Genomic DNA, 54,197 nt, shown 5'->3' with positions numbered 1-54,197 from the left:
GCCGGGCGCACGTGCTTGGCCATGAAAGACCGCACGCGGTCGAGCCATTCCTTCTGCTTGGGCGACAGATCGAAATCCATGGGACGCTCCTCGTCTCTCTTTGCGAACCTGTTTGCTTCGCGAGCCTGTTTTGCGCCGGACCGTCCTCCCGCTGCGCGGCCCGCAAGCGCGCGGCTTGCGGGCGCTTCGGAACCGGCTTCGCGAGTTGCGAACGAGTCCCGATTGCGATTGACATCTCCGGCCTTCAAACGATAGTTTCATACAACTGTTTGAATTGCAACTCCCTCGCTCACGACGTCATTCCGGGGCGGCCCGCAGGGCTGAACCCGGAATCTCGAAATGTGGGGCGAGATTCCGGGTTCTCGCTTCGCGAGCCCCGGAATGACGGGATGAAGGTCATGGCCAGCGATCATACGAGATCTGCCATTCTCGCCGCCGCCGAACGGCTCTATGCCGATCGCGGCTTTGGCGACGTGACGCTGCGCGACATCGTCGCGGAGGCGGGCGTCAACCTCGCCGCGGTGAACTATCATTTCGGCTCGAAGGACGAGTTGATCGCGGAATTGTTCGTCACCCGCTCGATCGCCACCAACCGCGAGCGCCTGCGCGAATTGAAGGCGGCAGAGGAAGAAGGCGGCGGCCGCGCGCCGATCGAGGTGATCTTGCATGCGCTGGTCGGGCCGACCTTGCGCGGCTGCCTCGGCCCTGAGAACCAGCGCTCCACCGCGGCGCGCTTCATGATCCGCGCCTCGATCGAATCCGTGCCGCCGATCCGCCGCATCAAGAACCGCGAGATCGACCATTTGCGCAAATTCGCCGGCGCCATGCGCCGCGCCCTGCCCGACCGCAGCGACGTCGATATCTACTGGGGCCTCAACTTCGCGCTCGCGATGGCGCACCACACCATCCGCGAAAGCGAGCGGCTGACGAAACTGTCGGAAGGCAAATGCGACCTCGACGACGTCGAGGACGTGATCGCGCGCGTGGTCAGCGTGGCGACGATGGCGCTGACGGCGGGACGGAGCGAGGCAAAGGCGCCGTCGAGGGTGGCGGCGCGGTAGCCATCACGCCATCGCGATGCAGTCGATCTCGACGTCGAAGGGACCGAACCATTCCGGCGTGCAGACGAAGATCCGCGCCGGCGGATCGATCGGGAAATAGCGCGCATAGATGGCGTTGAACGCGGCGAAATGTTTCGTCGAGGTGCAGTAGACGTTGCACTTCATGACGTTGTCGAGCGAGGCGCCGGCCGTCTGGAGGCACAGCTTCATCTGCTCCATGACGATCTCGCTCTGCCGCTCGATCGGCATTTGCGCGATCTCGCCCGTCTCCGGGTCGAACGGCGGCAGGCCGGCAACGAAAATCATGTTGCCGGCGCGCGTCACCGGCGAGACCGGTGCGTTGCGGCGGTCAAGAAAGGTCGAGATCGGTTCGACGCGGAGCGCTTCGCGTTTCATGGCCGGCCACCTTCGGTTCGAGCGGGACTGACGGCTGACTACATTATCCTGCAGCCGGCATGCTTCGCTTCTAATCGAAGTGTGGTTGGGGCCGCGGGTTCAGGCCCGCTGCGGCATCTCCTCGGCCTCTTCCTTGGCGAGCAGCAGCAGCATCTCGATGCCCATCTCGCCTTCCTGCGGCGAGCGGATGAACTTGATCTCCTCGGCACTCTGCCGCAGTGCGGCAATGATGGCGACGGCCTGATTGGCGGTGGCCGCCTCGGTCGCCAGAATTGCCTTCTGGTCCTTGGCCTGGAACCCGATCGTGTAGGACATCCATTTCCCTCCCGACATTACTGGAGAGATCGAATCAGAGTCGGGCGCAAAGCGGAAGCCTGTGCGACTACGGACCGGGATTATCTGGGGATGGCGGGCAAGCCTCAGGCAAGCCCCAGCATCGCGCGCGCGTCCTCCGCGCTCGCAACGCTCGCCCCCAGGCTTTTCAAGATACCCGCGGCATGGGCGACCAGCTCGGCATTGGTCTTCGCCAGCACGCCCTTGGACATATAGAGATTGTCCTCCATGCCGACCCGAACATGGCCGCCGAGCAGATAGGCCTGCGCCACCATCGGGAATTCGGCGCGGCCGATGCCGAAGCCGGACCAGATCGCGCCCGGCGGCAGCAGGCTGCGGGCGTAGAACATGGTCTCGGGCGTCGCCGAGAAGCCGTATTTCACCCCGAGCACGAGCGAGAACAGGCCGGGTCCCTTCAGCGTGCCGTCGGCGAACAGGTCGCGCGCCAGATGGCAGTCGCCGCTATCGAACAGCTCGATCTCCGGCAACACGCCGGCGGCCTTCATCCGTTCGGCCATGATGCGGACATTGCGCGGCGTGTTGATCACGACCTCGCCCCCGGAATTCATGGTGTTGAGGTCGAGCGTGCAGATGTCGGGCTTGAGCAGCTCGATATGCTCGACGCGCTTCTCAGGGACAAGCAGCGTGGTGCCGGGGCCGGCGACGCGGGGGTCTTCGACCGAGGGCACGAAGCGGCCGCCGGGGCCGGTCGTCAGGTTGATGACGAGCGAGGTGTTGCGGGAGCGGATGCGCGCCATCACGTCGCGGTAGAGATCGATCTCCATCGAGGGCCGCCCCGTCGCGGGATCGCGCACATGGATGTGGACGATGGCGGCACCGGCCTCGGCGGCTTCCAGCGCCGAGGTCGCGATCTGCTCGGGGGTGATGGGTAAATACGGCGACTGCTCGGGCTTTGTGAGGTTGCCCGTGATGGCGCAGGTGATGATGGTTTTGCCTGATGTCATGGAATTCCTCCGCTTCGCAACTCAATGAGTCTAGCTGAACGCGTTGCCGCAGAGTAGCTGCGCCCCCTCGCCCCGCTTGCGGGGAGAGGGTTGGGGTGAGGGGGACTCTCCGCAAGGACGGTGCGAGTTGGACTCGTGGAGAGTCCCCCTCACCCGGATTCGATCTCCGCTCGAATCCGGCCTCTCCCCGCACGCGGGGAGAGGCGAAGACAAGCCTAGATGATCCCCTGCTGCTTCAGCGTCTCGATCTTGCCGGCGTCATAGCCGAGCTTGCCGCCGAGCACCTCCTGCGTGTGCTCCCCTAACAGCGGCGGCGCGCGATATTCGGTGATGGGGGTGCCCGACAGGGTCAGCGCGTTGCGGATCAGCGAGAGCTCGGGCTCGAACTTGTGCTCGGTCTTCACCCGCATGCCGCGCGACTGGACGTGCGGATCGGAAAACACCTGCTCGAAATTGTTGATCGGGCCCGAGGGCACGCCAGCCTCTTCCAACTTGTCCAGCCAGTAGGCCACCGGCTGCTTCAGGAACAGGCCGGCGAAGATCGCCATGATCTCCTTGCCGTGCACGACGCGGTCGTTGTTCTTGATGAAGCGCGGATCAGTCGCCAGCTCCGGCGCGCCGAGCACGGCGCAGGTGCGCTGGAACTGACCGTCATTGCCGACCACCAGCATCAGCTCGCCGTCGGTGCAGCGGAACACGCCGGCCGGCATGCCGCCATTGCCCCAGGTGCCGCGGCGCGGCGGCGTCTTGCCGTTGACGAGGTAGATCTGCAGCCAGTGCGACAGCGAGGCGATGACGGTGTCGAACAGGCAGACGTCGATATGCTGCCCCTCGCCGCCGTTGACGTCGCGATGATAAAGCGCCGAGAGAATCCCGATCGAGGTGTTCATGCCGGTCATGTAGTCGACGATCGACGGGCCGACCTTCATCGGGCCCTCGCCGGGCTCGCCGTCGATATGACCGGTGACGCTCATCAGGCCGCCCATCGCCTGCAGGATCGCGTCATAGCCGGCGCGCGGCGCATACGGTCCAGTCTGACCGAAGCCGGTCACCGAACAATAGATGATGCCGGGGTTGATCGCCTTGATGGTCTCGTAGTCGAGGCCGTAGCGCTTGAGATCGCCGACCTTGTAATTCTCCATGAAGACGTCGACGTCCTTGGCGAGCTCGCGGATGATCGCCTGCCCCTCGGGCTTGGCGATGTTGACGGTGACCGACTTCTTGTTGCGGTTGGCGCAGAGATAGAAGGAATTGTTGTTGTTGGCCTTTCCTTCCGGATCGGTCAGGTAAGGCGGCCCGAACGCGCGCGCGTCGTCGCCGGTGCCCGGCCGCTCGATCTTGATCACCTCCGCGCCCAAATCGCCCAGCATCTGGGCCGACAAGGGCCCGGCAAGCACGCGCGTGAGGTCAAGGATCTTGATGCCTGAGAGCGGCAAGGCCGACATATCGATTTCCTCCGGGGAACTGGATCTTGGCGCGGCGGCTTTGAGCGACCGCGCTCCCCAGCGGATACACTATTTTGGCGCCTTGAGCACTGCACTGGCGGCATACGGCTATCCGCGGCTCCGGCAGCAAGCGAATTCCTGTCCGCAACTTTCCACGCCGCGAATATTGCCTGATCGGCTCAGGTCACGGCTGCCGCCGCAACCCGCGGCCGCCGCCGTCCGAGCAGGACCAGGATCAGCACCGTCGCGCAGGAGAACACCAGCGTGAGACCAAGCGCGCCGCGGCTGCCGAATTGGGTGAGCAGGCCGACCAGAAGCGGCGGCGAGATCGCGGACGCCAGATTGAGCGGCAGCGCGATCATCGACATCGCCTTGGCGAACTCGGCCTGGTCGTAGAACACGAGGGGGATGGTCGCCCGCGCCACCGCCATGGCGCCGCTGCCGGCGCCATAGAGCAGGATGAAGACCGCCACCGCCCAGGTCGCGCCCTCGCTCAGCATCAGCAGCAGCATCGCGACGGGCAGTGCCGTGCCCGCGACGAGCCCGGTCGTGATCCCGTCCCACCGCCCGCCGCCGAGGAGATCGAGCCCGCGGGCGCTGACCTGGATCACGCCCAGCATCGAGCCGAACGCGAGGGCCTGCGCGGGCGTGAGCCCCTCCGCCCGCAACAGCTCGATCATGATGGCGCTGATGCCGAAATTGACGAAGGCGTTGAGCGTGATCGCGGCGACGACGAGGCCGAACGTGCTCCTCGGAATCGCGGGCACATCGGCAGACCTGGCCAGCGTGCCGCCATCGTCCTTCGCAAGTCTCCGGCGCGGCGCCACGAATGCATAGAGCGGAAGCGACACGAGGGTGAGCATGGCCGCGTAAACCAGGCACGTCCCCCGCCAGCCGAGGTGCCCGCTGAGGAACGAGGTCGTCGGCCAGAAGATGCTGCTGGACAGGCCCGTCACCAGCATCAAGGCCCCGATCGCGTTCTTGGCCTGCCGCCCCGCGACCTCGTTCAGCATGATATAGGCGCCGGTCGACAGCGTGGCGCTGCCGGCGATACCGAGGACGATCCAGGCGGCGAAATAGAGCATCGGCTCGCGCGCCAGCGACAGCAGCACGAAGCCCGGCGCGGTGACGACCGTGCCGACCATCATGACCGTCCGCGCGCCATGCCGCGCAAACGATCTGGCAAGCCACGGCGCACACAGCCCCATCGAGACGTAGAGAACGGATGTTCCGGCGAACACCGCCGGCAGGCTCATGCCGAGATCGGCGGCGAGATCGCGCCCGACGATGGCGGGAAGCCCGATCGTGCCCCATCCGACCAGCTGCGTGATGGCGAGCACCAGCAGGACGCCGATCAGCCTGCTGTCAGATTTCAAGAACCGCATTCCAAACGTTCGCCTGCCTGCCAGGCGCAGATCGCGCCGGCGACCAATGTCTTACCTGCAGACCGAGGCCACGGGCATGCCGGTTCCGAATGGCACCGCGGCGCCAGCCGCAGAGCGGCGCAGGACCACGCTCATTCCGGCGGATTGAACGTCCGCACGAAATACACGGGCTCGCTGCCCTTCTTCAGGCGGTAGAGTTGCGCCGGGCGGTTCGGGCCGCGCCGCATCTTCGCGACCGGCTCGATCATGTCGGCCGCCAGGATCCGGGTCCGGAACGCGCTTTTCTCGAGCGGACGGTCGAGCACGATCTCGTAGACGCGCTGCAGATCCGGCAGCGTGAATTCCGCCGGCATCAGATAGGCCGGCAGCGAGGTGTACTCCACCTTGTTGCGCAGGCGCTGGATCGCGGTCGCCAGGATGTCGCCGTGATCGAAGGCGAGCTTGTCCTTGAGCCTTCCGCCTCGAATCGGAAACCACCGCGCATCGTTCGCCAGCACGCTTGCGTCCGCCGGGATCAGCGCGAAATAGGCGTGTGTCGCCGACCAGCCGCGCGGATCGCGCGTCGCGCTTCCCCAGCTTCCGAGTTGCTCCAGATAAGGGCTGGTGACCCCGGTCTTCTCCCTCAGCTTGCGGGCGGCGCAAGCCGCGAGGTCGCGGTCCTTCGTGACGTCCACGAAGCCGCCCGGCAGCGCCAAGCTGAGCGGAAACGGCTCGCCCTCGCCGGCCGGGCGCTGCATCAGCAGCACCTGAAGGCTGTCGTCGAGGATCGTAAAGATCACGACATCGACCGTGGTCAGGGGTCGTGGGAAGTCCAATTGCCCCGATTTACCAGACCCTTCAGCCCGACCTTCGCCCGCCATCGGCAGCCTCCCCCTGTTCGGACTTGACAGTAGCATAGTTAGTTGTACAGTCCAACTTACTTAGTTGCTCAGGCACACTTATAACGACCATCGGAGACGGACATGTTCGGCGTCAGGTTCATCAAGGCCCAGCCCACCACCTATCTGATGAAGTATCGCGCCGGCGCGATCGTCGCCGAGGGTGCTGGTCTTTCCGCGCTGTATTACGCGCCGGTGACCATGCTGGTCGCGGTGCCGATCGGCAGCCGCGACGCCTCGTTCATCTTCGAGCAGACCGCGCGCGACTTTCAGACGCTGACCGTGCAGGGTCAGGTGACTTATCGCGTCAGCGACCCGAAGAAGGCGGCATCAATGCTCGACTTCACCCTGAAGGCTGACGGCAAGACCTATGCGAGCGACGATCCGGAAAAGCTGCCGGAACGCATCCTCGGCACGGTCGAGGTCCTCGCCCAGCAAGCGGTGAAGGAACTGACGCTGAGGGACGCGTTGCAGGCGTCCGACCGCATCGCCGACATCATCGCGGGCGGCTTGAGGGCGCGCGCGGACATCGCCGCTCTCGGCCTCGAAATCCTCGGCGTGTCGATCCGCGGCATCAAGCCGACGCCGGACACCGCAAAGGCGCTGGAGGCGCAAGCGCGCGAAGCGATCCTGAAGAACGCGGACGAAGCCATCTTCGCCCGGCGCAACTTCGCCGTCGAGCAGGAGCGTGCCATTCGCGAGAGCGAACTCGACACCGAGATCGCGGTCGAGCAGAAGAAGCGGTCAATTCGCGAGACCCAGATGGATGCCGAGGCGAGCGTTGCCGCAAAGCGCAATGAGCTGCGCGAGGCCGGCATGGCCGCGGACATCGTGCTGGAAGGCAAGCGCAAGGATTTCGTCGGCCTCAATGCCGACAATACCAGGACCCTGGCCGACGCCGAGGCCTACCGCGTCGGCGCGCTGATGAAGATCTTCGAGGGCGTCGACACCCGCGTGATCCAGGCGCTTGCCGCCGCCGGCATGCAGCCGGGTCAGCTGATCGCGCAAGCCTTCTCCGGCATTGCCGAGAAGGCCGAGAAGATCGGCCAGCTCAACGTCTCGCCGGACCTGCTCAGCCAGTTGATGGAGAAGCCGAAGCCGACGGAGGCCGCCAATGCCCGCCGCCAATGACCGCAAGGTGGTGCTGGTGACGCGCAAGACCAGGCTGGAGGACCTGATCGCGCGCCACCTGACGGCGGCGCAGGCCCGCTTCTACGTCGAACATCTCGGCGCCGACTTCTCCGACTATGAGCGCGAGCACGAGGTCTATCGTGCGCAGCGTCACACGACGCTGCAAGTGCTGGAGCAATGGGGGCGCTATCAGGTCATCGACCGCGGCTTCCTGCCGAACTTCCTCTTCGGGCCTGATGACATCGTGGTCGCGCTCGGCCAGGACGGCGTCGTCGCCAACACGATGAAATATCTGAACGACCATCCGCTGATCGGGCTCAATCCGGATCCCGCGCGCCACGACGGCATCCTCCTGCCCTTTGCGCCGCACGACCTCGCCAAGCTCTTGCCGGAGGTCGCCACTGAGAAGCGCAGCAGCCAGGCCGTGACGATGGCGGAAGCACGGCTCAACGACGGCCAGGTGCTCCACGCCGTCAACGACCTCTTCATCGGCGCCCGCACGCATGTCTCCGCGATCTACGAGATTGCGGCCGGCGGGGCGACGGAACGGCAATCTTCGAGCGGACTGATCGTCTCGACCGGGCTCGGATCGACCGCCTGGTTCAAGAGCATTGTGACCGGCTCGCTGGCCATTGCCGGCAGCTTTGGGCAGCCTCCGCCGCTGAGCAGTTACGACGCCCTGCCCTGGGACGCAGCCGAGCTGCGTTTTGCGGTGCGCGAGCCCTTCCCCAGCCGCCATTCGCAGACCCATCTCGTCTGCGGCCGGCTCGCGTCGGCGGACCAATTGCGCATCCGCTCGCTGATGGCGGAGAACGGCGTCATCTTCAGCGACGGCATTGAAGCCGACCGCCTCGACTTCAACGCCGGTGCCGAGGTCACGATCGGGATTGCCGCGCGGCGCGGGCGGCTGATCGTCTGATCATGTTAGGCGGCCGAGCCGCCTCACGCGGTGTGGCCGGGATCGACGTGCTTCGGCGTCTTCTTATCGCGCTGCGGCGTCATCTTGGCCGGATCAGGCGCACCGGGCACGCCGCGGGGACCCAGCTGTTCGCGCTGGATGTCGTCCTCGGAACGGGTTGGCTCGACGCCATTCGGCTCACGCGGCTTGGTCATCGCGGCCTCCTTCTCAAATGCTGCTTCGTGGTTCGGCTCTAGACGCCGAGCGCGTTGTCTCCGGCTTCGCGGCCGGGCACGCTGACCTGGACTTCATGTCCCTCACGAAGCGCGAGGGATGCGGCGGCGACCGCCGATTCGAATGCAGCCTCCTTGGTGGCGTAGGTGTTCTTGACGTCACCGTCGTGCAACACGCCCCATTCGTTCCGCACCGGCACGATGGCATATTGAGCAAGGCCCATTGTCCAACTCCTGGCTTGAGTTTCAGAATTTGGCTTTCACCGTCTGTCCGATAACGCGCCGGCGGGACTATCGTTGCGTCAGCTGCGGATGCGCGGCGGTGACGCGCCACACCGTGTTGCCGCTGTCGTCGGCGAGCAGCAACGCCCCGGTCTTGTCGATGGCGACGCCCACCGGCCGGCCGCGCGCCTGGTTGTCGCTGTTGAGGAAGCCCGTCACGACGTCCTGCGCCGGTCCGCTCGGCTTACCGTCCTTGAACGGCACGAACACGACCTTGTAGCCGTTGAGCACCTGCCTGTTCCAGCTGCCATGCTCGCCGACGAAGGCGCCACCGCGATAGGCGGCCGGCAGGCTGGAGCCGGTGTTGAAGGCGAGCCCGAGCGGGGCGACATGCGAGCTCAGGGCATAGTCCGGCGCGATCGCCTTGGCGACGAGATCCGGCCGCTGCGGCTTGACGCGGGGATCGACATGCTGGCCGTAATAGCTGTAGGGCCAGCCGTAGAAGCCGCCGTCCTTCACCGAGGTCATGTAGTCAGGGACGAGATCGGGACCGAGCTCGTCGCGCTCGTTCACCACCGTCCACAGCGCGCCGGTCTGCGGCTCGAAGCTGAGCCCGTTCGGATTGCGCAGGCCGCTCGCGAACACGCGCCAGCGCCCGCTGGCACGGTCGACCTCGAGGATCGCCGCGCGATTGTGCTCGGCCTCCATGCCGTTCTCGGTGATGTTGCTGTTGGAGCCGACGCCGGCATAGAGTTTCGAGCCGTCGGGGCTGGCGACGAGACTCTTGGTCCAGTGATGGTTGATCGGCCCGCCCGGCAGCGGCGTCAGCACCGTGCCCGGCGCGGTGATCCTGGTGTCGCCTTCGGTGTAGGGATATCTGACGATCGCATCGGCGTTGGCGACGTAGAGATCGTTGCCCACCAGCGCGATGCCGAAGGGCGAGTTGAGATGGTCGAGGAAGACGCTTTGCGTATCCGGCACGCCGTCGCCATTGCTGTCACGCAGCAGCGTGATGCGATTACCCGGCCCGGTGTCGTTGCCGCCCGAGGTCGCCCAGGACTCGATATAGCCCATGACGATCTCCTTGGGCCGCTTGATCGCGCCCCCCTTCGGCGCCTTGGATTCCGCCACCAGCACGTCACCATTGGGCAGCACGTAGAGGAAACGCGGATGCTGCAGACCGGTCGCGAAAGCCTTGACCTGCAGGCCTTGCGCCACAGTCGGCGTCTCGCCCTTCTTCCAGCCGACGATGCGCGCGATGTGGACGGGCGGCAGCAGATATTGCTGGATGTCGGGAAGCTCAGGGTTGGCGCCGATCTGCGCCTTGGGGTCGCCGCTGCCGTCATCGCAAGCAGCCAGCAACGGCAGCGACGCGCACACCAGAGCGCGGGCGAGCTTCGATATCATCGCGCAACTCCCACGCCGTGGCGATAGACCATGGCCCAGCCGAGCCAGCCGGTGACGGGGATCAGCACGGTGATCACGGACAGAACGAGCCCCGTCGGCCACACCGAGGTCCAGGCATCGCGGGTGTGGATCAGCGCGTTGACGATGGCCAGGATCAGCGCCACGGCATTGCCGATCAGATGCGGCCAGGCCGGCGTCTGCACACGCACCAGGCGGTTGCCGAGGAAATCAGTGAGGCCCGCGATCGCCGCCAGCACGCCGAAGACGACGCCAACGAGCAGAAGCCAAGCGGAAAAATTCGCCCACATGATCTCGGCGCTGGCGACATAGGCGATGTCGGTCAACAGCGCCCCAACGAAGCACGCGATCGGGATCGGCACCAGCATCGGATGAATGGGATGACCCGCGATCTGCGCGGTGGTGCGCACGCGCATGTCGTCTTGCACGGTTTGGCCTCGTGTGACTTTCCTCCAGCCCGACCGGCCAACTCGTGCGGGATGTGATGGTTCCTAGGGGATCCGCGCCGCCTCGTTCCGACGCGCGCGGATGGCACTCATCGCCGTAGCGATATCAGCGATCTCACGGGCTACGATGGCCTTGGATGCGCGCCAGACCCAGCTTTTCGCGGACCTCGTCATCCTCGATCACCTGATCGAGGCGCACATTCTTGTCGGCCTCCTTGCCGGCTTCAAAATCTTCCGCGATCGTCTCGAGGGTTCGAAATGCGTCGCCAGCGCTCGCGGCCGTTTCGAGGTGAGCAATCGACTGACCGTTCACCGTGAGGTCGGCCTCGCCCCAGGGCGTAGTGTCGATCTCCAGGCGATCGCCGCCGGCCTTGGCGATGAAGTGCTGGACGGTGGATTTGGAGGTCGGCAGGGAGAGGTCCGGCGTCCAATCGATCGGCTTGTTGGTCATGTCATGGTTGTCCCGAAGTTGCGACCAACGAATAGACCATCCGGAGCGCGCGACATTGACCTGGATCAGGCCCGGTGCGGCCGGGCCGTCAGCGCAGGATTTATCCCACCTTCCTCTTCTGTCGCGTGGTTGCGAGCAATACGAGGAGGAACGAGGCCGCAGTCATCAGCGTCGATATCGCTCCAATCGTCGGGTCGATCTCGTCTCGAAGCGCGGTGAACATGCGCTTGGTCAGCGGCTGGTACTGGCCGCCGGAGATGAACAGCGCGACGATGGTCTCGTCCATTGCCGAGATGAAGGCAAAAATGCCGCCGGCGACCACGCTCGACTTGATCTGCGGCAGGGTCACCGCGAAGAAGCTGCGCAGCCGGTTCATGCCGAGGCTTCGCGCAACCATTTCCTGCGCCGGATCGAAGCTCTGCAGGCCCGCCAGCACCGATATGACGACATAAGGCAAGCCCAGCATGACATTGGCGAGCACGAGGCCGGGCATGGTCGCGACCAGGCCGACCTTGGCGTAGACGAAGAAGATGCCGACCGCGGTGATGATAATCGGCACCACCAGCGGCAGCAGCAGCGCCATATGAACGACGCGCATGATGCGCAGCTTGGACTGGCCGATGGCATAGGCGGCAGCCACCCCACACGGCGTTGCGATCACGACGGTGAAGAGCGCAACCGTCAGCGTCACGCGCGTTGCCTGCATCCAGGCCGGGTTTGTGAAATATTGCTGATACCAGCGCGTCGAGAACGACGGCGGCGGGAAGGTCAGGAAGCGCGCGCTGGAGAACGAGATCGGCGCGATGATGAGAACGGGCAGGATCAGATAGACCAGCACCAGCGCGCTGATCGCGTAGAGGGCAATCCGTGCGGGCGAGATGCGCATCATTTCTGCCCCAGCACGCGGTCGAGCGAGATGAAGCGGCTGACGACGAAGAAGATCGCGAGCACACTCATGAGCAGCACGACGGCGACGGCGCTGGCCGCACCGAACTGGTTGTAGAGCTCGACGTTGCGACTCACGAGCATCGATACCATCACGGTGCGGCCGCCGCCTAGCAGTTCCGGCGTGATATAGAAGCCGAGGCAGAGCACGAACACCATGGTGCAGCCGGCGAGCACGCCAGGCAGCGACAGCGGCAGGAACACGCGAAAGAATGTCAGCGACGGGCTCGCGCCGAGACTGGCGCCGGCTTGCATGAGATCGCCGGGGATCTTCTGCATCGTGGCATAGAGCGGCAGCACCATGAACGGCAGCAGGATGTGCACGGTCGCCACCACCGTACCAAAACTGTTGTGGACCAGCGCGAGTGGCTCGGAGATCACATCGAAATAGCGCAGGAATTGGTTGATCACACCGGTACGCTGGAGCAGCGCCAGCCAGGCATAGGCGCGGACCAGCACGCTGGTCCAGAACGGCAGCACGACCAGCGACAGGATCAGGATGCTCCAGGCCTTCGGCACCGAATTGGCGAGATAGGCCAAGGGATAGCCGAGCAGCAGAGCGATCAATGTGACCGCGAGGCTGATCTCGAAGGTCAGCGCGAAACTTCGCCAGTAGATGTCTTCGGTGAAGACTCGCCGGTAGTTCTCCAGCGTGAAGCCGTCATGGTAGATCGACTGCCAGGCCAGCCAGCCGACCGGCAGCACGATCAAGAGCAAAATCACGAGCAGCGCCGGCGACACCAGCGCCAGCATCAGCCCGTGCTCACGGCGCTGATGCTTTTGCGAAGGATCGGACACTGTCATCGTCAACGCAGCCTCGTCTCACTTCTGCATGAACGATGCCCAGCGCTTCTCGGCGGCTTCGCCGGCCGGCGAAGACCACCAGGCGTAGGACATCAGCGCCTGCTTGGCCGCGTTCGCCGGCTCGCTCGGCAATTGCGCGGCACGTTCGGACTTGATCACGTTAGTTTCAAACGCCTTCGGATTGCCGGGGCCGTAGTCGATGTGGAGCGGCAGATTGGCCTGGTGCACGGGATCGACGGCCTCGTTGAGGAATTTCAACGCGGTGTCGAGATTCGGCGCGCCCTTGAGAATGCAGAGCGAGGTGCTCTGAAGGACGCCCTGATTGTAGGTGAAGGCAACCTTGGCGCCTTCCTTGGCGACCGCGCTGACTCGGCCGTTCCAGGCCATCTCCATGTCGACCTCGCCGTCGTTGAGCAGTTGCGCCGACTGCGCACCCGAAGTCCACCACACCGTGATGTGCGGCTTGATCTCCTCGAGCTTCTTGAAGGCGCGATCGACGTCGAGCGGATAGAGCTTGTCCGGGGCGACACCGTCAGCCATCAATGCGGCCTCAAGCGTGGCGAACGGGTGGTTGCGCAGGGCGCGGCGGCCGGGGAATTTCTTCACGTCCCAGAAATCTGCCCAGCTGTTCGGCGCGTCCTTCGGGAACGTCTTCTGGCTGTAGGACAGCACGCTGGAATAGAACTCGTAGGAGATCGAATAGGGACTGCGATAGGCTTCCGGCATCGCCGCGCCGTTGGGAATCTTCGAGAAGTCGAGCTTCTCGATCAGCCCCTGCTCGCCGCCACGCAGGCAGTTTCCGGTGGGCGTGTCGACGACATCCCAGATCGGCCTGCCGCTGCCGACCTGGGTTTTGATCGCGGGCCAGGCGTCGGGAATCGAGTCCTGGTTGATGGTGATGCCGAGCTTCTTGGCGGTGGGATCCAGGATCGCCACCGTCTGCGCCTGCTGGTAGGCGCCGCCTTGCGAGACGAAGGTGATTTGGTCGGCGGCATCGGCCGCACCGGCAAATCCGATTGCGCCGAGCAGCGCGCAGCCCAGTCCAAACTTCTGCTTCATCGTCATCCTCGCCTCCTCCAAAAGAATCTCACTGACCGATCGCATCGAGAAACTGATACCAGCCGGCGACCATGCGCACCGCGGGCTCGCGCAGCGGATAGAACGGAATGGGCCTCATGCCCCTGACATCGAGCAGCCCGACATCGGGGCTCTCGCCGCGCACGAGGGCTGCGAGATAGCGGCCCATCAGGCTCGACATCGCAACGCCCGCGCCATTGTAGCCCAGCGAGACCAGCGTGCGGTCGTCGATCCGGCCGATATGGGGCACCGAGTCCAGCGTCATCGCGACGAGGCCAGACCATTTGTATGCGAGCGGGACCTCGGCCAAATCCGGAAAGATTCCGACCATCGCCTTGCGCAGCGCGTCGAAGGCGGCTTGCGAGTCCTGCTTGCCGAAGGCGCCGCGGCCGCCGAAGATCACGCGGTTATCGACCATGCGGAACCAGCGCATCATGCGCTTGGTCTCGGTGTAGGTCCGCCCCGTCGGCATCAGCTTTCCAGCGAGATTGCGCGGCAGCTGTTCGGTCGCAACCATGGCGCTGCGGAACGGGATCAACGTGCGCTGCATATGTGCGGTGGCGCCAGTCAGATCGGAATAGCTGTTGGTGGCGATGATCGCCTGTTTGGCACGCACGGCGCCTTGCGGCGTCTCGGCGACAATACCGTTCTTCTCGCGCCGCAGCTTGACGACCGGGGATTCCTGGAAGATCGGAACACCACGGCGCGCCACGCCGTCGGCGAGGCCCCGCAGATAATTCAGCGGATGGATGCCGCCAGAGCCGGGATTGAGCACGCCGCCGACAAAGATGTCGGAGCCGGTCTCTTCGCGCACTTCGCGCTTGTTGAGGATGCGGACCTCGGCAGAACCCATCTCACGCGTCATCCAATTGGCCTCGTCGATCGCGGCCTTCAGCGTCGTCTGGTTATGCGCGGCCTTGACCTGTCCGGTGCGCGTCAGGTTCGCACTGGTGATGCCGAATTCGGACACCAGCTCCTCGACCATGTCGGTCGATTCATGCGCGATCTCGTACATGCGCTTCGCCATGGCGCGGCCATGCGCGGCATCGATCTCGCGGAACGACAGACGAAACTTTGCGGTGATCACGCCTCCGTTGCGTCCGCTGGCGCCCCAACCGGGGCGGTTGGCTTCGAGCACGATTGGCGATGCGCTGTCCTTGGCGATGTGGTGCGCGGCGGACAGGCCGGTGTAGCCCGCGCCGATGATCACTACATCCGCCTTGTGTTCGTCCGACAGCACGGGAAAGTCGCGTACCGGCTCCGCGGTGGCTTCCCACAGCGAGTTGACAGATGGCAATGCGCTCCAGTCGCGTGTCATGCCGGCGCTCACGGATTTACGCCGCCGGCCCGATGGCGGCGTCGGCCAGTGCCTTCAAGGTCGGGAAATGGAAGTCCGGCTTGGTCAGCGTCTCCACCGCCGGCGTGCCGCCGAAACCAGCGACGCCCTGGCGGCGCTCGATCCAGCACACCTTGTAGCCGAGTTTCCGCGCGATCCCGATGTCGTGGTACTGGCTCTGGGCGACATGCAGAATGTCGGACTGCTTGTAGCCGAACGCCGACTGACGCCCCCTGTTGTAGGCGAAGAATTCCGGATTGGGCTTTGCCACGCCGGTGTCGTCGGCACAGACGGTGTCGTCGAAGGGATCGCCGAGCGCGTGCGCGTAGGCGGACAGCGCGACACGGTCGGCATTGGTCATTGCGACCAGGCGGAATTTCGTGCGCAGGCGCTTAAGCGCCTCGGCCGAATCCGCGAACGGCCCCCAGCGTAGCACCGAGAGCTGGAAGGTGTCGCACGACGCGTCGTCGGACGGCAGTCCGACCTCCTTGGCCAGATGGCGGTAGACGTGGAACATCGCCTCGCTGGAGCGCTCGTAGTGCTTGTCGCGGCCGCGCTTGTAGGGCTCGAATATCTGCTCGTCGCTAAGCTCGGCCGGCGTCTTGCCCGAGATCTTGCGCACCGCTGCGAGCACGCCGGCCTCGAAATCGATCAAGGTGCCGACGACGTCGAAGGTGAGGACCTTGAAATTGCTGAACGCCGCTTGGGTCGACATATCGGTTTCTTCTTTCGGTTGGACAAGGCTTGAGTTCAGTCCTTCATCTTCGGCACGACGATGGTGTCCTGGGGATGAAGGGTGACGGTGAGGCTGCCGCCGAGCGGCGGGATGCGGCTGTAGGCCTGATGATAGCTCGGCTGGCGCAAGCTGAGCGCGATGCCGTCAGCGAGCGCCAGGAAGATGCGCAGGCTCTCGCCCTGATAGACGATATCGGTGACCGTGCCGGTGAGCCGGTTGCAGGCGGCATCCTGTGCGCCATCGTCGATTAGCAGCTTTTCGCTGTGCACGGCCAGCATCAGCGCATCGCCGTCGGGGATGGCGCGGGCGCTACGCAGCAGCGCGTTGCCGAGCGCGACGCTGGTGGCATCGACACGGCGCACCGACAGCATCGTAGCTTCACCGATGAAGCTCGCGACGAAGGAATCGGCGGGATGGTCGTGCAGCCGCGCGGGCTCGTCGATCTGGACCAGCCTGCCGTCCTTCATTACCGCGACACGGTCGCTCATGGTCAGCGCCTCGCGCTGGTCGTGGGTGACGTAGATGATGGTGGCGCCGATTCGCCGGTGCAGCGCGCGCAGTTCGATCTGCATGGATTCGCGCAGCTGCTTGTCGAGCGCGGAGAGCGGCTCGTCCATCAGGATCAGCCGCGGCTCGAAGATCATGGCGCGGGCGAGCGCGACGCGCTGGCGTTGGCCGCCGGAGAGCTGCGCGATGCCGCGCTCCTCGTAGCCGGCGAGGCCGACCATCGCGAGCGCCGCGCGCACCTTGTCGGGCCAGCTTGCCTTCGGCAAGCGACGTGCACGCAAGGGAAAGGCGACATTCTCGCCGACGCTCATATGCGGAAACAGCGCATAGTTCTGGAAGACGACGCCGATGTCGCGCTTGTGCGGCGGCATGTAAGTGACGTCGCGACCGCCGAACAGGATCGTGCCAGTCGTAGGCAGGATGAAGCCGCCCAAGATGCCAAGCAGCGTGGTTTTGCCGGAACCGGAGGGACCGAGCAGCGAGACGAACTCGCCGGCGCCGACATTGAGGGAGACGTCGTCGAGAGCGCGAACGGCGCCGTACGCCTTGCTCGCGGACCGGATCTCGACGCTTTCCGCTCGTCTGTCCAACGATCGCCCTCGCCTCGTTCCCTGTCATGACGTGCCTCACTGCGCGCCATAAGCCTGCTTTATAGACAGCATCCCGGAGCAATCGCGGGTACAGCGTGCGCCGCACCAAAACTGTCTCCCGAACACCCTGCCTTTAGGCTGTGATACGAATGACACCAGACTTGGCAAAACTCGGCAATTGCCAAATTCTCACTGCGCCCATAACATGACGTTATGCCCGAGCTGCGCAGGATGCTGCCCTCAAGTAACGCCCTGTTCGTCTTTGACGCAGCAGCGCGCAATGGCAGCTTCACGGCGGCTGCCGCCGAACTCAACGTCACGCAGCCGGCGGTAAGCCGGATGCTCGGACAATTCGAGGAGCATCTCGGCGTTCGCCTGTTCGACCGCAAGGCGGGCCGCGCGGTGCTCACCGAGGAAGGCGAGCAGCTCTATCGCCGCGTGCTCGAAGGCTTTCGCAGCATCGAGAGCGGCCTCGTCGAGATCGAGCGGCGCCGCAAGGGCACCGAGACCGTGACGCTGTCGGTCTCCTCTGCCTTTACCACGCACTGGCTGATGCCGCGCATCGACAAACTCCAGAAGCAGTTTCCCCAGGTCGATCTGCGCTTCCAGCTGATCTCCGGCGCATTACGCGGGCCGGTGGAGAACGTCGATCTCGGCATGCGCTTCCGCGATCGCGACGAGCCGTCGTCCGGCGGCACGCTGGTGATGAAGGAAGCGATGCTGCCGATGTGCAGCCCGACCTATCTCGGCGCGACCGATCCCACCGAGGGCAACACCATCATCCGCCTCGCCGAGACGCCGGGCGACTGGGCCGCGGATTACGCATCACTGCTCACCGGTCGTCGCGGTGCGGCCAAGGGGCTCAGCTTCACCGATTATGCCGTCGTGATGCAGGCCGCCCTGCTCGGCCAAGGCATCGCGCTCGGCTGGCTGACGGTCGCCTCGCATTGGCTCCTGACAGGCGCGCTGGTGCCGGCCTCCGATACACTCACCACCACGCGCCGTCTCTGCGAGTTCCTGCCGCCACGCAACCGGCCCATGCGGCCCATTGCCGCCGAGATCCGGGATTGGATCATCGCGCAAATGCGGATCGAGCTGGCTGCAATCGATCGGCAATATCCACGACTTGGCTTGATGCCTGCGTGCTACTGAGCTTTCAGGTGGATTTGCCTTCCTGACCGTCGGCTCGCCCGAGCGAATGAGCCGGCTGGCTCAGGTCGCTGTCCAAAGGTACGAACAAGCAGGCAACCGTCAGGTCCTATCGCAAAGCTCCGGCCATCTGGCGATCGACGTCAGCAAGCAGGCTTCAACTTTTCTGCGATCCACAATGAGCCCTCATTTCAAGCGGAGGGCTTGGGCGTTGGAGCGGGTGAAGGGAATCGAACCCTCGTATTCAGCTTGGAAGGCTGCTGCTCTACCATTGAGCTACACCCGCGTTACGGGCTCCCTAACACGGCCGGGCGGCGGTCTCAACTGTTCAGGAGGTCGCTTTCCGGCCGTCCTGAGCCTTGCGAATCGCGCCCGGTTCCTTCCGACCCGCCGCCTCTTAACAGCGGCGGCAATGCCGCCTATATTGAAATCTTCCGAAACCAACGAAAGGAGGTGATCCAGTGTCTCTTACCAAGCGCTGTCACCTCGCTGGGATCGCCCGCTAAGCTTTGAACAAGGCTTGGCATCGGGGCGCTCTCAGCCTTGGACCAGCGAGCAAGAAATCGGGCGCGACGGGGCTTCCCCGCCGCGCCTTTTTCGTCCGCCGGCGCCGCTCAGTCCGGCGGCTCGCCCGCAAGCACCTCGCGTATCTTCTGCGACAGCTCCGACTTCCGATAGGGCTTCCTGAGCAGCGCCACACCGGGATCGAGATGTCCTCCGTGGACGATGGCATCGTCGGTGTAGCCGGAGGTATAGAGCACCCTTGCTCCCGGCCGCCGGAGCCGGATCGCGTCGGCCAATTCCCGCCCGTTCATGCCGCCGGGCATGATGATGTCCGTGAACAGCAGATCGAATTTGGCGCCCTGGTCGACCAGCGCCAGTGCGGAGGCGCCGTCGCCTGCCACCAGCGTGCGATAGCCGAGGCTGCCGAGCCGGGCGATGACATAGCCCTGCACCAGCGGATCGTCCTCGACCACGAGGATCGTTTCGTGCCCGCGTGCCGTGTCGAGCGCCTGGACCGGCGCGGTCCTGGCCGGCGCCTCGCCCTTCGACCGCGGCAGGAACAGCCGCATCACCGTGCCGCGCCCCTCCTCGCTCTCGACCGCGACGGTGCCGCCGGTCTGCTTGGCAAAGCCGTAGACCATGCTGAGCCCGAGGCCGGTGCCGCGGCCGACGCCCTTGGTGGTGAAGAACGGCTCGAACACGTGCTCGCGGATGTCGGCGGGGATGCCGTGGCCGGTGTCGGCGACCGCGACCATCACGAAGGCGCCGCGCATGGCATCGCCGTCGCCCGCAGCGTCGGTGTCGTCGAGCTCGCGGTTCGCGGTCTCGATCGTGAGCTTGCCCCCGCCCGGCATCGCGTCGCGCGCGTTGACGGCGAGGTTGACGATCGCGGAGGAGAGCTGCGATGGATCGGCCATCGCGGACCACGCATCGTCGGCGAGCCGGGTCACGATCTCGATATGGGCGCCGAGGATCGGCCTCAGCAGTTTAGCGGTCTCGATCACGAGGGCGTTGACGTCGATCTCGCGCGGCTCCAGCGGCTGGCGGCGCGCGAAGGTCAGGAGCTGCGAGGTGATCTCCGCGCCGCGCGCGGCCGCATCGTCGATCAGCTGCGCGATCGCGGCGAATTCGGGCTTGTCCGCAAGCCCCTCCTGGATGATCTCGATGGTGCCGGTGATGACCGTGAGCACATTGTTGAAGTCGTGCGCGACGCCGCCGGTGAGCTGGCCGATCGCATCCATCTTCTGGGATTGGCGCAGCCGCTCCTCGGTCTCGTGCTGCTCGGTGAGATCGGTCGCGGAGCCGCGATAACCCATGAAGCTTCCGTCGGCAGCGAAGACCGGCTGGCCGTTGACGCTGAAATGATGCATCCGCCCCGTGGTGTCGCGGCCGCGATATTCGAACTTCCGGAACGGCTCATGGCGGTCCAGCATCGCCATGTGCGCGCGCCATTTCTCGGGCTCGGCGTCGCAGCCGGACGCGGCATCGGTGCGGCGCTTGCCGATCAGCGCCTTGTTGTCCATGCTGAAGGCACCGGCCCGGTCGGAAATGTAGGTGAACCGATGGTCCGGTCCGGTCTCCCAGAACCAGTCGGACGCGGTCTCGGCATAGTCGCGGAAACGCTCTTCACTCGCACGCGCGTCCTCTTCGGCGCGCCGGCGGACCTTGAGGTCGCGCTCGAGATTTGCATTGGCCTCGCGCAGCTCGCCATAGGCCCGCTGGAGGTTCGCGCACATCGCGTTGAAGGCGTCGATGACCTTGTCCAGCTCGTCGGCATCGTAGGGCGGCCGGCGCTCCAGGCGCAAAGGCGGCGGCGGCCGCGCAAGGCTGTATTTGCTGACGAAGTCTGCGATGGCGACCAGATGCCGCGTCACCAGCAGATGGAACATGTAGATGATGAACAGCGAGACGAGGAACGTCTTGGCCGCCTGGCTTGCCAGGATCACCAGCGCGCGGTTCAGCAGATGCTGGTAGACGTCGGTCAGCGTCGCCTCGACATGGAGCACGCCGATCTCGCGTGCGGTCCCCTGCACATTGGTGTTCAGCGGATAGTCGCGCGTCACGACCGAGCGGGTGCTCGGCTCGCCGATGGCGAGACGGATCGGATTGGGACGGTCGTCAACCTCGCGCACCTCGGCGGCGCGGATGTCGGGCAGCCGCAGGATACCGTCGAGCTGGAGCTTGAGCTGGTTCTGGTCGAGATTCCACAGGCTCTCGCCGAGACTGCCGGTGGTGCTGCGGCCGATCTCGTCGAGCCTGGTCTCGATGAGGCCGACCTCGCGATCATAATCGAGATAGAGCTGGAGCGCAGTTAACGTCAGCGTCACGACCGAAGAGAACAGCAGCACGGCGGCGAGCAGGCGCGGCCCGACGCCGCTGCGCGACCAGTTGAAGAGCCGGGACAGCAGCGCGGCGAACATCGAAGGCGCGAGCGCGGTGCCGATCAAATCCTGCTTCGCAGCCGCCGGTGCAACGGCGCGGCCGCGATTGGAGTCCTCGTCACCAGCCTTGGCCATGCACCACATCCCCGGAAACGGCGGCACGCTGCGGCCGAGCGGTCGCAGCCTCGAGCATTTCGATCGTCGAGACTTCCCCTTCCCGCGATGCGCGCGGCGATCCCGTCGGCCGATTTCCTGTCAACCCCTGGGCGGCTTGAGGTCGGCGGGGTCATATCTTGCGTCCGCTAGCAGGATTGTCGCGCAAACTACCACTTCGCGTGGTAGAATGACATCGGTGAAAGTCCGGACGTCGCCTGCACCTCGGGCGGGGCAGTGACCTCTATGGCCACGCGCAGGCGCCGTCTCCGGTAGATCGGCGGACATCGGAATCCAGCGGTAGCTTCGGGCAACGAGGAGGCGCGTCATGTGGCGGATTATCGTCGCCTGCCTGTCACTGCTTGCAAGCGGTCCATCGCCGGCGCAGGAGGTCATCCGGCTGGCGCGCATCGCAGACATCCCCGATCAATATGTCGGCGGCGAGATGTTGCGGGCCGTTTACGCCAGGCTGAACATCAGGCTGGAGTTCGAGGACGTCCCCGGCAAGCGCGCGCTCGCGCTGTCGAGCGCCGGCGCGGTCGACGGCGAGATCCAGCGCATCGGATCGCTCTCGCGCGACTACCCGACGCTGGTCCAGGTCACGCCGGCGATCAACTATATCGAGCCGGCGGTGTTTGCGACGAAATTCCGGTTCGACGTCGCCGGCTGGGACTCGATCAGGGACTACAGCATCGGCATCGTCCGCGGCGTCGGCTCCTCGGAGGCCGGCACGCGCGGCATGGCCCGCGTCACGGCGACCACTGGCCTCGACAACATGGTCAGGATGCTCGATGCCGATCGTTTCGACGTGATGGTCACCGACCTCTTCAGCGGGCTCGCCGCGGTGCGCAAACTCAATCTGCAGGCCAGGATCCACCCGCTCTCGCCGCCGCTCGAGCGCATCCACATCTACCATTACCTGCACGAACGCCATCGCGATCTCGTGCCGAAGGTAGGCAAGGCGATCGCCCAGATGGAGGCGAGCGGCGAATTGGCGGCGCTGCGCGAGGCCCTGGTCAAGCAGGTCTTGAACGCCCCGTAACGGGCCGCCGGCTCAGCCCGTGCGAAGCCTCTCGCGCAAGGCGACGGCGGCGATCAGCATGCCGACGCACCAGGCCACGACGGCGCGGTGGGGCTCCCCGCCGAGCAGCACCGTGAAGATGCTCGTCAGCAGGCACGGCACGATGACCTTGCCCGTCCGGCTCGTCAGTGCGAGCAGGAACGGCATCGCCGCGATCGATATTTGCAGGACGTCCATATGGGACATCGGGCGCGAGGCTTCAGAAGCCGCAAACACCGAGCGCGCGCGGCCGCTTGCCGCGCCGGCTTTCGACGATGCGCTCGCCGCCATTCTCGGCCGAACTGCCGTAATAGCGGTGATGGCCGCTTTGGTCGTGCAGATCGGCCGTCTGAGATTGTCCGGCGCGACGTGCGTCGCAGATGATCTTGATGTGACCCGACATTGCCGCCTCCAGCAGAAATCTTGTTGTTGTGGTCATCAGTCGCGACCACTTCCGGCGGCGTTCACACGGCAATGCCGCAATCGGGTTTCAGGACGGTTTCGTCGCGGCCCGGCCACGCAATATCTTATGCTTGAATTTATGCTTGAATTTATTTTGGGGATTGTCGGCATCGCCTGCGGTGCTACGTCCTCTGGGATCGGTGCAGAAAAACAACGAGGTGACGATGCTTTACGCCATCCTGGCCTACCACGTGGAAGACGAGATCCTGTCCTGGACGCCTGAGCAGGACGCCGCGGTCGTGGCCAAGGTCATCGAGGTTCAGGCCCCCTTGCGGGCCAGCGGGCAGTTCGGGCCGGCCGCCCGTCTGGATGAGACCCGAAAGGCCCGCACCTTGCGCGGCCCCGGCGCGGGCATGGTGCTGGACGGCCCGTTTGCGGAGACCAAGGAGCAGCTTCTGGGCTTCCACCTGATGGAATGCGCCAGCGAGGAGGAGGCGATCGCGGCGGCGCGGAAACTGCGTGCGGTCAACCCGACTGCGGTTTACGAAATCCGCCCGGTCAAGCTTTACGTGCCGGCCGATGGGTTCGGGGCGACGTCCGGGTGAGGCACGGCCTCACGCGCCCGGCCCGGTCCGCGCACCGTAGAAGCGCTGGATCGCGAGCCCGCCGAAGGCGATGAACCAGACGAAAGGCGCGATATGCGGGGCGAACGCCGCCACGATCGTGCCCGGGATGAACACCAGGAGCGGAAACAGCGAGGCCATGATCTCCTGGCGCCAGCCGCCGAGGATCGTCCACCACAGCCAGGCATTGAGGCCGGCGATCGCGGTCAGGTGCAGCCCGTAGAGCACCGCAACCGCACTGCTCATGCTGTAATTGGTGTAGAGGCCGTTGGTGACAGGCAGCAGAACGATCGAGAGCAGGAAGAACAGGTTGAGGATCACGGCGCCGCGGCTGCCGACGGGTTGGCGCGCCAGCCGCCGGTGATGGCTGATCCAGAACACGCCGGCGATGATGAAGCTGAGGGCAAGGCCGGCGAGCTTGCCGGAATAGACGTGGGCGAGATCGCTCCAGTCGGGCACGCTGGTGAAGACCGCAGCTTTGGGCAGGTCGTAGGCCAACAGCGTCATGGCGACACCGAAAATGGTGTTGCTGAGCGATTCCAGCCGCCGCATCTCGAACTGGTCGGATTTGAGCTCGGTCATGCCGGGTGCGCTTTTCGGACTGGAACCTGTGGGCGTCTTTCCCCTAAATCCTAAACCCGGTCCCGTCCAGCCGCATTGCGATTCGCGACGGGATCGCCGACTCTCGCCCTTTCACCGGGGCGATTCGTGGCGACATATCTGGACACGCTCAATGCGGAGCAGCGCCGCGCCGTCGAGCATGGCGTGGCCGATGGCGCGACCGTGGGCGCTCCCCTGCTGGTGATTGCCGGCGCCGGCTCCGGCAAGACCAACACGCTGGCCCATCGCGTCGCGCATCTGATCGTCGCCGGCGCCGATCCACGCCGCATCCTGTTGATGACCTTCTCCCGCCGCGCGGCGGGCGAGATGGCCGGCCGGGTCGAGCGCATCGCCCGCAAGGTGCTGGGCGAGAACAACGCCGCCATCATGCGCGATGCGCTCAGCTGGGCCGGCACCTTCCATGGCATCGGCGCGCGTCTGCTCCGCGAATATGCCGAACGGATCGGCGTCGATCCCGCCTTCACCATCCACGACCGCGAGGATTCCGCCGACCTGATGAACCTGGTCCGGCACGAGCGCGGCCTGTCGAAGACCGAGAGCCGCTTCCCCGCCAAGGGCACGTGCCTGTCGATCTACTCGCGCTGCGTCAACGCCGAGATGGAGATCGAGAAGGTGCTGGGGGTGCACTATCCCTGGTGCGCCGGCTGGGCCGCCGAGCTGAAGGGCCTGTTCGCGGCCTATGTCGAGGCCAAGCAGGCCCAGCACGTGCTCGATTACGACGATTTGTTGCTGTACTGGTCGCAGATGATGAGCGATGCGCTGATCGCCGAGGAGATCGGCGGCCGCTTCGATCACGTGCTGGTCGACGAATACCAGGACACCAACCGCCTGCAATCCTCAATCCTCCTGGCGCTCAAGCCCGACGGACGCGGGCTCACCGTGGTCGGCGACGACGCCCAGTCGATCTATTCGTTCCGCGCCGCCACCGTGCGCAACATCCTGGATTTCCCGCAGAGCTTCTCGCCCCGCGCCGAAATGATCACGCTCGACCGCAACTATCGCTCGACGCAGACCGTGCTGGCTGCGGCCAACGGCGTCATCGGGCTCGCGCGCGAGCGCTTCACCAAGAATCTCTGGACCGACCGCGCCGCCTCGCACAAGCCGCAGCTCGTCACCGTGCACGATGAGGCCGACCAGGCGCGCTACATCGTCGAAGAGGTGCTGGCGAACCGCGAGCAAGGCGCACTGCTCAAGCACCAGGCGGTGCTGTTCCGGACGTCCTCGCATTCCGGCCCGCTCGAGATCGAGCTGACCCGCCGCAATATTCCGTTCGTCAAGTTCGGCGGGCTGAAATTCCTCGACGCCGCGCATGTCAAGGACGTGCTGGCGCTGCTGCGCTTTGCAGAGAACCCGCGCGACCGTGTCGCCGGCTTCCGCATCCTGCACCTCTTGCCCGGCATCGGACCCGCGACCGCGCAGCGCGTGCTCGACCACATGGCGGAAAGCACCGATCCGCTCGCCGCACTCGGCCAGCTCCCGGTGCCCGCGCGCACCGGCGCCGACTGGACCGACTTCGTCCGCACCACCCAGAATTTGCGCTATTCGGAATGGCCGGTCGATCTCGAACGCGTGCGACTCTGGTACGAGCCGCATCTCGATCGCCTCCACGAAGATTCCGAGACGCGCCGCGCCGATCTGATGCAGCTCGAGCAGATCGCCAGCGGCTATGCCTCTCGCGAGAAATTTTTGACCGAGCTCACGCTCGACCCGCCGGACGCGACCAGCGACAAATCCGGCCCGCCGTTGCGCGACGAGGACTATCTGATCCTGTCCACCATCCACTCCGCCAAGGGCCAGGAGTGGAAGTCGGTGTTCGTGCTCAACGTCGTCGACGGCTGCATGCCGTCCGACCTCGGCGCCGGCACCAGCGCCGAGCTCGAAGAGGAGCGACGCCTGCTCTATGTCGCGATGACCCGCGCCAAGGACGATCTGCACCTCGTGGTGCCCCAGCGCTTCTTCACCCACGGCCAGCAAGCCAAGGGCGACCGCCACGTCTACGCCTCGCGCACCCGCTTCATTCCGGAGCAGCTGGTCTACCTGTTCGAGCGCACCGCCTGGCCAAAGGCAGCAAGCGGCGCCGCCCGCACCGCGGCGCAGGGGCCGAAGGTCGACATCGGCGCGCGTATGCGCGGGATGTGGCGGTAGACGCAAGAGGCTCGTGTCGGGACCTGTCAGGATAACCGGAACAACAGAGGTCCGACATGAAAGCCGTCGTCGTCGAGCAATACGCACCGATCGATCAGATCGAACTGAAGGACGTCCCGCTCCCGTCCATGGAACCGGGACAATTGCGCATCCGCGTGGAAGCTGCCGGGATCGGCTTCGTCGACGGCTTGAAGATCGAGGGACGCTATCAGACCAAAGATCCCCTGCCCTTCATTCCCGGGACGGAGTTCGCGGGCGTGGTGACGGACGCGCCCGGCGCACCCGGCGGCTATCAGCCCGGCATGCGCGTGATGGGGATGACGCGCGCGGGCGCGCTTGCCGAGGAGATCGTCGTCAGACCCGAAGCGCTCCATCCCCTGCCCGACGGCGTCGCGGCCGAAGTCGCCGCCTCGTTTCGCGCCAATTATCTGACCGCCCTCTATGCGCTCAGCTCACGCGCCATGCTGGTCGCAGGGGAACAGCTTCTGGTGCTGGGCGCAGCTGGCGGCACCGGAATTGCGGCAGTCCAGATCGGCAAGCTGCTTGGCGCCCGTGTGATCGCAGCAGCATCGACACCGGACAAGCGCGGGTTCGCGCTGGCGCACGGCGCCGACGCTGTGATCGACTACACGCAGGCGGGCTGGCGCGACACGCTGAAGGAATTGACGGGAGGACACGGCGCCGACGTGATCTTCGACCCGGTCGGAGGCGACGTCTCGGTGCAGGCCTTTCGCTCCATCGCCTGGCGTGGCCGTCATCTCGTGGTCGGTTTTGCCGCCGGTGCGATCCCGGCATTGCCGTTCAACCTGCCACTGCTGAAGGGCGGTGCCCTGCTCGGTGTCGATCTCGCGCAGATCCCGTTGCGCGAGCCCGAGGTGCAGAAGCGCCTGATGTCGCAGTTGACGGGCTGGCTTGCCGACGGCCAGCTGAAGCCTGTGGTCGGTCGCGTCTTCGCGCTGGGCGATTTCCGGGAAGCGTTCAGGACCATGCAGACGCGCGGGGCGCTCGGCAAGATGGTCGTGCGCATCTCGACATAGGACGCACGAGCGGCGCGAGGGCGTCCGTGACGCAGCGGCAGCTACGTGTTCAGCCTGTCGAACTGGACCTTGCCCGCCTTCATCACCAGTGGAATATGCTCGCCCTGGCCGAGCAGGCAGGCGACGTCGCGCAGCGGATTGCCGTCGACCACCAGCAGGTCCGCGATCGACTCGGGCACGATGCGGCCGAGCTTGCCCTCCATGCCGAGCACCTCGGCGCCGATTACCGTGGCGCTGGCGATCACCGCGCGCGGACCGAGAATCTCGGCGCGGATCCGGAATTCGTCGCTCTGCAGGCGCTGCGACGGCCCGAGCAGGTCGCTGCCGAACCCCATCTTCACGCCGGCGTCGCGATAAATCGCGAGCGAGCGCAGGCCGGCGTCACGAACGTCGGCGATCTTGGCGACGCTCTCGGGCGGCAGGCCATATTGCGCGCCTTCATTGGCCAGCGCCTCGTAGGTGACGAGCGTCGGCACCACATAGGCGCCCTTCTCGGCCATCAGGCGCGCGGTCTGGGCATCGACCAGATTGCCGTGCTCGATGGTGCGCACGCCGCAGCGAACCGCGCGCTCGATCGCGGCGGCGGTATAGGCGTGGGCGAGCACATAGGTCTGGCGCCCGCGCGCCTCCTCGACGATGGCGCGGATCTCGTCCTCGGAGTAGCCGAAGGCGCCGACAGGGTCGGTCGGTGACGCGACGCCGCCGGACGCCATGATCTTGATCTGATCGGCGCCCATCTGCAGCTCCTCGCGCGCCGCCCTGCGCACGCCGTCGACGCCGTCGGCGACGCGCGCCAGCGCGCCGACACGCACGCAGCAGGGGCACGGCGCGTCGCTGGCGAGATAATCCGAGCGCGCGCGCATGTCGCCATGCCCGCCGGTCTGGCTCAGCGCGCGGCCGGAGACGAACAGCCGCGGGCCGTCGGTGAGACCGGTCTCGATCGCCTGCTTCAGCGCATGGCCGGCGCCGCCGGCGTCGCGAACGGTGGTGAAACCGCGGCGCAGCATGCCGCGCAGCAGCAACGTCGAGCGCAGCGTCACCAGCACGTTCGGCATGTGCACCTGCTGCGACAGATTGAGCTCGACCGCCACCGCATGGACATGCAGGTCGATCAGGCCGGGCATCAGCGTCTTGCCGTTGAGGTCGATGGTGCGGTCGACTGAAGCCTGGAGCGGCCGGTCCGAGACCTCCTTGATCACATTGTCCTCGACCAGCACGTCATGGCCTTCCAGCAAATCCGGCTGAAGCGGATCGAGCAGAGCGGCATTCTTGAAGAGGGTGCTGGGCATGGTCGTTTCCTGTCTGGTCAGGACTGTGTGAGCAGCGCGGGCAATGCGAGCTGGGCAAATGGAAGACACGCGGCGGCATCGTCCGCGCCGTACCAGCCCGCTTCATGGAGCAGGTTGAGCGAGCCGAGCGTGCGTCCGCGCCAGCGCACGGGCATGTTGAGCACGCTCTCGCAGCCGAGTGAAGCGATCAGCTCGTGATCGGCGAACACATTGCGCAGATCATCGAGAGTGCGGCCGATATAGGCCTCGCCGCGGTCGAGCACGGCCTCGGTCCAGGGGCCCGGCGCCAGCCGCTTGCGGCCGCCCGTCGGGTAAGGCTCGGGGAGATTGGAATAGATCCGCGCCGCTTCACCCGTATCGTCGTCATAGGTCAGGATCGTGAACAGCTTGTGCCCGATCGCCGATTTCAAGGCTTGGTCCATCTCCGAGAACAGCGCCTCCGGCTGATCCGCCCTGCCCTGCGCCGCCGCCACGGCGTTGAGCAGCGGATCGGGCGGGCGCGTCGTCTCCCTCATGCGACTTCGCCCGCCGCAATGTCTTCCAGCGAACGGCCGCGCGTCGGCACGCCCATCACCACGACGGTGAGCGCACCGATCAGCAGAACGCTGGTGGTGATCCCGAACACGCCGGCAAAGCCGAAATTGGGATAGAGGTAGCCGACCAGGATCGGCGAGACGATCGCGCCGATGCGGCCGATCGCCGAGGCAAGGCCGGCGCCGGTGGTCCGCACCGGCGTCGGGAACACCTCCGCCGTATAGGCATAGACGCCGGCATAGGTGCCGTTCATGAAGAACGACAGCAGGATCCCCGCGACCATGATGTGCTGGTCGCTCTGCGCGAAAGCGAGTCCGAGCGCGCTGATACCGCCGAGCACCATGTATGACGCAATGGTCGCCTGCCGGCCGATGCGCTCGTTGAAATACGCGGCGCTGAAATAGCCGGGGATCTGCGCGCAATAGATCGCGAGCGAATAGGCGAAGCTCTTGGTGATGCTCATGCCGTTCTGGACCAGGAGGCCGGGAATCCAGACGAAGAAGGAATAATAGCTGAAGGTGATCGCAAGCCACATGATCCAGGTCATGACGGTGATGCGCGCCTGCCGGGGCGCCAGAAGCGCCGCGAAATTGGCAAGCAACGTTCCCCCGGCGACGGGCGGGCTGACCGCGTCGACGACCGGCTGCGGCAGCACATGCCCCTGGCGCGCGAAGCCGGCTTCGATCCTGTCCAGCACCGCTTCGGCTTCCTTCGCCCTGCCCCGGCTTTCCAGCCAGCGCGGCGATTCCGGCAGCGCCCGGCGCCACCAGAGCAGCATGACGACCGGCACCGCGGTGATCACCAGCACGATGCGCCAGCCGTTCTCATAGGCGGGAACGATGAAGTAGCCGAGCAAGGCCGCCGCGACGAAGCCGAAGGAGAAGAACCCGGCCAGCGCGCCGGTGAAGCTGCCGCGGAAGCGCCGCGCCACGAACTCGGCGAGATAAGGCGCGATGATCGCGCTCTCGGCGCCGGTGCCCATGCCCGCGACGACGCGGGCGGCGAAGAAGGATGGCCAGCTGTCCACGGCGGCGCTGACGATCGATGCGGCACAATAGAGCGCCAGCGCCGACATCATCACCGCGCGGCGTCCGATCAGGTCGCCGAGCGTGCCCGCCAGCAACGCGCCGAACAGGAAGCCGATATAGGTGCTGCTGCCGAGCACGCCGATCTGCACGCTCGTCAGATTCCAGGCGGTGCGCAGCACCGGCAGGATGAACGCCAGCACGGCGGCGTCCATCGCGTCGAACATGTAGCCGAGCCCGCCCATCAACAGCAGATGCGTGTGGAAGCGTGCGAATGGCAGGCGCTCGATGCGCGCCGAGATCATCGACATGTAAGTCCCCCTCTGTCCGGCGGCCCGGCATCCGCAAGTCCCTGGGGGAACCATAGACAAAGAGATATTATCGTCATAATTTATAATCGTGATCCCATACATCACTACGGTGAATGTTCTGTCGTTTCGATCGCTCGACCTCAACCTGCTGAAAGTCTTCGAAGCCCTGATGACCGAGGGCAGCGTGACGCGCGCCGCCAACGCACTGCTGATGACGCAGCCGGCGGTCAGCAACGCGCTGGCGCGGCTGCGCGACGCGCTCGGCGATCCCCTGTTCGTCAGGTCCGGCACCGGCATCCGTCCGACCCAGCGCGCGGTGGTGTTGTGGGAGCCGATCGGCGAGGCGCTCGAAACCGTCCGCGGCGCGCTCGACGAGCAGGTGTTCGATCCGCGCCGCGCGCAGACCGAGTTCAGCCTGTCGATGTCGGATTACGTCGCCTCGCTGGTGATGCCGAATCTGCTCGGCCATTTCGGCAAGGTCGCGCCCAAGGCGCGCGTGCACACCGTCCCCAACACCATTCTGGAGATCGCCGATCAGCTCGAAGACAATCGCGTCGATTGCGTGCTCAGCGTCTATGTCAACGAGGCGCAGCAGCCGGCCGCCATCCGCTCGCGCTCGCTGTGGACGGTCGACTATGCCTGCTTCATGCGGCGCGGCCATCCGCTCGCCGCCCAGAAGCGGCTCAGCACGCGCAGCTTCCTCGGCGCAGGCCATGTCGACGTCAGCCTCGCCGGCAAGACCCTGCCGTCCTACGACCTCTTCCTCGCTTCGCGCGGGCTGTCGCGCAATCTGGTCGCGACCGTCAATCACTACAGCGCCGCTTACGAGGTGGTGCGCCAGTCCGACCTGATCGCGGTGCTGCCGAGCGATCTGCGCTCGCAATCCCGGCACGCGCCGTTCCTGCACGCCATGCCGCTGCCGCTCAAGGCGCCGCCGCGCATCGTCAGCCTGTTCTGGCACCAGCGCAACGACACCGTGCCGGCGCAGCGCTGGCTGCGCGAGACCCTGGTCGAGATGTTCACCAGGTCCGACTGAGCGTACGGGCGCGGGCCTGGCACGATCCAAAGAGGAAACGGTGGGTTTCTCAAAGCAGCATTGTTGCACCGGCCGCCGCGGCCTAGCTCCATCGCAGACGATTCCCTCCCACAGCGACAAGCGCAAGCTGCGCCCGCAGAGACCTCACCGATGACCGCATCGCTTCAATTCGGACTGGATACTTTTGGCGACGTCACCAGGGATGCCGCAGGCGCCATGCTTCCGCACGCGCAGGTGATCCGCAACGTCGTCGACGAAGCGGTGCTGGCCGACGAACTCGGCCTCGACTTCATCGGCCTCGGCGAACACCACCGCGCCGATTTTGCGATCTCCTCGCCGGAGACCGTGCTCGCCGCGATCGCATCGCGGACCAAGCGCATCCATCTCGGCTCGGCCGTAACGGTGCTGTCTTCGGACGATCCCATCCGCGTCTTCCAGCGCTTTGCCACGCTGGACGCGCTCTCCAACGGACGCGCCGAGGTGATCCTCGGCCGCGGCTCGTTCACTGAATCCTTTCCGTTGTTCGGTTTCGACCTGCGCAAATACGAAGAGCTGTTCGAGGAGAAGCTGGACCTGTTTGCTGCCCTGCTGGCGCAGAAGCCGGTGAGCTGGGAGGGCAAGCTGCGTCCGCCGCTGCGGGATCAGCTGGTCTATCCCCCGGTCGAGAACGGCCGGCTTAAAACCTGGATCGGCGTCGGCGGCAGCCCGCAATCGGTGGTGCGCGCTGCGCATTACGACCTGCCTTTGATGCTCGCGATCATCGGCGGCGATCCCGCGCGCTTTGCGCCGTTCGTCGATCTCCATCACCGCGCCGCCAAGGAGTTCGGCCGCCCCGCGCAGCCGATCGGCGTGCACTCGCCCGGCTATGTCGCCGAGACGGATGAAGAGGCGCGCGAGGAGCTATGGCCCGACTACAAGGCCATGCGCGACCGCATCGGCAAGGAACGCGGCTGGCCGCCGATGGGCCGCGACGAGTTCGCGAGCGAGGTCGAGCACGGCTCGCTCTATGCCGGCTCGCCGGAAACGGTGGCGCGCAAGATCGCCAGGACGGCGAAGACGCTCGGCATTGCGCGGTTTCAGCTGAAGTATTCGGCGGGTCCCTTGCCGCATCAGAAGCTGATGAAGAGCATCGAGCTTTATGGGCGCAAGGTGGTGCCGATGGTGCGGGAGATGATGGGGTAGCGGCTTGAGGCCCCGCCTACTTCATCAGCCCGAGCCGGCTCGCGCCGACATAGAGCGAGAGCACGGCGGCGTTGGAGACGTTGAGGCTCTTGATCTCGCCGGGCATGTCGAGCCGCGCCACGACGCTGCAGGTCTCGCGGGTCAATTGCCGCAGGCCCTTGCCTTCGGCCCCTAACACCAGCGCGAGCGGCTCGCGCAGCGCGACGTCGCTGAGATCCGCGCTGCCTTCGCTGTCCAGCCCGACGGTCTGGAAGCCGATTTCATTCAGCGTGGTCAGGGCGCGCGCGAGGTTCTGCACGGTCACAACAGGCACCAGTTCCAGCGCGCCGGAGGCGGCCTTGGCGAGCACGCCGGTGGCTTCCGGGCTGTGGCGGGCAGTGGTGACGATCGCCTTCACCGCGAACGCTGCGGCAGAGCGCAGGATCGCGCCGACATTGTGCGGGTCGGTGATCTGGTCGAGCACCAGCACCATGCCTTCCTGCTTCAAGGTCTCGATATCAGGCGAAGGCAGAGGATCGGCTTCCGCAAGCAGGCCCTGATGCACGGCATCGGGCGAGAGCAGACGGTCGATCTCCTGGGGCCGGACGATCTCGGGCGTGACGCGGGTTTCGATGTTCTCGTCCGCAAGTCGCTTCGCAGCGTTCTCGGTCAGCGTCAGCTTGCGGATCCGTCGCTCCGGGTTGGCCAGCGCCATGGTGACGGTGTGCCAGCCATAGAGGATGACCGGCCCGTCGGCGTGCGAATCGCGGTCGCGCCAGGCTGGCCGGCCGGCCGATTTCCCGGGTCTGTTGAAGGGCTTAGCCCCGCCGCGGGGGCCCCTGGGGGTGAATTTTCGATCCTTCATGGGCTCGCTTGTGTCACGGGTGCCGGAATATGGCAATTTGGGTGGCTTCGAAGGCGATTTTAGCTGTTCGCCTCGGTTGACTTTGCCCCTCCGGATCGCCCATAACCGCGCCCGGTCGCGCCCCCATCCGGGCTGTCGCGGCCTTCACGTTCCATGGCCGTCTTCGGTCGCCGGCAAGGTCCGGCCCGATTGTGCTGCCGTCGAGCGGGGGAGTGTCCCGAGTGGCAAAGGGAGCTGACTGTAAATCAGCCGCCTCATGGCTTCGCAGGTTCGAGTCCTGCCTCCCCCACCACGCTTCACCCTTCGGGCTACGCGTGGCGCAGCCACGTGATGCCGAAGGGTGAAGCGTGGTGTCCGGCGAAGCCCGTAGGGCGAAGACGGACTGAGGCAAAGCCAACTACGGCCTGGCAAGCCAATCCAGATCATCATTCAGCGAAGCGAGCGAAGGCTGCCACGCCGTAGCCGTCAGGCGTAGGCGGGCTATCGACCTGATTGATCGCGACCGCACATAATCAGAAAAGCAAAACGCCCGTCCGCATCGTGCGAACGGGCGTCTCGTCAGCTCAACCGATCAAGGATCAGTAATAGCGGCGCAGCACGCGGTGACCGCCATAGTACGGCGCCGGCGCGTGACGGTGGGCGTAGCCGTAGCGCGGACCATGGCCGTAGTGCACGCGCGGCAGATAGCCGTAGCGCGGGCCGTAGCCGTAGCGATACGGACGGTAGTACGGGCGGTGATAGGGAGCCACGGCGGCGCGATAGCCGTAGCCGTAATTGGCGGGCGCGACGACCGCGTCTTCACGATAGGTCGGATACGGCGCGAAGGCGCCCGGGCCGGTATAGGTCGGGCCCTGGTTGACGTGATAATACTGCGTGGCCGGCTCGGCGAGACGCTCATAGGCGCCATAGCCATAGCCATAGCCGTAGCCGCCGCAACCGGTGTTGCAGCCGGAATAGACCGGCGCGACCGGCTGGCACGGGTTGAAGCCGCACGCCGCGGCGGGTGCCGTGGCGACGAACATCACGGCAGCCGCCGCAACCAGTCCCGAAATCATTTGACGCATTACTCTCTCCTGTTGATTTCTGTTTGTTGGATTTTGACGTTTCTTAACCCGGCGGTTTGCCGGGGACCTGGACATGCGGCCGCGGTCGCGGTGGCCGCGGACGATCGTTGATTTCAGGCGCGAGGATCACCGGCGGCGGATCGACGGGCACGTCCATCTGCGGCGGCAGCGGCGCCGATTGCGCGCCCCAGCTCTGGTGATAACTCTCGGCGGGCTTCGGCAATTTTCGGTTCGCGGGCGGCTCGACCTCGAGCCGGCCGTAACCGGGCCGCAGGCCCAGCGTCGGATAATAATGGCCGACGTCGGCAGGCTGCCGCTCGGCGACATAGCGCCCGCCATAGATCGTGGGCTGCACCTGCTGGTTCTTGCCCAGGCCCCAGACACCCTCGACCACGGCATAGGACGCGTCGATGTTGTTGATGATGATCGGCACGCCGGGCCGGCCGGGCACGACGATATCGAAGCCGCTGCCGGCAAACGCCGTCGCGGGCAGTCCGATCAGAAAGGCAGCGAGCGCCACAATGCGCATGAGGGGGACCCCGGTTATGCGGCGGCAACCTATCCGATCGCGGCGCAGAGAGGGTTAAGGCCCGCTCACCAAATTCCGGTAAGCCTAATGTGTAAGGATTGCGGGCCGCTCAAATGCTGCACGGCGAATGAGCGAAGCGTTAACGGCGTGTGACTCCGCCGCACGGAACCGCGCCGTGCGCTCACATCGGTTTGACCACCGCTTGCGAGAAAATCCACCGGTTTCATCGGAACGTCCGGCGCCGCAAGCGTTTAGCCCCCGTCAACAAAATGGGAGCCAACAACCATGAACATCAAGCTTCTTGGAGCGACGACGATTGCGGCGACCATGCTGGCAGGCTCTGCCATGGCGCAGGCCGTCGTCACCAATCCCGGCCGCTGCTCGGCGCAATTCCCCAACGCCAATTGCCAGAATCTCGGCCCGGGAAATCCATACACCGATAGCGGATACCGTCAGCGCCGCGTGTCCTATCGTCAGACCAATGGCGACTGGAATAACGATTGGAACAGGAGCCGCACCGGCTTCTGGCCGACCGACGTCGCAGCCGGCGTAGCCGGCGCCGCGATCGGCACCGCGGGCGCGATTGCCAGCGCGCCGTTCCGCGCCTGGGACAATTCCTACGCCTACGACAATTCGTGGGACAACCGCGGCTGGGACAATCGTGGCTGGGACACCCGCACCTACGCCCAGCGTAACGGCTTCGTCTGTACGCCTGGCACCTGGTTCAAGGGCGCAGACGGCCGCCGGCACATCTGCCAGTAAGGCGATCTAATCGATGCGGAGAGATCAGGCGGCCTCCGGGCCGCCTGATTCATGTTCGCGGCGACGGCCTTTCCGGTTCTGGCACTTTCCGACCAAGTCTGGTATTGCGGCGCGCAACGGGTGGACACCCCGGCCCATGCCGGCCCTGCCCGCGTCGCCGGCTTAGCTCAGCGGTAGAGCAGCGGTTTTGTAAACCGAAGGTCGGGGGTTCAATCCCCTCAGCCGGCACCAGCGTCTGACGCGCAACCCTCAGCTCGAATGCTTCGGCGCGCTGCCTTGCTGGAAATGCTCGGCACCTGACATCTCCACCCAGCCGTGTTTCGACTGCTCGAACACCGATCTGATCGGCGGCGGAAAATCCGGATTTGCGATCGCGCCGACGGCAACGCCGATCATCGCGGGCAGATTCTCGGCTTGCCAATAGACGGTCGAACCGCAGTCGGGACAAAAATAGCTGCGGACCTTGCCGCCGCTCGCGGCTGTCCGAACGTACTCCTTTGACGGTCCCGCGATCGTGACAGCGTGCGCCGGATAGAACGCACCCACGCCGAACGGCGCGCCGGTTCGTCGCTGACAGTCGAGGCAATGACAGGCGACGACGAGCTGCGATGGTCCCGGCAGCGACAGCGAAAGAGCACCGCAGCGGCATCTGGCATCGATCATCGAATCTGCTCTCCCTGCTGGACGGATGCGAATTGAAAAGGCGGTCCGTGCCCCGGACGCAGTGCAGCGCCTCTTCGGCGATGCGCCGCAGAGCCGGGGCCTATCGCGCCGCATTTCTTCGTTCCGCTTTCTGGGTCCCGGCTCAGCGCCGCAACACTGAAGGCGTTGCGGCGCGTCCGGGACACAGCAAGATCCTCACTCCGTCCCCACCTCGAACGCCAGCAGCACGTTGCCGGCGACGCCGCTCCATTGGCCGTAGCCGGAATTGGTGTAGAGCATGCCGCCGGCGATGACCGGCCCGGGACCGTCGATTGCGCCGCCATGGGCGGGGACGCCGTTCACGGCCTTGAAATCCTGCGCGGTGTCGAACTCCCAGAGCAGCTTGCCGTCGGTGGCATAGGCGCGCAGGAAGCCGCTGACGCCGCCGGAGAACACCACGCCCGGAATCAGGCTCACCGCTGCCGAGAGCGCGGGGCTGCATTTGGGGCGGTCGCCGCAGGCGACCGGCGGCACTTCCATGGCAATCTTGCCGCTGACGAGGTCGAGGCCGAACAGGCCGCCGCCTTGCGTGGAATCGAGTTGCCGCGTGCCGTCACGCATGAAGCGCACGTCGGAGTTGGCGACATAGATCCGCTCACCGTCCGCGGCCGAGCCCCATTCGCTCCCGCCGAGCGCTCCGCCCTTCCCGATCCGGGTCTGCCACAGGATCTTGCCGCCGTCGTCAGGATCAAGCGCGTGCACGACGCCGGACTTCTGCGCGATGACGAGCACGCGCCTGCCATCGCGCAAGGCCACGAGGATCGGCGACTGGCCGAAATCGTGATCGGGTCCGTGATCCTCCGGGCAATTGGACTTGTCCGCGGTGAAGCACGCCACGACGAAGGCGTCCTTGGGCGTGGCCTGCTGCTTCCAGAGCAGCTTCCCGGTCCCAAGCTCAAAAGCGAGGATCGCATCGGCGGTTGCCGCCGGCGGGTTCGAGTAGGAATTGCTGGTCGCCACATAGACGGCATTGCGCTTCACATCGATCGTCGGCGCCGACCAGATCGCAGCGCCCGACGGACCGAACAGCTGCGTGCCCCTGGCATTCTTGCCGGTCGGATGCGGCACTTCCGGAATCGTATAGGCCTGCCAGACCAGCTTGCCGGTCGCGGCGTCGAGCGCCACCACGCTGCCGCGGAAGGTGCAGCATTCGTAACTCGCCTGCGAGCCGGCGGCTTCCTCGAGCGAGGACACCGGCACGTAGAGCACGCCGGAATGCAGCGTCGGCGCGCCGGTGATGCGCGCGGCGGCATGCTCCTCGACCTTCGTCTTCCAGATCAGCGCGCCGGTCAGCGCGTTCACGGCATAGGCGTTGGCGCGCAAATCGCCGAAGAAGATCGCGAACTGGTCGGAGCCCGGAAGTGGTGCAAAGCTGATCGCGGCCCGCACCGCCGCATCGATCGCCAGCGTCCACAGCGTGCAGCCGCTGCGCGCGTCGAGCGCGTGCATCTTGCGATCGGTGCCGCCGATGAACAGCATTCCGCCCACGATGGTCGGCGGCGCAAACGACACCGAGGCGCCGGGGAATGCATAGGCCCATTTCAACCGCAGGCGCGGCACCTGTTCCGCCGTCAGCCCCGCCATGTCGGCGGGCTGGAATCGGCTGTTGTTGGTGTCGACGCCCCATCCGTTCCAGCGCGGACCGTCAAGGGCTTGCGGAAAACCGCTGGCCTGCTGCGTACAACGGCCTTCCGCGTCGGCCGCAACGCCGCCGGCCGCGATCTTGCCGGTGACGAAAGACGCGATCGCGCGGCGTTCCGCGTCGCTGCGATCCTTTGCCATCGCAGCCATGCTGCCGGAGGTCAACGCCGCCAGCACATGATCGAACGACATCGCCTGCATGGCGCCGCGGCCCGGCACGCGGGTCTGCACATCGCCGTCGTGGCATTGCGCGCAATGCGCGGCATAGAGCGCTGCACCCTCCTGCTGTGCCAGCGCCGGCGCGCTGCACCAGATCAACAACGCGGCCAGGACAGCACATGCTCTCATGGTAGGCTCCGGCAGGTCACCGCGATGCGAGATCGCCACACAACCCAAAGTCTATCGCCGGGGCGAGCGCGGACGCAATGGACGTTCTGCTCGCAGCTGTCACACATCCGTGGCCGTGCGGACGCGATCCGGCAACTCATCCAGCCGCCAGAGCCCGAGGCTCTTGTCGCGCCAGCCGCCATCGCCCTCCTCGCAGCGCTCGTCGATCAATTCGCGCGGCACCGGCCAGTCGAACGGCGCCTTCGTCATGTTGAGCGCGCGCCAGTCGCCATCCTCGCAATCGCAGTTGTCCTCCCACTCCGGAAACGTCGTGACGAGCAGGAATTGCGCGCCGCTCTCGCGAAAGCGGGCGATCACGCGGGCGATGTTCTGAAAACTCAGATGCACGAGGCAGTCCCGGCACAGGATCAGATCGGCACGCGGCAGTGCATCGCGCGTGATATCGGCCACCAGGAATCGGCCGGACAATTCGCCGCGCGCCGCACGCGCGTTGTTGGTCTCGATCAGCGACGGGACGATGTCGATGCCGATATAGTCGAGGTCGAGCTTGACGCGGCCGATCCAGCCGGCATCGCCGCAGGGCGCATCGAGCAGCGAGCGCGCGCCGAGCCGTTGCAGCAGCGAAGGAAGCGCCTCCCGGATCGCGGTGGTGGCCGTATCCTCCGAACCGAGGCCCGACACCGAACGGGCCGCGCCCCAAAGGTTCGTCCGCTCGATCCGCTCGAACCGTGCGGCGAGATCTAGCCCTGAGAAATTGTCGCGGTCGGCGACGAAGCGTTCGTGGGCGAGCACGGGAGGACGATTGGAGATCATCAGCAAGCCTCAAATCAAGTCGCATGCCAATACGACAGGCGGAGCGTCGCATTCAAAACTGCGCGCCTCCGCCGCTCAATCCGGCTTCTGCCACACCGTCACGACAGATTGGATCGGAATTCAACATGAGGTAGCATGCGCATGCAATGCGTCCCACCTCGCTCCGAGAGAAGGCCAAGATCGTCGCTGGCGCGGTGGCCGCCATCGTCATGACGGCCATGCTGTTCGTGTTCGTGCTCGGTTTCCTGCTGGCGTGATCGAGGGCGCGCCATGAAAGCCGCCGCGCACACTCAGGCCGTGCGCACCGTCCGCAGGAATTTCCCGACCTCGTCCTTCAGCCGGTTGCTATCGGTCGCCAGCATCTTGGCGGTCGAGAGCACCTGCGAGGAGGCCGAGCCGGTCTCGGCTGCGCCGCGCTGCACGTCGGTGATGTTCGAGGAGACCTGCTGGGTGCCGTGAGCGGCCTGCTGGACGTTGCGCGAGATCTCCTGGGTGGCGGCGCCCTGCTCCTCGACGGCCGCGGCAATGGTCGAAGACACCTCCGACAGCCGCTCGATGGTCACGGAGATATCGCGGATCGCGTTGACGGATTCCTGGGTCGCGGTCTGGATGCCGGAGATCTGCAGACTGATCTCGCCGGTCGCTTTCGCGGTCTGCTCGGCCAGCGTCTTCACTTCGGACGCGACGACCGCGAAACCGCGGCCGGCCTCGCCGGCACGCGCCGCTTCGATCGTGGCGTTCAGCGCCAAAAGGTTGGTCTGGCCGGCAATCGTGTTGATCAGCTCCACGACGTCGCCGATCCGCGTCGCGGCAACCGAGAGCTCGCTGACCCGCTCCGTCGTGGTGCGGGCCTGGGTGACGGCTTCGCCCGCCATCCGCGCGGATTCCTGCACTTGCCGGCTGATCTCGTTGACCGAGGAGGACAGCTCCTCCGTGGCGGTCGCTACCGACTGCACGTTGCCGGTAGCTTCGCCGGACGCGACGGCGACGACCGAGGTCAGCTCCTGCGCGCGCTGCGCGGTGGTCGCCAGCGTCGAGGACGACGCTTCGAGCTCGGTAGAGGCAGATCCGACCGTCTCGATGATCTCGCCGACTGCGCGTTCAAAGCCGTCGGCGAGGTTGACCATGTCGCGGCGGCGCTGCTCGGCAGCCTGCTTCTCGACTTCGAGCTGCGCGGCCTTGAGGCGCTCGACTTCCAATGCATTGGTCTTGAACACTTCGACCGTCTTGGCCATGTCGCCGATCTCGTCGCGCCGGTCCTTCTCGGGCACCTCGGTCTTGAGATCGTTGCGGGCAAGCCCCTCCATGGCGAGCTTGAGCCGGGCGATCGGCTGCGACATCGCCTTGAGGCCGATGAACAGCGCGATCGCAATGCCCAGGATCAGACCGCCGGCGCTGACGCCGATCACGGTCCAGGTCGCGGCGTGAGCGTCGCGGCTGATGGTGTCCTTGCGCTTGGCCACGGCCTGGGTCGTCTCGGTCGTGAACTTGGCGATGCGTGCCAGGGCCGCATCGAGCAAGGGATCGCACTCCTTGTGCGCGCGTTCGGCTGCCCTGGCGTTCTCTTCCGTGCTGCTGGCCTGTGAGCCGGCCTGGAGCACCGGATCGCAGCCGGTGAACGCAGCTTTCAGCTGGTCGCCGATGCCCTTCAGCTCGCCGGCACGCGATGGGTCGTCCTGCTCGGCCGCATCGAGGAATTGACGAATTTCGTCGCGGTTCTGGGTCGCGGTCTTGAGGCGTCTGGCGTTGCCTGCTTCGGTTGCCTCGGTGAAGATCGCATAGAGCGCCGCGTGGTAGGTCTCGGCGCGGCGCTGGGCGCGGGTGAGGTTGAGAGCGGAAGATTGCGCGGCGGAGAGCTCGCCGAAACCGTCGACGGTCGCGGAGAGTTCGCGCACGCCAAAGGCCGCGACGGCGATCATCGCACAGCCCATCACGGTCACGATCAGCGCGACCTTCCAGACGATCTTCAGATTGTTCAAAAAGCTCATCGCAGCCGTCCCAATGATTTTCTGCGCCTATCCCGGCGTGCATTGGAACCGGCGGGCGTTAAGATTTAATGCAAATTGAGGGCGTCATCTTACGGAAAAATAACCCTTTTGAGCCCTCGCCGTAAGTTTCGCGTAAGCTTCGACCGGTTGCGCGGGCGATCCCGACATTCCAGACGGGAACCGAGCCTCGGCGTCGGCCGTTGTTGGCCCATGCGGATCAGGGAAGAAAACCGAAATATGTTTCTGCTGGCGACCGTGACGCTGTGCTGTGTCGCCGTGGCCGGGACATTGATGTTGTTCGAGCCGATGCTTGGGTCGGCCCCCGAAAAGCGGGTCGCCGAGACAGCCGTGATCGACGACACCCGGACACCGGTTCAGACACCGGTCCGGGTGGTTGGCGCACCGTTCGAGCCCAACGTCAATCCGCGCCAGCGATAGCGCTCACCTCGGCGACGCCTGCGTGCCCTCCTCTGGCCGGCCATGCGCACGCGCCAATTCCTCGACGAACGCGATCACCTCCGCCCGCTTGTCGGGCGGCAGCGACAAGAACGCGCGGATGAGCCTCAGGCCCTCCACTTCGTCCGACCGTTCTTTTCCGGAATCCATCTGCCTATTTTCGGGCGACCGGGAAAAATATGCAATCCTTTGTTTACCGCCTTGATTCGCCGCAGCCGCTTTGCTGGAATGGGACCGGCTGAGGTGGATCATGAAATGGATCGTGGAACGTGACGCGCTGATCGCGCAGACACTGGCCTTCGTCCAATCGGTGACCGGCATGAAGGATAATGTCCTTCAGCCGGAAGGGACCCCGGTTGCCACGACAGCCGCGGTCGAGATCGTTGCCGTGGAGGTCGCTGCAGTCGAGATCGAGCTGACGCAAGCTCCGGTACCGCCCCCACCCACTCCTCCGCCGCCACCGCGGGCGATCGGTGATTTCCGCACCGAGATGCAGGCCCGCATCGCCAATTTCCGCAAGCATCAGGAGCGGTTCGAGCGCGAGCGCGAGGAATATTGTGCCGAAACCCTGACCAGATTGCGCGCCGCCATCCACGACGCCCCGGCCCCACCGGTCAGAAAATAACGCGCCACCCCCCATCGGAGGGGCCTACAGCCAGGACCACACCAGCCAAAGATTGGCCGCGCAGGCGCCGAATAACGCCAGCGTCAGCGGCAGGAGCATGTGCCCGCAGGAGGTCTTCAGGTCGCTCGTCATGGCGGAAAACATCCGCTGATTCCGCCAAACGAGTCCCAAGGATTCTTTTTTTCGCGATTCAGGAGTCGTTAAGGACTCAAGGCCCGGCTAAAGCGCGATGCGATGAGGATGAATCGTCATCGCGCTTTAAGTTGTTGTTTAATCATGATCTTTTCGGAAAACCGCTGCTCGCTTTCCGGATCATGCTTTAGCCTGGATCACGGGCCCGTGATCGCCAGCCCCCCCGGAACCCGCGGCCCGTGAGGTCGTTAATGCGCTTTCCGGGAGCGGGAAGAATGCCCTACGCCTTGTTCTGCAACGACGCCCAGATCAGCAAGGCCTATCCGAGCGAATCCGACGTCTGGAAGCTCGCTTATCGGAGCGGTCTGGTCGTGGACATCAGCGCCGACGAGGAGCGTCCCGGGCCACGCCGGGTGCTCGACAACGACTACGAGATTAAGCCCTGCCGGGTCGCCCAAGGTGAGGACCCCGCCCAAAACAAGGCCGAGGCCGACCGCCAGTCGACGATGGAGCTCGAGCTGAATTCGTGAGGTCCGGCGGCGGAAGCCGCAAAGCGGTCAGGGCGTTGCGGTTGCCAGCGAGGCCTGCTCACCGGCCAGCGCCACGCAGGCCTTGCGGCGATGTAGCCCGCGGATCGCGCCGGTGACCTTGAGCACCTTGCCCGACGGGCAGGACGCGTCCTTGACGAAAGCCACCTCGTAAGGTGCCAGCATCAGAGGCTCGGATTTGAGGATTGTCTGTGCAGAGCACGGCAGGCCGACAAAGCACGAGAGCACCACCGCCGACACCAAGATACGCATGTCCGTCGTCCCACCAGCCCGGTAATTCTCATATAACGCTTTCCGGAGCGCGAGTTCCGTAAGCGGCAAAAATTATTTTTGCTTTACCCAAGTCCCATGACGCGCGTGAGAAAGCGCCCGCCGGAATGTTTTCCTGCAAATGACGCGCCAGATGGTTCACGCAAAGCAAACATGGGGCCGACAGGCAAGAGGCTGACAAACGAAAGGCCGGCGGGAAGCCGGCCTTTGTCAGAGCGTGGTCGCGGTAGAGGGTCAGTAGCGCGAGGCTGCCGGACCGCCCCAGCCGAAGCGGTAGTTCACACCGACCTTGACGGTATGCTCGTCCTCCCGGCCGCGAACGCCGACGATGTCTGCCGGACCGGAGGTGAAGGTGGTGCTGCCGAAATTGTAGTACTGGTACTCGGCCTTGGCCGACCAGCTGGGCGCGAACATGTATTCGAGGCCGGCGCCGACGGTGTAGCCGTCCTTGCTGTTGCCGGTGGTGGTGAAGCCCTGCGGCACGCCTGCGACATTGACGCCCAGGCCGCCATTGCGCCAGGCGTAACCGCCCTTGGCATAGAGCAGCGCCGGACCCCAGGTGTAGCCGATGCGGCCGGTCACCGACCCGAGCTGGTCGGTGTTGGAGGTCACCTGCGTGCCCAGCGGGAACGTGACGCCGTTGTTGTTGGTCGGCAGCCAGGAATACTGGGCCTCGATACCCACCACCCAATTGGGCGCGAACTGGTAGTCGAAGCCGCCCTGCACGCCGCCGAGGAAGCGGGCGTCGCTGGACTGGAAGCTGCTGTCGCCGGCGAACGCGCCGCCGACATGGCCGCCGATGTAGAAACCGGTCCAGTTATAAATCAGCTGCGGCGGCGTGTAGGCCGGGGCCTTGGCGTAGGTGCGCGGCTGCATGTCCGCGGCGGCGGCCGGCGCGGCCAGCGCAAGCAGAGCAGCTGCACCCAGCAAAATCGATTTCATGATCATCCCCGTTCTTTCATTTGCGACACTCAGGAAACAACGTGGCGTGAATTGGGTTGCTTCGCGGCGATGCCGGAACGTTGATCGTTCGTGACTGTGACGGTGGGGCAACAACGCGATTTTGTTCCGTCACGTCGTCCTGCACCGACTATTTTTTGTCGTCTGCGCAGGGCCTACCGTAACAATTTGTCGCGAGGTCGAACCACCCCGTTCAAAGCTCGCCGAAATGTGATCCGGCGGCTCCGGCAGTCATCGTTCTAACACCCGGCGATGAAGGCGGGCTTTGCGCTACCGCGTCATCTTTTCCAGTTCCGGAAAGGGTACGTAAACCGCGCCGGCGCAGAGCTCGCTCGTGCGGTCGACGACGCGGTCCGCCCGTCCGTTGACGAAGATCACAGCGCGTTCCCGCATGGCCTTGTAGCTGCCATCGGTCTCGCGCGGGGTGAAATGCAGACAGCTCACATAGAACTGCCGGCCGCCGACCTCGCGCTGGACCGGCTCGGCCATGCTGGCCTCGCGCACGCCGACCGGGTTGTTCAGATAGGTGCGCATCAGCGCCAGGATGTCGCCGCGGAAATTGTCGGGAAACGGCTGCGGCCCTCCGGCCTGGGTCCCCCCGATGATGGTCGGACGATCACCGTCGCTGCCGAAACACGCCGCGAGCGCCAACGCCAATAGCAGGACCGATGCCAAGCTCGCCGCACGTTTCGCCAATCGCCCCACAGATCCCGCTCCCGCTCGAACAGACTAAGGGGACGTTCTAGCCGCAAGGTCGTGCAAAGGGAATTCGCGTCCCCGGGGCTTTGCGACGCACGCACCGTCCCGCCGCCGGCGTCTCGCGCTTTCGCGCAAGGCGCCGAGACGACGGGCCGGGTCTGAAGTCCTGACGCGGCGGCGGGGCAATGCTTGGGATGCCGCCGCGCAGGATCAGTCGTTAGCTGCGCTTCTCGGTGGTTGCCGGCTTGGTGAGGTCCGGCTGCGCCTTCAGCGACTTCTTCGCCGACAGATGCTTGTGGTGATGGCGATGCGTCCGCACGGTCTTGTGCTCGTCGGGCGTGACCGCTGCGTTGGCATTCAGCGCCTTCGACTTGGTATCCACCTTGGCGTCCGCCTTGACGTCGGCGGGCTTCACGTCGCCGGCCTTCGCGTCGGTCTTGGCATCGGCCTTGATGCCGGTGTCCGGTTTTGCGGCGGTGGTCGAGGCCTTGGTCTGGCTCTGGTCCGCCTTGATCACCGGGGCCGTGTTGGTCTTGCCGGCCTCGGCAGCGAAGGCCGGGGCTGCGATCACGGAAGCGGCGAGCAAGGCTGCGGAAATGGTCTTCAACATGGTGGTCTCCTCTTGGAAGGATCTTGAGGCGGCGCCCTCTCGCCTCCCCTTCGATCGTGGGTGGGAGCCTAGGGGCAGCGCGCTGAACCCTGTCTGAAGCCCCCTGCAGGCTTCCGTTCATCTCGATGACAAAAGTTTGTCATCTGCGCCCGGGCGAATAGATCGTGCGAAGCGGGAATGTTTTCGCCAGACGGGTGTTCCGGTCTTCGGGCAATCGTGTAGGATCGCCACGTTCCATACGGGAGAATTTAGATGCGCAAACTCTCAATGCTTGTCGTGCCGGGATTGGTCGCCATGTCGCTGGCGGCCGCGCCGGTGCTGTCCAGCGCCTATGCCGCCGGCAGTGACGAGCCCTCGCCGCCGCCGAAGTCGGACTCCTCGTCCAAGAAGGGCAAGAAGAAGAGCTCTTCCGTCAGCGATCCCAAATTCCTCGCCGCCTATCGCACCGCCTACACGGCGATCTACGACAACCACGACTACACCGGCGCGATCGATCAGCTGAAGTCGCTCAAGCGCGACGACGTCGCCGACGTCGCCAATCTGATCGGCTACTCCTATCGCAAGCTCGGCGACTACCAGTCGTCGAAGGTCTATTACGAGCTGGCGCTGAAGGACGATCCGAACCACGTCCGCACCTGGCAGTATTACGGCCTCTGGCAGCTTGAGCAGGGCAACCGCGAACAGGCGCAGTATCATCTGAACAAGATCGCCTCGCTCGCCGGCACCGACAGCTCCGAGTATCGCTCGCTTGCCACGGCGCTCGACAAGCCGACCGGCGCGACGCTCGTCTACTGAGACAATCGCATCTTCGACCTCGCGAACGGGCACAACCTTTCGGTTGTGCCCGTTCGGCTTTCTCGGCTAGCCTCTCGCATCGATTTTCCCAGCAAATTGGTGTGCAATGGACCCGTGGCTGCGATCCGCGATCGACTACATCGGCTCCTGGATCGAATTCCAACTGACGACCATCCAGCAGCCAGGCGTCATCGTCGCATTCGCCCATCGCGGCGAGATCGTCGCCGAGCATGCGTTTGGCCTCGCCAATCTCGACACCGGCGAGAAGCTCACCCCGCGCCACCGCTTCCGCATCGCCTCCCACTCCAAGAGCTTCACCTCGGCCGGCATCATGAAGCTGCGCGAACAGCGCAAGCTCCGGCTCGACGATCCGGTCGGCCAATATGTCGGTGGCCTCAATCCGCGCGTCGCCGAGACCACGATCGCGCAGGTGCTATCGCACAGCGCCGGACTGACGCGCGACGGCGCCGATTCCGGCCAGTTCATCGACCGCCGTTCCTATCTCGACGCGAAAGAGTTGCGCGCGGAATTGAAGCTGCCGACCGCGATCGAGCCCGGCACCCGCTTCAAATATTCCAATCACGGCTTTGGCCTGCTCGGTCTCGTCATCGAAGCGGTGACCAAGCAGCCCTACTCCGCCTGGATCAAGCGCGAGATCATCGAGCCCGCGGGCCTGCGCGAGAGCGAGCCGGACGCGCCCCTTCCCAAAGGCGCATCGTTCGCGCGCGGCCATACGCGAAAGCTGCCGTTCGGCGAACGATGCGTGATCCCCGGCGACAATCCCGCGCACGCGATGGCGTCCGCTGCAGGCTTCGTTGCGACGGCCGGCGACACCGCACGCTTCTTCGCGCAGCTTGCGCCCAATGCGAAGAAGAGCGTGCTCTCGGTCGCAAGCCGCCGCGAGATGACGCGACACCATTGGCGTATCCCGCAGGGCTTCGAGGGCTATTACGGGCTCGGCGTCAATGCCGGCAAGACCGACGGCTGGGACTGGTTCGGCCATGGCGGCGGCTTTCAGGGCTACATCTCCCGCACCTGCGCCATTCCCGCTTGCGAGCTCACGATCAGCATCCTCAGCAACTCCATCGACGGCGGGGCGCCGTTCTGGATGGACGGCGCGATGCAGATCTTGCGCGTGTTCAAGACGCGCGGCAGGGCCGACCGACGCCTGCGCGACTGGACCGGCCGCTGGTGGACGATCTGGGGTGCGAGCGACCTCGTGCCGATGGGCAATCGCGTGCTCGTCGCCAATCCGCAGTTCAACAATCCGTTCATGGATGCCGCCGAGATCGAGGTCACCGGCCGCGACACCGGCAAGCTCGCCTGGGCTGCGGGCTATTCCAGCCATGGCGAGCCGGTGCGCCGTATCCGCGACAAGCGCGGCAGGATCAGCGAGGTCTGGATCGCCGGCGCCAACGTCAAGCCTGCGCGCGTCGTGGCGAAGGAGATCGCCCGTCGATATAAGCCGCGCAAACGGCGGCCTCTTTAATCGGAGCATGATCCTATCGGAAAACCGCTATACACTTTTCCGGATCATGCTCTACTCCCTGATCAGCGCCTCGACCTCGCTGCGAAACGCCTGCCGCGAGCCTCCTTGCGAATAGAACATGTGGCCGCCGGGGTAGACGACGAACTTCACGCGCTGCCTTGCGAAGGCCGGCATCTGATCGAGCACCCGCTTCGTTCCGAAATAGGGCGTGGCAAGGTCGAACAGGCCGTGCGCGACCAGCACGTTAAGCTTGGCATCAGTGGCGAGGATCTGGCGCAGCTCGGACACCGATTGCGGCGGGTTGATGCCACGGCCGAAATCCCAGTGACCTTCCACGGTGCCGTTCAGGACTTCATAGGAGCCGTCGGGCCGCCAGTTGAGCTTGCGCGTGAGCACGTCGACCGCGGCGCTCGTCAGCGGCGCCTGGAGCGCGTCGCCCGAGGGGTCGCCGAACCGCGAGCTGCTCGAATCCGGATAGGGATCGAAGCCGCGCACCGAGGCATCGTAACGTCCCGTCACCTTGCCGTTCTTGCGGTCGAATTCGCGGCGGAATTCACCGACGTCGAAACGGCCGGCGAGCCGGCGGCTCACCGCCTGGTCGATGCCGGTGAGCGCGGCGACCTTGTCGGCAAGACGATTGGTGGCCTCCTTGTCCGCCTCGCCCTTGACGAGGTCGGCCAGGAATTCGCCGCGCGCGTAGGCCTCGACGTCTGCGAGATCGGCGCGCTTGACCGGCCCTTTGGCCTCGCGCGCCACCGCCACATAGCTCGGCAAGGTCGCGACATATTGCAGGAGGCTGGTGCCGGTGAACTCGCGGAAATCCAAGAGCGGCGACACCAGGATCAGGCCCTTGACGCCGACGCCGTGCTGGAGCTGCAACTGGCGCACCACCTTCGGCCCGCGAATGCCGCCATAGCTCTCGCCCGCGACGTATTTCGGCGAGGTCAGCCGGTCGTGCTTCTCGAGCCAGCGGCGGATCACCAGCGCGATCGCGTTGACGTCGCCGTCGACGGAGTAGAACGATTTTCGTGCGTCCTCGCCGCTCGCAATGAAGCGGCTGTAGCCCGTGCTGACGGGATCGATGAAGACGAGATCGGTGAAATCGAGCCAGGTCTCCGCGTTCGGCTTCACCTCGGGCGAGGCTGACGGCGACAGCCCTTCGCCGTCGAGCGGCAGCCGCCATGGACCGGCCGCGCCGAACTGGAGCCACGCCGAGGACGCGCCGGGCCCGCCATTGAACAGGAACGTGACCGGGCGCGTGGCACGGTCGGCGCCGTCGAGCTGGTAGGACGTATAGGCGATGTCGGCCAGCGGCTCGCCCTTGCCGTCGAACACCCGGATGGAGCCGGCGGTCGCGGCGAAATTGAGGGTGCGGCCGGGCAGATCCAGCGTCTGCTTCGTGGTGGAATCCGGGGGGAGACGATGCGGCTCGGCCGCGGACGGCGAGGCCTGCGTCGCGCTTTGCGGATTGGCGGCGCGCCCACCCTTCTGTGCCGCTGGCGATGCCGCCTCGGAGCGCGGCTGCGGCGGATCATCCGCGCGCGCGACACTCGCGAGCGCGGCCGCGGACACGGCCAGCGCGAGCCCGGTTCGTCGCAGCGTCGGCAAGATCGTGAACATGATCGTTCTCCCTGCCCGGCTGTCACAGCCGGCGCGCTTCGAACTAGCGCGGAATTGCGACGCTTTGCGGGATCACCGGTCCAAGTAAGGCGCGCGGGCTGGCTCAAATCAACCCGTTTTGTTCTCTGGATCGACAATCGCCCGTTTGCCTTGAGGGGCGGTCATCCTCGACAATGGAGCCCCAGGTCGTATAGACGAGCCCGGCGGAACTTCCTCCAGCAAGCGGCCTGCCCGACAAGCCATGACCAAGCCCCAGCGATACGACCGCATCGCCTTCGTCGCCAGCCCGAGCAGCGAGGCGCAGGCCGCCTTCAGCCAGCTCACCAGGGACTATGGCAATTGCGACCCCAGGGAGGCCGACGTCGTGGTTGCGCTGGGGGGCGACGGGCTGATGCTGCAGACGCTGCACCAAAACATGCGCACGGGAAAGCCGATCTACGGCATGCATCGCGGCACCGTCGGCTTCCTGATGAACGAATACGCGACGCACGATCTGCGGGCGCGGCTCGAGACGGCGCATGAATCCGAGATCAATCCGCTCCTGATGCGCGCAACCGACGCCAACGACCGCGTCCACCTGCACCACGCCATCAACGAGGTCTACCTGTTCCGGCAGACCTCGCAGGCGGCGCGCCTGCGGATCCTGATCGACGAGCGCGAGCGCATGCCCGAGCTGATCGCCGACGGCATCATCGTGGCGACGCCGGCCGGCTCGACGGCCTACAATCTGTCGGCGCAGGGACCGATCCTGCCGATCAACGCCGCCCTTCTGGCACTGACCCCGATCAGCGCCTTCCGCCCGCGCCGCTGGCGCGGGGCGCTGCTGCCCAACACCGCCTATGTCGTGATCGAGGTGCTGGAGGACGACAAGCGTCCGGTCGCGGCCGTCGCCGACCATGAAGAGGTCCGCAGGGTCCGGCGCGTCGAGGTCCTGTCCGACAAGAGCATCTCGATGCGCATGCTGTTCGACCCCGGCCACAGCCTGGAAGAACGCATTTTGCGCGAGCAGTTCGGCTACTGAGCCCCCGCCCCCCGCGCGCTGCGGGAGCCCGGTCGCAACCCTTCGTTAACCCTCGCCACGATATGGTTAACGAAGGTTGACCGCTTTGGCCCGGGCGTCATGTTCCGTATCGACTTCAACAAGCTGCGCTTCCTCGTCTGTGACGACAATCCGCACATGCGCCGCATCCTGCGCACGCTGCTGCATTCGTTCGGCGCGCGCGAGGTCTATGAGGCCGAGGACGGCGCCACCGCGCTGGAAATGTACAGCCACTACGTGCCTGACATCGTCATCACCGACTGGGCCATGCCGATCTTCGACGGGCTCGAGCTCGCGCAGATGATCCGGCAGCCGGAGTCCAAGGGCAACCCCTACGCGCCGATCATCATGCTGACCGGCCATTCCGAGAAGCGCCGCGTCACCGTGGCGCGCGATGCCGGCGTCACCGAATTCCTGGCCAAGCCGATCTCGGCCAAGGGACTCTATCAGCGCATCCTCAACGTGGTCGCCAATCCCCGCCCCTTCATCAAGACCAAGACCTATTTCGGCCCGGACCGGCGCCGCAACACCAATTCCGCCTACATGGGCCCCGAGCGCCGCGTCGGCGAAAAGCACGAGGTGCTGCAGCAGCCCTCGCTGCTCGACAAGGCCCGCTCATCCATCTAGCGCAACGTCTTCAGACGAGGCAGGCATCATGGCGAAGAACAGCGCAAAGGACATCGAGGTCACGGCCTTCGCCACGCATCAACTCATCACGCAGCCCAACCCGCTGCGGAAAGTTCTGCGCCGGGTCGAAGACAAGGACATGGACGATCCGATCGGCCGCGCCGAGCAGGCGCTGGCGGGCCTGTCCGGCGAGTTCAAGGACTGGATGACGACCGAGGTCAATCGTCTGTCGGCCGCCTATGTCGCCATCCGCAATGACGGCTTCACCAAGGAGCGGCGCGACGAGCTGTTCCGCGCTGCGCACGACATCAAGGGCGACGCCGCGACCTTCGGCTATCCGGCCGCGGCCGGAATCGCCGAGAGCCTGTGCCGCGTCATCGAGCACGCGCCTGATCTGGAAAAGGTGCCGGCCGAACTGTTCACGCACCACATCAACGCCATCCTCGCCATCGTGCACGAGAACACCAGGCTCGACAGCATCAGCGTCTCCGCCGAGCTCAGCCGCCGCCTGCGCAAGGTAGCCGACGACTATCTCGCCCATGTCAATCGCGACCGCCCCGAGCATCTCGAGGTGATCCTGGCACCGAGCATCGCGCCGACGGAGTAAGGGTTCGGCTCTATCACCACGATCAGAATCGTAGGGTGGGTTAGCGTAGCGTAACCCACCACTTCTCTATTTGCGTGGAAAGCAAAGAGGTGGGTTACGCCTGCGAGCTGCGCTTCGCGCAGCCGCAGGGCTAACCCACCCTACGGCAGCTCGCTACGCGGCGATCAGATCGCCATACAGCGGATCGATCGCATCGTCCGCGACCAGCTCGTCGCAGAACAGCCTTGCCTCCTCCCGCGCGGATTCGGTGGCGAAGCGGCGCAGCAAGACCATCAGCGGCTCGGTGACGCCGCGGTCGGTCTCGCAATGGGTGAGCACGCGCTCGACCATGCGCCGGCGCAGCCGCACCGCGCCGTCGTCGCTGTCGACGAAGCCCTGCTCGTGGCAAGCATCGAGCGCGACCTGGAACGCCGCGAACGTCGCCTCGGGAAGCCCGGCGCGGCGCAGCAGCGCGTGCAGGCTGTTGCCGCCGCGGTCGTGCAGCAGCGCGGTGACGCGCGCCAGCGGCAGGTCGGCAAGCTCGGCCAGCGCCGCGTCGAAGAGGTCGAGATTGCTCGACAACAGCGCACGCAAGATGAGACCCGCAGTGAGCTGGCCGGTGATGCGCAGGTGTCGCACCAGGCCCTGCATATCCTCGCCGCGCGAGCGCGATGCGATGTTCATGGTGGAGCGGTCGCGCGCCTCGAGCGCGGTGCGTTCGGCGCGGTCGGCGCTGAGCCAGTTCCGCGCCACGACGAACTGCGCCAGCGTCTCGGAGAGTTTCGCGACCAGCGCGGCGCGGGTTGCGGACGGCAGATCGTCCAGCACCAGCATCGCCTCGCGGATCGCGGCGAGATGGCCGTGGCGCTCGACGATGCGATCCCAGGAGAACGGCGCAAGCTCGGCGTTGGGATTTTCGATCAGCTCCAACGCGGCCGCCGCGCAGCCGACTTCGGCGATGGCGGCGCAGACCGAGACCGGCAGCGCGATGCGGCGTGCGACCGCGCATTGCACCTCGTGATTGCCGGTCGCGACGAGGTCGACGAGATCGGCGTCGATCAGCAGCGGGGAATGTTCGAGCACGGGCAGCGCGACGGTCGGCTGGTCCGCCGACAGCGCCCGCACGATCGAGGCCGGCGCATCCGTGCTGCGCGCAAAGGCCTCGGCCATCGCCTGCCGCACCAGCGGCGAGGGATCGTCGAGCTGCATCAGAAGCGCGCCTTCGGCGGCGATGCGGTCGTCTGTCGAAAGGTCTGAGATCAGCCAGGCCCGGGCCAACGCCCGTGTGGCCTCGGCCCGCTCGCCGGCGGGCGCCGTCCTGATCCAATTGATGAACTGCCGAACAATCATGCTGCTTCCGGCTTACACAACAAACGAAATTGGTGACGGCTCGTCACCTGCAACACAAAATAAACCACGACGCTTAACAAAGCGTTCACCATAACTGGCTGGTTTTATTGACGTTTTGTTAAGGGAACAAAGGCGCTCGGCTTGCGTGCCCCGGACGCAGCGCAGCACGAAGTGATGCGAGCTGAGCCGGGGTCCATTTCCGACAGGAAGATTTGCTCCGGCATGGGTCCCGGCTCTGCGCAGCAGCGTTTCACGCTGCGGCGCGTCCGGGACACGAGACCTCGATTAGCTCGAGAACGTGCCGCTGCGATCGCTGAACAGATCGAGCGGCTGCGGCGGCCGCACATCCGGCGTCGCGGATGCGACTGACGTGAGCGAGGCGTTGTTGCCCCACAGCTTCTGCACCGTGGTCGAAACCGGCTGCGTGGCATCGCCGGGCTGATAGATCGAACGAAACACCGGCGTGGTCGGGGCATTGTCCGCGACCGTCGTCGGCGATGTCGCACTGACGGGCGTCACCGCGCGTGTGTTCGGGAAGGTCTGGAGATAGGCGGCATTGTCGATGACAGGTGCGGTCGGCTGCACGCCGCTCGCGCTCGCAACCTCCGTGGTCGACGGCGCGCCGCCATACATCGCCATCGCGCTGCGGGTCGTTTTCGAATTGGCCGCGCTGGCATAGCGCGAGTCCAGCACCGAATAGACTTCGGAGACGCTGCGGGCGCGGCCGTCCCTGGCATAAAAAATCGAACGGTTGGCGGATGCCGCATTGGGAAACAGCCGCGCACCGACCGCTTGCGGATTGTCCTCGGCATTGGCAATCAGTTTCGCGGCCCCGCCGACGCCCATGAAATGCGCCATGTAGAGTTCGCTGTCGCTCGGCCTGCGCCCGAGCAGGCCCGTCAACTTGAAACTGTTCGACTGCGTCAGCGCTGCCGCCATGCTGGAGGCGGCCTCGGGATCGTCGCGCAGCTTCATGATCGACCG

59 protein-coding genes and 3 tRNA genes (2 of these 62 only partly in view) are annotated in these 54,197 nt (G+C 65.5%); 21 read left to right on the top strand and 41 right to left on the bottom strand.

The features are described from left to right. On the bottom strand, positions 1-80 hold the start of the coding sequence (locus XI04_RS35635; protein ID WP_038950481.1) for an acyl-CoA dehydrogenase family protein. 1,156 nt of this gene lie to the left of the window's left edge; the window shows 80 of its 1,236 coding nt (coding positions 1-80); its start codon is at positions 78-80; its stop codon lies beyond the left edge, outside the window. A 318-nt stretch (positions 81-398) separates the two neighbouring features. Here XI04_RS35635 and XI04_RS35630 point away from each other — a divergent pair, with 318 nt between their 5' ends. Then, positions 399-1,061 carry a TetR/AcrR family transcriptional regulator gene (locus XI04_RS35630; protein WP_028141049.1) on the top strand — a complete coding sequence of 221 codons (663 nt, stop codon included), beginning with the start codon at positions 399-401 and terminating at the stop codon, positions 1,059-1,061. Positions 1,062-1,064: 3 nt separating this feature from the next. On the opposite strand, the gene XI04_RS35625 is transcribed toward XI04_RS35630, so the two are convergent. From XI04_RS35625 to XI04_RS35600, 6 genes are all read right to left on the bottom strand, one after another. Further along, complete coding sequence (locus tag XI04_RS35625; RefSeq protein ID WP_028141050.1) at positions 1,065-1,457, bottom strand: RidA family protein; 393 nt, start codon at positions 1,455-1,457, stop codon at positions 1,065-1,067. A gap of 99 nt (positions 1,458-1,556) precedes the next feature. Beyond that, positions 1,557-1,772: a hypothetical protein gene (locus XI04_RS35620; RefSeq protein ID WP_028141051.1), complete on the bottom strand. Its 216-nt coding sequence runs from the start codon at positions 1,770-1,772 to the stop codon at positions 1,557-1,559. Positions 1,773-1,876: 104 nt separating this feature from the next. Further along, on the bottom strand, positions 1,877-2,755 hold the full coding sequence (locus tag XI04_RS35615; RefSeq protein WP_271608894.1) for a 3-keto-5-aminohexanoate cleavage protein: 879 nt from the start codon (positions 2,753-2,755) through the stop codon (positions 1,877-1,879). Positions 2,756-2,970: 215 nt separating this feature from the next. Then, entirely contained in the window at positions 2,971-4,200 is a 1,230-nt protein-coding gene (locus XI04_RS35610) for a CaiB/BaiF CoA transferase family protein (protein ID WP_028141053.1), read from the bottom strand. Between the two features lie 179 nt (positions 4,201-4,379). Continuing rightward, the gene (locus XI04_RS35605; protein ID WP_152102779.1) at positions 4,380-5,585 is read right to left on the bottom strand and encodes an MFS transporter; all 1,206 of its coding nucleotides are present in this window, start codon (positions 5,583-5,585) and stop codon (positions 4,380-4,382) included. Positions 5,586-5,716: 131 nt separating this feature from the next. After that, complete coding sequence (locus tag XI04_RS35600) at positions 5,717-6,445, bottom strand: NUDIX hydrolase (protein WP_095426206.1); 729 nt, start codon at positions 6,443-6,445, stop codon at positions 5,717-5,719. 102 nt (positions 6,446-6,547) lie between these two features. Here XI04_RS35600 and XI04_RS35595 point away from each other — a divergent pair, with 102 nt between their 5' ends. Then, complete coding sequence (locus XI04_RS35595; protein ID WP_038950486.1) at positions 6,548-7,594, top strand: SPFH domain-containing protein; 1,047 nt, start codon at positions 6,548-6,550, stop codon at positions 7,592-7,594. Beyond that, positions 7,578-8,513, top strand: coding sequence for a sugar kinase (locus XI04_RS35590; RefSeq protein ID WP_028141057.1), 936 nt, complete (start codon positions 7,578-7,580; stop codon positions 8,511-8,513). The genes XI04_RS35595 and XI04_RS35590 overlap by 17 nt, the downstream gene beginning before the upstream one ends. Before the next feature lie 23 nt (positions 8,514-8,536). Here XI04_RS35590 and XI04_RS35585 read toward each other — a convergent pair whose 3' ends face one another. From XI04_RS35585 to XI04_RS35535, 11 genes are all read right to left on the bottom strand, one after another. Beyond that, complete coding sequence (locus tag XI04_RS35585) at positions 8,537-8,707, bottom strand: hypothetical protein (protein ID WP_193374890.1); 171 nt, start codon at positions 8,705-8,707, stop codon at positions 8,537-8,539. Between the two features lie 38 nt (positions 8,708-8,745). Beyond that, positions 8,746-8,949, bottom strand: coding sequence for a hypothetical protein (locus tag XI04_RS35580; RefSeq protein ID WP_028141058.1), 204 nt, complete (start codon positions 8,947-8,949; stop codon positions 8,746-8,748). A 67-nt stretch (positions 8,950-9,016) separates the two neighbouring features. Then, positions 9,017-10,354 (bottom strand): PQQ-dependent sugar dehydrogenase, encoded by a 1,338-nt coding sequence (locus tag XI04_RS35575; protein WP_271608895.1) that lies wholly within the window; start codon positions 10,352-10,354, stop codon positions 9,017-9,019. Next, positions 10,351-10,788, bottom strand: coding sequence for a DUF2231 domain-containing protein (locus tag XI04_RS35570; protein ID WP_404536003.1), 438 nt, complete (start codon positions 10,786-10,788; stop codon positions 10,351-10,353). Before XI04_RS35570 ends, XI04_RS35575 begins: the two co-directional genes overlap by 4 nt. 145 nt (positions 10,789-10,933) lie before the next feature. Further along, positions 10,934-11,269 carry a hypothetical protein gene (locus XI04_RS35565; protein ID WP_271608897.1) on the bottom strand — a complete coding sequence of 112 codons (336 nt, stop codon included), beginning with the start codon at positions 11,267-11,269 and terminating at the stop codon, positions 10,934-10,936. 100 nt (positions 11,270-11,369) lie between these two features. Beyond that, positions 11,370-12,158: an ABC transporter permease gene (locus XI04_RS35560; RefSeq protein WP_271608898.1), complete on the bottom strand. Its 789-nt coding sequence runs from the start codon at positions 12,156-12,158 to the stop codon at positions 11,370-11,372. After that, a complete protein-coding gene (locus tag XI04_RS35555; protein WP_173015822.1) occupies positions 12,155-13,018 on the bottom strand; it encodes an ABC transporter permease in 864 nt (287 codons plus the stop codon). Before XI04_RS35555 ends, XI04_RS35560 begins: the two co-directional genes overlap by 4 nt. 18 nt (positions 13,019-13,036) lie before the next feature. After that, the gene (locus XI04_RS35550) at positions 13,037-14,083 is read right to left on the bottom strand and encodes an ABC transporter substrate-binding protein (RefSeq protein WP_028141064.1); all 1,047 of its coding nucleotides are present in this window, start codon (positions 14,081-14,083) and stop codon (positions 13,037-13,039) included. Between the two features lie 22 nt (positions 14,084-14,105). Then, the gene (locus XI04_RS35545; protein WP_271608899.1) at positions 14,106-15,413 is read right to left on the bottom strand and encodes an NAD(P)/FAD-dependent oxidoreductase; all 1,308 of its coding nucleotides are present in this window, start codon (positions 15,411-15,413) and stop codon (positions 14,106-14,108) included. Positions 15,414-15,429: 16 nt separating this feature from the next. Next, on the bottom strand, positions 15,430-16,146 hold the full coding sequence (locus XI04_RS35540) for an HAD family hydrolase (protein ID WP_028141066.1): 717 nt from the start codon (positions 16,144-16,146) through the stop codon (positions 15,430-15,432). A gap of 35 nt (positions 16,147-16,181) precedes the next feature. After that, positions 16,182-17,264, bottom strand: coding sequence for an ABC transporter ATP-binding protein (locus tag XI04_RS35535; protein ID WP_097668569.1), 1,083 nt, complete (start codon positions 17,262-17,264; stop codon positions 16,182-16,184). 213 nt (positions 17,265-17,477) lie between these two features. Here XI04_RS35535 and XI04_RS35530 point away from each other — a divergent pair, with 213 nt between their 5' ends. After that, positions 17,478-18,416: a LysR family transcriptional regulator gene (locus tag XI04_RS35530; RefSeq protein ID WP_038950496.1), complete on the top strand. Its 939-nt coding sequence runs from the start codon at positions 17,478-17,480 to the stop codon at positions 18,414-18,416. Between the two features lie 209 nt (positions 18,417-18,625). Here XI04_RS35530 and XI04_RS35525 read toward each other — a convergent pair. After that, positions 18,626-18,699: transfer RNA gene (locus tag XI04_RS35525), tRNA-Gly, on the bottom strand. A gap of 328 nt (positions 18,700-19,027) precedes the next feature. Beyond that, a complete protein-coding gene (locus XI04_RS35520; RefSeq protein ID WP_028141069.1) occupies positions 19,028-21,433 on the bottom strand; it encodes an ATP-binding protein in 2,406 nt (801 codons plus the stop codon). Between the two features lie 346 nt (positions 21,434-21,779). Here XI04_RS35520 and XI04_RS35515 point away from each other — a divergent pair, with 346 nt between their 5' ends. Continuing rightward, positions 21,780-22,493, top strand: a complete 714-nt coding sequence (locus tag XI04_RS35515; protein WP_028141070.1) for a substrate-binding periplasmic protein — start codon at positions 21,780-21,782, stop codon at positions 22,491-22,493. A 12-nt stretch (positions 22,494-22,505) separates the two neighbouring features. On the opposite strand, the gene XI04_RS35510 is transcribed toward XI04_RS35515, so the two are convergent. Both XI04_RS35510 and XI04_RS35505 read right to left on the bottom strand, forming a co-directional pair. Further along, the gene (locus XI04_RS35510; RefSeq protein ID WP_028141071.1) at positions 22,506-22,709 is read right to left on the bottom strand and encodes a hypothetical protein; all 204 of its coding nucleotides are present in this window, start codon (positions 22,707-22,709) and stop codon (positions 22,506-22,508) included. Positions 22,710-22,731: 22 nt separating this feature from the next. Next, positions 22,732-22,914 (bottom strand): hypothetical protein, encoded by a 183-nt coding sequence (locus XI04_RS35505; RefSeq protein WP_038950498.1) that lies wholly within the window; start codon positions 22,912-22,914, stop codon positions 22,732-22,734. A 223-nt stretch (positions 22,915-23,137) separates the two neighbouring features. Between XI04_RS35505 and XI04_RS35500 the strand changes: the two genes are divergently transcribed. Next, positions 23,138-23,518 (top strand): YciI family protein, encoded by a 381-nt coding sequence (locus XI04_RS35500; RefSeq protein WP_028141072.1) that lies wholly within the window; start codon positions 23,138-23,140, stop codon positions 23,516-23,518. 9 nt (positions 23,519-23,527) lie between these two features. Here the strand turns inward: XI04_RS35500 and XI04_RS35495 are convergent, their stop codons facing one another. Continuing rightward, a complete protein-coding gene (locus XI04_RS35495) occupies positions 23,528-24,118 on the bottom strand; it encodes a TMEM175 family protein (protein ID WP_028141073.1) in 591 nt (196 codons plus the stop codon). Between the two features lie 126 nt (positions 24,119-24,244). On the opposite strand from XI04_RS35495, the gene XI04_RS35490 reads away from it, so the two are divergent. Together XI04_RS35490 and XI04_RS35485 are read left to right on the top strand one after the other, a co-directional pair. Next, a complete protein-coding gene (locus tag XI04_RS35490; protein WP_271608900.1) occupies positions 24,245-26,302 on the top strand; it encodes an ATP-dependent helicase in 2,058 nt (685 codons plus the stop codon). Between the two features lie 56 nt (positions 26,303-26,358). Continuing rightward, positions 26,359-27,339: an NADPH:quinone oxidoreductase family protein gene (locus XI04_RS35485; protein ID WP_271608901.1), complete on the top strand. Its 981-nt coding sequence runs from the start codon at positions 26,359-26,361 to the stop codon at positions 27,337-27,339. Between the two features lie 41 nt (positions 27,340-27,380). Here the strand turns inward: XI04_RS35485 and XI04_RS35480 are convergent, their stop codons facing one another. The 3 genes from XI04_RS35480 to XI04_RS35470 are packed head-to-tail and all read right to left on the bottom strand — an operon-like array spanning position 27,381 to position 30,498. Continuing rightward, entirely contained in the window at positions 27,381-28,628 is a 1,248-nt protein-coding gene (locus XI04_RS35480) for a metal-dependent hydrolase family protein (protein ID WP_271608902.1), read from the bottom strand. A gap of 17 nt (positions 28,629-28,645) precedes the next feature. Further along, complete coding sequence (locus XI04_RS35475; protein WP_271608903.1) at positions 28,646-29,143, bottom strand: GAF domain-containing protein; 498 nt, start codon at positions 29,141-29,143, stop codon at positions 28,646-28,648. Continuing rightward, positions 29,140-30,498 (bottom strand): MFS transporter, encoded by a 1,359-nt coding sequence (locus XI04_RS35470; protein WP_028141078.1) that lies wholly within the window; start codon positions 30,496-30,498, stop codon positions 29,140-29,142. Before XI04_RS35470 ends, XI04_RS35475 begins: the two co-directional genes overlap by 4 nt. Positions 30,499-30,586: 88 nt before the next feature. On the opposite strand from XI04_RS35470, the gene XI04_RS35465 reads away from it, so the two are divergent. Continuing rightward, a complete protein-coding gene (locus XI04_RS35465) occupies positions 30,587-31,534 on the top strand; it encodes a LysR family transcriptional regulator (protein ID WP_256379470.1) in 948 nt (315 codons plus the stop codon). 150 nt (positions 31,535-31,684) lie between these two features. Then, positions 31,685-32,716 carry an LLM class flavin-dependent oxidoreductase gene (locus XI04_RS35460; RefSeq protein ID WP_028141080.1) on the top strand — a complete coding sequence of 344 codons (1,032 nt, stop codon included), beginning with the start codon at positions 31,685-31,687 and terminating at the stop codon, positions 32,714-32,716. A gap of 16 nt (positions 32,717-32,732) precedes the next feature. Here the strand turns inward: XI04_RS35460 and rlmB are convergent, their stop codons facing one another. Beyond that, positions 32,733-33,560 carry a 23S rRNA (guanosine(2251)-2'-O)-methyltransferase RlmB gene (gene rlmB / locus XI04_RS35455; protein WP_161966418.1) on the bottom strand — a complete coding sequence of 276 codons (828 nt, stop codon included), beginning with the start codon at positions 33,558-33,560 and terminating at the stop codon, positions 32,733-32,735. A gap of 206 nt (positions 33,561-33,766) precedes the next feature. Here rlmB and XI04_RS35450 point away from each other — a divergent pair. Further along, a tRNA-Tyr gene (locus tag XI04_RS35450) sits at positions 33,767-33,852 on the top strand. Positions 33,853-34,138: 286 nt separating this feature from the next. Here XI04_RS35450 and XI04_RS35445 read toward each other — a convergent pair. After that, positions 34,139-34,624, bottom strand: a complete 486-nt coding sequence (locus XI04_RS35445) for a hypothetical protein (protein WP_095426198.1) — start codon at positions 34,622-34,624, stop codon at positions 34,139-34,141. 43 nt (positions 34,625-34,667) lie between these two features. Then, on the bottom strand, positions 34,668-35,153 hold the full coding sequence (locus tag XI04_RS35440) for a hypothetical protein (protein WP_038950509.1): 486 nt from the start codon (positions 35,151-35,153) through the stop codon (positions 34,668-34,670). Positions 35,154-35,438: 285 nt separating this feature from the next. Between XI04_RS35440 and XI04_RS35435 the strand changes: the two genes are divergently transcribed. Beyond that, positions 35,439-35,915: a hypothetical protein gene (locus XI04_RS35435; RefSeq protein ID WP_271594174.1), complete on the top strand. Its 477-nt coding sequence runs from the start codon at positions 35,439-35,441 to the stop codon at positions 35,913-35,915. A 156-nt stretch (positions 35,916-36,071) separates the two neighbouring features. Then, positions 36,072-36,146, top strand: a tRNA-Thr gene (locus XI04_RS35430). A gap of 18 nt (positions 36,147-36,164) precedes the next feature. On the opposite strand, the gene XI04_RS35425 is transcribed toward XI04_RS35430, so the two are convergent. The 4 genes from XI04_RS35425 to XI04_RS35410 form a co-directional block, all read right to left on the bottom strand. Next, the gene (locus tag XI04_RS35425; RefSeq protein WP_271608904.1) at positions 36,165-36,578 is read right to left on the bottom strand and encodes a GFA family protein; all 414 of its coding nucleotides are present in this window, start codon (positions 36,576-36,578) and stop codon (positions 36,165-36,167) included. A 195-nt stretch (positions 36,579-36,773) separates the two neighbouring features. Beyond that, a complete protein-coding gene (locus tag XI04_RS35420; protein WP_028141086.1) occupies positions 36,774-38,606 on the bottom strand; it encodes an outer membrane protein assembly factor BamB family protein in 1,833 nt (610 codons plus the stop codon). 99 nt (positions 38,607-38,705) lie between these two features. After that, the gene (locus tag XI04_RS35415) at positions 38,706-39,419 is read right to left on the bottom strand and encodes a class I SAM-dependent methyltransferase (protein WP_028141087.1); all 714 of its coding nucleotides are present in this window, start codon (positions 39,417-39,419) and stop codon (positions 38,706-38,708) included. A 290-nt stretch (positions 39,420-39,709) separates the two neighbouring features. After that, the gene (locus tag XI04_RS35410; protein ID WP_028141088.1) at positions 39,710-41,407 is read right to left on the bottom strand and encodes a methyl-accepting chemotaxis protein; all 1,698 of its coding nucleotides are present in this window, start codon (positions 41,405-41,407) and stop codon (positions 39,710-39,712) included. A gap of 237 nt (positions 41,408-41,644) precedes the next feature. On the opposite strand from XI04_RS35410, the gene XI04_RS35405 reads away from it, so the two are divergent. Further along, on the top strand, positions 41,645-41,845 hold the full coding sequence (locus XI04_RS35405; RefSeq protein WP_038950518.1) for a hypothetical protein: 201 nt from the start codon (positions 41,645-41,647) through the stop codon (positions 41,843-41,845). Between the two features lie 3 nt (positions 41,846-41,848). On the opposite strand, the gene XI04_RS35400 is transcribed toward XI04_RS35405, so the two are convergent. Beyond that, the gene (locus XI04_RS35400; protein ID WP_131233057.1) at positions 41,849-42,115 is read right to left on the bottom strand and encodes a hypothetical protein; all 267 of its coding nucleotides are present in this window, start codon (positions 42,113-42,115) and stop codon (positions 41,849-41,851) included. Here XI04_RS35400 and XI04_RS35395 point away from each other — a divergent pair. Beyond that, positions 42,114-42,488, top strand: coding sequence for a hypothetical protein (locus XI04_RS35395; RefSeq protein WP_028141089.1), 375 nt, complete (start codon positions 42,114-42,116; stop codon positions 42,486-42,488). The two genes, XI04_RS35400 and XI04_RS35395, sit on opposite strands and share 2 nt — an antisense overlap. A gap of 407 nt (positions 42,489-42,895) precedes the next feature. Further along, entirely contained in the window at positions 42,896-43,150 is a 255-nt protein-coding gene (locus tag XI04_RS35390; RefSeq protein ID WP_028141090.1) for a hypothetical protein, read from the top strand. Positions 43,151-43,177: 27 nt separating this feature from the next. Here the strand turns inward: XI04_RS35390 and XI04_RS35385 are convergent, their stop codons facing one another. The 4 genes from XI04_RS35385 to XI04_RS35370 all read right to left on the bottom strand — a co-directional run bounded on the left by XI04_RS35385 (position 43,178) and on the right by XI04_RS35370 (position 45,707). Next, on the bottom strand, positions 43,178-43,420 hold the full coding sequence (locus tag XI04_RS35385) for a DUF6719 family protein (protein WP_028141091.1): 243 nt from the start codon (positions 43,418-43,420) through the stop codon (positions 43,178-43,180). A gap of 252 nt (positions 43,421-43,672) precedes the next feature. Further along, positions 43,673-44,380 (bottom strand): outer membrane protein, encoded by a 708-nt coding sequence (locus XI04_RS35380; RefSeq protein ID WP_028141092.1) that lies wholly within the window; start codon positions 44,378-44,380, stop codon positions 43,673-43,675. Positions 44,381-44,668: 288 nt separating this feature from the next. Then, complete coding sequence (locus XI04_RS35375; protein ID WP_038974968.1) at positions 44,669-45,103, bottom strand: hypothetical protein; 435 nt, start codon at positions 45,101-45,103, stop codon at positions 44,669-44,671. 211 nt (positions 45,104-45,314) lie between these two features. Further along, positions 45,315-45,707 (bottom strand): His-rich protein BRANT, encoded by a 393-nt coding sequence (locus XI04_RS35370; protein ID WP_028141094.1) that lies wholly within the window; start codon positions 45,705-45,707, stop codon positions 45,315-45,317. A gap of 252 nt (positions 45,708-45,959) precedes the next feature. On the opposite strand from XI04_RS35370, the gene XI04_RS35365 reads away from it, so the two are divergent. Together XI04_RS35365 and XI04_RS35360 are read left to right on the top strand one after the other, a co-directional pair. Further along, complete coding sequence (locus XI04_RS35365) at positions 45,960-46,502, top strand: tetratricopeptide repeat protein (RefSeq protein WP_028141095.1); 543 nt, start codon at positions 45,960-45,962, stop codon at positions 46,500-46,502. A 106-nt stretch (positions 46,503-46,608) separates the two neighbouring features. Beyond that, positions 46,609-47,991, top strand: coding sequence for a serine hydrolase domain-containing protein (locus XI04_RS35360; protein ID WP_028141096.1), 1,383 nt, complete (start codon positions 46,609-46,611; stop codon positions 47,989-47,991). 51 nt (positions 47,992-48,042) lie between these two features. On the opposite strand, the gene XI04_RS35355 is transcribed toward XI04_RS35360, so the two are convergent. Beyond that, positions 48,043-49,611 (bottom strand): S10 family peptidase, encoded by a 1,569-nt coding sequence (locus tag XI04_RS35355; RefSeq protein WP_271608906.1) that lies wholly within the window; start codon positions 49,609-49,611, stop codon positions 48,043-48,045. Positions 49,612-49,852: 241 nt separating this feature from the next. On the opposite strand from XI04_RS35355, the gene XI04_RS35350 reads away from it, so the two are divergent. The 3 genes from XI04_RS35350 to XI04_RS35340 all read left to right on the top strand — a co-directional run bounded on the left by XI04_RS35350 (position 49,853) and on the right by XI04_RS35340 (position 51,884). Beyond that, entirely contained in the window at positions 49,853-50,632 is a 780-nt protein-coding gene (locus XI04_RS35350; RefSeq protein ID WP_028141098.1) for an NAD kinase, read from the top strand. Between the two features lie 99 nt (positions 50,633-50,731). After that, positions 50,732-51,277: a response regulator gene (locus XI04_RS35345; protein ID WP_008549760.1), complete on the top strand. Its 546-nt coding sequence runs from the start codon at positions 50,732-50,734 to the stop codon at positions 51,275-51,277. A gap of 28 nt (positions 51,278-51,305) precedes the next feature. Continuing rightward, positions 51,306-51,884 (top strand): Hpt domain-containing protein, encoded by a 579-nt coding sequence (locus XI04_RS35340; RefSeq protein ID WP_028141099.1) that lies wholly within the window; start codon positions 51,306-51,308, stop codon positions 51,882-51,884. Between the two features lie 153 nt (positions 51,885-52,037). On the opposite strand, the gene XI04_RS35335 is transcribed toward XI04_RS35340, so the two are convergent. After that, positions 52,038-53,213, bottom strand: coding sequence for a DUF2336 domain-containing protein (locus XI04_RS35335; protein ID WP_271623902.1), 1,176 nt, complete (start codon positions 53,211-53,213; stop codon positions 52,038-52,040). A gap of 285 nt (positions 53,214-53,498) precedes the next feature. Next, positions 53,499-54,197, bottom strand: partial view of a lytic transglycosylase domain-containing protein gene (locus tag XI04_RS35330; RefSeq protein WP_271608907.1) — the 3' portion only. 363 nt of this gene lie beyond the right edge of the window; the window shows 699 of its 1,062 coding nt (coding positions 364-1,062); the start codon falls outside the window, past its right edge; it ends in the stop codon at positions 53,499-53,501.

This window comes from Bradyrhizobium sp. CCBAU 11430 (assembly GCF_028128855.1).
Lineage (GTDB): Bacteria > Pseudomonadota > Alphaproteobacteria > Rhizobiales > Xanthobacteraceae > Bradyrhizobium > Bradyrhizobium ottawaense.
The sequence above is the reverse complement of the archived record's forward strand: the minus strand, read 5'-3'. Positions and strand labels throughout refer to the sequence as shown.

Excerpts from the sequence above, each read along its gene's own strand:
- XI04_RS35630 (WP_028141049.1), top strand. The coding sequence starts at position 399 with ATGGCCAGCGATCATACGAGATCTGCCATTCTCGCCGCCGCCGAACGG.
- XI04_RS35625 (WP_028141050.1), bottom strand. The coding sequence starts at position 1,457 with ATGAAACGCGAAGCGCTCCGCGTCGAACCGATCTCGACCTTTCTTGAC.
- XI04_RS35620 (WP_028141051.1), bottom strand. The coding sequence starts at position 1,772 with ATGTCCTACACGATCGGGTTCCAGGCCAAGGACCAGAAGGCAATTCTG.
- XI04_RS35615 (WP_271608894.1), bottom strand. The coding sequence starts at position 2,755 with ATGACATCAGGCAAAACCATCATCACCTGCGCCATCACGGGCAACCTC.
- XI04_RS35610 (WP_028141053.1), bottom strand. The coding sequence starts at position 4,200 with ATGTCGGCCTTGCCGCTCTCAGGCATCAAGATCCTTGACCTCACGCGC.
- XI04_RS35605 (WP_152102779.1), bottom strand. The coding sequence starts at position 5,585 with ATGCGGTTCTTGAAATCTGACAGCAGGCTGATCGGCGTCCTGCTGGTG.
- XI04_RS35600 (WP_095426206.1), bottom strand. The coding sequence starts at position 6,445 with ATGGCGGGCGAAGGTCGGGCTGAAGGGTCTGGTAAATCGGGGCAATTG.
- XI04_RS35595 (WP_038950486.1), top strand. The coding sequence starts at position 6,548 with ATGTTCGGCGTCAGGTTCATCAAGGCCCAGCCCACCACCTATCTGATG.
- XI04_RS35590 (WP_028141057.1), top strand. The coding sequence starts at position 7,578 with ATGCCCGCCGCCAATGACCGCAAGGTGGTGCTGGTGACGCGCAAGACC.
- XI04_RS35585 (WP_193374890.1), bottom strand. The coding sequence starts at position 8,707 with ATGACCAAGCCGCGTGAGCCGAATGGCGTCGAGCCAACCCGTTCCGAG.
- XI04_RS35580 (WP_028141058.1), bottom strand. The coding sequence starts at position 8,949 with ATGGGCCTTGCTCAATATGCCATCGTGCCGGTGCGGAACGAATGGGGC.
- XI04_RS35575 (WP_271608895.1), bottom strand. The coding sequence starts at position 10,354 with ATGATATCGAAGCTCGCCCGCGCTCTGGTGTGCGCGTCGCTGCCGTTG.
- XI04_RS35570 (WP_404536003.1), bottom strand. The coding sequence starts at position 10,788 with ATGCGCGTGCGCACCACCGCGCAGATCGCGGGTCATCCCATTCATCCG.
- XI04_RS35565 (WP_271608897.1), bottom strand. The coding sequence starts at position 11,269 with ATGACCAACAAGCCGATCGATTGGACGCCGGACCTCTCCCTGCCGACC.
- XI04_RS35560 (WP_271608898.1), bottom strand. The coding sequence starts at position 12,158 with ATGATGCGCATCTCGCCCGCACGGATTGCCCTCTACGCGATCAGCGCG.
- XI04_RS35555 (WP_173015822.1), bottom strand. The coding sequence starts at position 13,018 with ATGACAGTGTCCGATCCTTCGCAAAAGCATCAGCGCCGTGAGCACGGG.
- XI04_RS35550 (WP_028141064.1), bottom strand. The coding sequence starts at position 14,083 with ATGACGATGAAGCAGAAGTTTGGACTGGGCTGCGCGCTGCTCGGCGCA.
- XI04_RS35545 (WP_271608899.1), bottom strand. The coding sequence starts at position 15,413 with ATGACACGCGACTGGAGCGCATTGCCATCTGTCAACTCGCTGTGGGAA.
- XI04_RS35540 (WP_028141066.1), bottom strand. The coding sequence starts at position 16,146 with ATGTCGACCCAAGCGGCGTTCAGCAATTTCAAGGTCCTCACCTTCGAC.
- XI04_RS35530 (WP_038950496.1), top strand. The coding sequence starts at position 17,478 with ATGCCCGAGCTGCGCAGGATGCTGCCCTCAAGTAACGCCCTGTTCGTC.
- XI04_RS35520 (WP_028141069.1), bottom strand. The coding sequence starts at position 21,433 with ATGGCCAAGGCTGGTGACGAGGACTCCAATCGCGGCCGCGCCGTTGCA.
- XI04_RS35515 (WP_028141070.1), top strand. The coding sequence starts at position 21,780 with ATGTGGCGGATTATCGTCGCCTGCCTGTCACTGCTTGCAAGCGGTCCA.
- XI04_RS35510 (WP_028141071.1), bottom strand. The coding sequence starts at position 22,709 with ATGGACGTCCTGCAAATATCGATCGCGGCGATGCCGTTCCTGCTCGCA.
- XI04_RS35505 (WP_038950498.1), bottom strand. The coding sequence starts at position 22,914 with ATGTCGGGTCACATCAAGATCATCTGCGACGCACGTCGCGCCGGACAA.
- XI04_RS35500 (WP_028141072.1), top strand. The coding sequence starts at position 23,138 with ATGCTTTACGCCATCCTGGCCTACCACGTGGAAGACGAGATCCTGTCC.
- XI04_RS35495 (WP_028141073.1), bottom strand. The coding sequence starts at position 24,118 with ATGACCGAGCTCAAATCCGACCAGTTCGAGATGCGGCGGCTGGAATCG.
- XI04_RS35485 (WP_271608901.1), top strand. The coding sequence starts at position 26,359 with ATGAAAGCCGTCGTCGTCGAGCAATACGCACCGATCGATCAGATCGAA.
- XI04_RS35480 (WP_271608902.1), bottom strand. The coding sequence starts at position 28,628 with ATGCCCAGCACCCTCTTCAAGAATGCCGCTCTGCTCGATCCGCTTCAG.
- XI04_RS35475 (WP_271608903.1), bottom strand. The coding sequence starts at position 29,143 with ATGAGGGAGACGACGCGCCCGCCCGATCCGCTGCTCAACGCCGTGGCG.
- XI04_RS35470 (WP_028141078.1), bottom strand. The coding sequence starts at position 30,498 with ATGTCGATGATCTCGGCGCGCATCGAGCGCCTGCCATTCGCACGCTTC.
- XI04_RS35460 (WP_028141080.1), top strand. The coding sequence starts at position 31,685 with ATGACCGCATCGCTTCAATTCGGACTGGATACTTTTGGCGACGTCACC.
- rlmB (WP_161966418.1), bottom strand. The coding sequence starts at position 33,560 with ATGAAGGATCGAAAATTCACCCCCAGGGGCCCCCGCGGCGGGGCTAAG.
- XI04_RS35445 (WP_095426198.1), bottom strand. The coding sequence starts at position 34,624 with ATGCGTCAAATGATTTCGGGACTGGTTGCGGCGGCTGCCGTGATGTTC.
- XI04_RS35440 (WP_038950509.1), bottom strand. The coding sequence starts at position 35,153 with ATGCGCATTGTGGCGCTCGCTGCCTTTCTGATCGGACTGCCCGCGACG.
- XI04_RS35435 (WP_271594174.1), top strand. The coding sequence starts at position 35,439 with ATGAACATCAAGCTTCTTGGAGCGACGACGATTGCGGCGACCATGCTG.
- XI04_RS35425 (WP_271608904.1), bottom strand. The coding sequence starts at position 36,578 with ATGATCGATGCCAGATGCCGCTGCGGTGCTCTTTCGCTGTCGCTGCCG.
- XI04_RS35420 (WP_028141086.1), bottom strand. The coding sequence starts at position 38,606 with ATGAGAGCATGTGCTGTCCTGGCCGCGTTGTTGATCTGGTGCAGCGCG.
- XI04_RS35415 (WP_028141087.1), bottom strand. The coding sequence starts at position 39,419 with ATGATCTCCAATCGTCCTCCCGTGCTCGCCCACGAACGCTTCGTCGCC.
- XI04_RS35410 (WP_028141088.1), bottom strand. The coding sequence starts at position 41,407 with ATGAGCTTTTTGAACAATCTGAAGATCGTCTGGAAGGTCGCGCTGATC.
- XI04_RS35405 (WP_038950518.1), top strand. The coding sequence starts at position 41,645 with ATGTTTCTGCTGGCGACCGTGACGCTGTGCTGTGTCGCCGTGGCCGGG.
- XI04_RS35395 (WP_028141089.1), top strand. The coding sequence starts at position 42,114 with ATGAAATGGATCGTGGAACGTGACGCGCTGATCGCGCAGACACTGGCC.
- XI04_RS35400 (WP_131233057.1), bottom strand. The coding sequence starts at position 42,115 with ATGATCCACCTCAGCCGGTCCCATTCCAGCAAAGCGGCTGCGGCGAAT.
- XI04_RS35390 (WP_028141090.1), top strand. The coding sequence starts at position 42,896 with ATGCCCTACGCCTTGTTCTGCAACGACGCCCAGATCAGCAAGGCCTAT.
- XI04_RS35385 (WP_028141091.1), bottom strand. The coding sequence starts at position 43,420 with ATGCGTATCTTGGTGTCGGCGGTGGTGCTCTCGTGCTTTGTCGGCCTG.
- XI04_RS35380 (WP_028141092.1), bottom strand. The coding sequence starts at position 44,380 with ATGAAATCGATTTTGCTGGGTGCAGCTGCTCTGCTTGCGCTGGCCGCG.
- XI04_RS35370 (WP_028141094.1), bottom strand. The coding sequence starts at position 45,707 with ATGTTGAAGACCATTTCCGCAGCCTTGCTCGCCGCTTCCGTGATCGCA.
- XI04_RS35365 (WP_028141095.1), top strand. The coding sequence starts at position 45,960 with ATGCGCAAACTCTCAATGCTTGTCGTGCCGGGATTGGTCGCCATGTCG.
- XI04_RS35360 (WP_028141096.1), top strand. The coding sequence starts at position 46,609 with ATGGACCCGTGGCTGCGATCCGCGATCGACTACATCGGCTCCTGGATC.
- XI04_RS35355 (WP_271608906.1), bottom strand. The coding sequence starts at position 49,611 with ATGTTCACGATCTTGCCGACGCTGCGACGAACCGGGCTCGCGCTGGCC.
- XI04_RS35350 (WP_028141098.1), top strand. The coding sequence starts at position 49,853 with ATGACCAAGCCCCAGCGATACGACCGCATCGCCTTCGTCGCCAGCCCG.
- XI04_RS35345 (WP_008549760.1), top strand. The coding sequence starts at position 50,732 with ATGTTCCGTATCGACTTCAACAAGCTGCGCTTCCTCGTCTGTGACGAC.
- XI04_RS35340 (WP_028141099.1), top strand. The coding sequence starts at position 51,306 with ATGGCGAAGAACAGCGCAAAGGACATCGAGGTCACGGCCTTCGCCACG.
- XI04_RS35335 (WP_271623902.1), bottom strand. The coding sequence starts at position 53,213 with ATGATTGTTCGGCAGTTCATCAATTGGATCAGGACGGCGCCCGCCGGC.